Raw genomic sequence first — 55,169 nt, 5'->3', positions numbered from 1 at the left:
GTTCAGCCAGCAGGTCACGCCGGAAATCGAAGGACATGTAGCAACGGTTTCTCCCGACCTCGTCGAAGACGAGCGGAACGGACTATCCTACTACAGCGTGCGGATCAGGCTTGACGAAGGCAAGCTTGGCTCGTTGGATCCGGAAAGCCTCAAGCCGGGCATGCCGGTGGAGGCGTTCATGCGCACGACCGATCGCACCGTCATCTCGTTTCTGATGAAGCCATTGACCGACCAGATCAGCCGCGCATTCCGCGAATAGTCGCGCAGCTGGGCTATCGCCGTGCCGTGGCCAAAGGCTCCGGGGAACGCAGCGCCGCCCGTGCCGCGATTTTCAACTGTGCGATGTTGCGGTTCAAATTATCCAATCCAGGCCTGAAAGGCATGGAACTGCAGGATGCCCTCCAGCTTCTTGTCGTCGGCCTCGTATTGGTGCCCTTTGCCAGCACACATCGGTCGACGGGCTTTGCGCCCTGACTGGCTAGTCAGCCAATTCCGCTCCGGCGTGGGGTTTTAATCCATGGCATCATCAGACAAACGCCCTATATAATCGCAAGGTTCTGTTTCGTAAGGGAATGGATGGATGTCGCCGCTTCGCCTTTCGACGATCTTGATGTCGGCAACCCTGGCAACAGCGATGCTGTCGGGCGCGGCTGTCTCCGCGCAGAACGTCGCTCCCGCCAATCGCAATACCGTGGTCCTGCAAGGCGAATTGCAGATGCTGGAGAACAGGCTTCGACGGCAGCAATTTCAGCAGCAGCAACAGCAGTTCCGTGCCCAGGATCGCGTGGTCGTGCCGCAACGGCCAGATGTGCCGCAGATGGCGCCTACTTGCCAGTTGCGGCGATCGGGCAGCCGCTTCATCAGCGTCTGCCGCTGATGGCCCGGCGTTTTCATTTATTTAGCGATATGCTTGAACGCCGCTCTACTTAAAGTAGCATCAAAGGCGGTTTTGATTTCGCAACGTGCCTTTGCGCTTGGGCACTGCCCTGATTGGATCGTCGGCAATGGCAGCCACCAAGAAGAAGGTCGTGCGCAAGGCGAGGAAGGGCGAGCGGATCCGCCAGGTCGCGGCAATTCCCTTTCGGCTGGGCAGGCATGGCGGCGTCGAGGTGATGCTGGTCACCTCGATATCGACAAGGCGCTTTATCGTGCCCAAGGGCTGGCCGATGAAGGGCAAGAGTGGGCGCAGGGCAGCCACCATCGAAGCGCGGGAGGAAGCCGGCGTCCTCGGCAAGACGCTGAAGCAGCCGGCCGGCACCTATTCCTACTGGAAGCGGCTGACGAACCGCTTCGTCCGCGTCGACGTCACCGTCTACCTGCTGGCGGTGACGGAGGAACTGGCCAACTGGCAGGAAGCCAAAAGGCGGCAGCGGGCATGGCTGGCGCCGGCAGACGCAGCCGTGCTTATCGACGAGCCCGAACTTTCAACGCTGCTGAAGAACTTGAAAATTCCCCAGCCAGCGCCCGCTGGCGAACTTGAACCAAGGTCTCATTTGGCGTCGTCCTCTCCCTGAGGGAAAGACCGGACCGGCGTGCCGGTATAGGCCCACAACCATTCGCGCGGCAGTGGTCCTTTGTTGCGGTCGCTCTGTTGCGACTGTTCCCACGCATGCGCCAAGATGCCGACCGAGCGCGACAGCACGAAAAGGCCACGTGTCAGCGGCGGCGGAAAGCCGAGCTCGCCATAGATGACGGCGGTGGCGCCGTCGATGTTGAGCGGGATCTTCTTGCCCTTGCGCCGCGCGACCTCGGCCTCGACAGCCTCGGCGATGTCGGCGAAACGTCCGCTGACGACGCCGCGCGCGGCAAAATCGCGGGTCAGCTCGATGAGACGCGGCGCCCGCGGATCGACCGGGTGGAAGCGATGGCCGAGCCCCGGCACATAGGATTTTTCCTCGGCGAAGAAGCGATCGAGCCGCGACGCGACGGCATCGGCAAGCGTCACGCCTGCGTCCAGTGCCGCGGCGATGTCGCCGTAGAAGGCAAGCGCCTGCTCGCCGGCGCCGCCATGCACGTCGCCAAGCACATTGATGGCTGAAGCCATGGCGCTGTTGATGCCGACGCCGCAGGTGGCCGCCATGCGGGCAATGGCGATCGACGGCGCCTGCGGCCCGTGGTCGACGGCCGCCCCCAGCGCGATACCGAGCAGCGCCGCCTGCTCCTCGCCAGGCAGTTCGCCGCGCAGCATCAGCCAGATCATCGCCGGAAAGCTGACGCGGCCGATCAGGTCCTGGATCTCATAGCCACGCAGCCGGATCACGCCAGGGCGCATTTCGATGATATCGGTCTGCCACCATTCCTCACCGCGCTCGCGGCCGGTTTTTTTCTCAACGTTGCTCATGTTCTCGCGTCGCTCATGCCTGCGCCCTTTTCTTGACGCGCGGCGGCAGACTGGCAAACACCTCGTCCATGTGCTCGCCCAGCGCCGGCGGCGGCCTGGTCGGCAACGGTGCTTCGCCGTCGACCATGAACCCTCCGCGCACGACGGTCAGCGGCCGGTCCATCTTCGGCATGCCATCGAAGCGGGCGGTCATCTCGCGCTCGATCACCTGCTGCTCGGCCAGCACCTGCGGGATGGTCAGCACCCTGCCCGCCGGCACGCCTGCGCGATTGAGCGTCTCCTCCCAGGCTGCGGCCGAGTTGTTCGCCAGGGCATCCTCGATCAGCGCCTTCAAGGCGATGCGGTTGCGCTTGCGCGTCTCGCGCTCGGCAAAGCGCGGGTCCGACGCCAGCTCCGGCAGCCCGACCAGCCGGCAGAGCGTGACGAACTGCTCCTGCTTGTTGGCGGCGATGTTGAGCAGACCGTCGCCGGTGCGAAACGTGCCGGAAGGTGCCGCCGTCATGTTCTCGTTGCCCATCGGCTGCGGCTCGACGCCTGCCGTCAGATAGTTGGAGACCGGCCAGCCCAGCGCGGAAAGCGTGCATTCGAGCATCGACACGTCGAGGAAAGCGCCCTCGCCTGTCGTCTTCTGCTTCACAAGTGCCGCCGTGATGGCGAACGCCCCGACCAGCCCACCCAGCGTGTCGGCGACGGGATAACCGACACGCAGCGGCGCGGTCTGCGCTGTGCCGGTGATGCTCATGATGCCCGAAAGACCCTGGATGATCTGGTCATAGGCCGGATTGTCGCGCATCGGCCCGGTCTGGCCGAAGCCCGAAATCGCGCAATAGACAAGACTGGGGCGGACCTCTTTCAGCCTGGCATAGCCGAGCCCCAGCCGATCCATCACGCCGGGGCGGAAATTCTCGACCAGCGCGTCGGCGGAGGCGACCAGATCGAGGAAGCGTCCGCGATCGGCCTCTTTCTTGAGATCGAGCACGACCGATCGTTTGCCGGCGTTCTGCGCCAGGAATGAAGCGCCCATGCCGGTGCTGTTGAGTTCCGGCGAGCCGCCGAGCTGGCGCGCCAGATCGCCGCCTTGCGGCGCCTCGACCTTGATCACATCGGCCCCGAGCAGCGCCAGCTGATAGGCACAGTAGGGGCCGGCCAGAACATTGGTCAGGTCGAGGACGCGGATGCCGGACAGCAGATCGGTCATGATGTCACAAACAGGTCAAGCATCGCCCGGCACGTGTTCCGGTCCACGCATGCGCCGGCGTTCGATGTAAGCGTAGATATGCGGCCCGATCAGCCCGATGAACGCCAGCGTCAGCAGCGTCAGCGACAGGGGATGTTTGTAGAACACCGACCAGTCGCCGTTCGAGATGGTCATCGCGCGGCGGAACTGCGTTTCGGCGAGCGGCCACAGGATCATGCCGATGATGACCGGCGCCGTAGGAAAATCGAAGCGCCGCATCAGGAATCCGGCCCCGCCGAGCAGATAGAGGATGACGAGGTCGGTCGGCGACTGAGAAATACCGTAGGTGCCGACCGTGGCGAACACCAGGATGCCGGCATAGAGCTGCGGCGCCGGGATTTTCAGCAGCCGCACCCACAACCCGATCAGCGGCAGGTTGAGGATGACGAGAATGATGTTGGCGATGAACAGGCTGGCGATCAGCCCCCAGACCAGATTGGCCTGCGTCATGAACAGCATCGGCCCGGGATTGATGCCATAGCTCTGGAAGGCCGACAGCATGATCGCGGCCGTCGCCGAGGTCGGCAACCCAAGCGTCAGCATCGGCACCAGCACGCCGGCGGCCGATGCGTTGTTGGCGGCTTCCGGCCCGGCAACGCCTTCGATGGCGCCGACCGTGCCGAACTCCTCCTTGCGTTTGGAGAGCTTTTTCTCGATTGCATAGGACAGAAAGGTCGGGATTTCGGCGCCGCCGGCCGGCAGCGCGCCGATCGGGAAGCCGAGCAGGGCGCCGCGCAGCCAAGCCTTCCACGAGCGTGCCCATTCGGCCGCCGTCATGTAGAGCGAGCCCTTCAGCGGCACGATCTCGTCCTTGCCGGCATAGCGGCGCGAGGCCATGTAGAACGTCTCGCCGACCGCAAAGAGGCCGACGGCGACGACGATCACGTCGACGCCATCGAGCAATTGGCTCATGCCGAAGGTGAAGCGCGGTTGCCCGGTCTGCAGGTCGACGCCGATCATGCCGATGACGAAGCCGACGAACAGGCTGGTCAGGCCGCGCACCGACGACGAGCCGAGCACCGCCGAAACCGTGATGAAGGCCAGCACCATCAGCGAGAAATATTCGGCCGGGCCGAAGGACAGCGCGAATTTGACGACGACCGGGGCCAGGAAGGCGACGCCCAGCGTGCCGAGTGTACCGGCGACGAAGGAGCCGATCGCCGAAGTGGCAAGTGCCGCGCCGCCGCGGCCGGAACGGGCCATCCTGTTGCCTTCCAGCGCAGTGACGATGGTCGCGCTTTCACCCGGCGTGTTGAGCAGGATCGATGTCGTCGAACCGCCATACATGGCGCCGTAATAGATGCCGGCAAACAGGATGAAGGACGCTTCCGGCGCCACCTGGTAGGTGATCGGCAAAAGCAGGGCGATGGTCAGCGCAGGTCCGAGGCCGGGCAGCACACCGATCGCTGTCCCCAGTGTCGTACCGAGCAGGCACCACATGAGATTGACCGGCGTGAAAGCGACCGAAAATCCGTGCGCGAGATGGCCAAGCGTTTCCATGGCTTCAGCCTCTCAACATACGGATAATCGAATCGAGACCCGTGTTCAGCTGGTTCTCGATGAAGCCGGCGCCGATGTTGACGCCGAGCGCCCTGGCGAAGCCGAAATAGGCGGCAAGCGCCAGGATCAGGCCGAGCAGCACGTCACGCAGCGGATGTCTGCTGCCGAATCCGTGGCAGATGAGAACGAACATGATCACCGAGGCTGCGGTGAAGCCAAGCGGCTGGATCAGAACAAGATTCGCGACCAGTCCGACGGCGACGATGCCCATCGCCTTCCAGTCGGTCGGGGTTTCCTTTTCTTCTTCCGGCTGCCAGCCGCCCCGCAATGCGGCGACGATCAGCAGCAGGGAAAGGATCGTCATGCCGACCATGGTGATGTAGGGGAAGACGGTCGGGCCGACCTTGGAGTAGAGCGGCGACACCGGAATCGACAGCGTCTGCCAGGCCACTGCGCCGGCGCAGGCAAGAAGCCCGATGCCGATCAGCAATTCGGGCACGGCAAGGCGCGGCCGCGCCGCCTGCTGGTCGCTGGTGCTCATGATCGTCCTCCCTGGATAGCCGGTCTCCCACGGCCGACCTCATCGCAGTTTCACTCGCGCCGGATCCTATGTCCATGCGGCTGGCGAACATCGGAAAGGGGCAGTGCGGACCGCCCCTCTCCGGGGACATCAGGCAAGGCCGAGGTCCTTGAGGATGGCTGCGATCCGAGCCGTGTCTTCGGTGAGAAATTTCGCATAGTCGTCGCCGGTGAGCAGGATCTGCGTCCAGTTGCGGTTTTTGCATTCGGTGGCCCAGGCTTCGCTTTTGGCCATCGTCTCGACCAGCGTGATCATCGCCGCCTTGTCGGCGTCGGAAACGCCCGGCGGTGCGAAGACGCCGCGCCAGTTGAACAGTTCAACATCGATGCCGGATTCCTTCATCGTCGGTGCGTCGATGCCTTCCTGGCGCTTGTCCGCGGAAATGGCGAGCAGCCGAAGCGCGCCTGCCTTGACCTGTTCGGAGAACTCGCCATAGCCGGAGATGCCGGCCGCGACCTGGTTGCCGAGAAGCGCTGACAATGCCTCGCCGCCGCCGGCGAACGGCACGTAGGAGAGGTTGGCTGCCGGAACACCGGCCGTCTTGGCGATAAGGCCGAACAATATGTGGTCCGAACCGCCGGCCGAACCGCCTGCCACCGGCACTTTGGTCGGATCGGCCTTGAGGGCGGCGACGAAATCCGCTGCTGTCTTGAACGGCGAGGCCGCCGGCACCACCAGCGCCTCGAATTCGCCGGTGAGGCGGGCGATCGGCGTGACCTCGGTGAGATTGTTGGCCGATTTGTTGGCGATGATAGCGCCAACCATGACCATGCCGGCAACCATCAGCGAATTGCCCTTGCCGTTCCACTGGCTGATGAATTGCGGCAGGCCGACTGTGCCGCCGGCGCCGCCGACATTGGTGATCTGCGAACCGGAGATCAGCTTCTCACTGCGCAGCACCTGGTCCATCGTGCGCGCCGTCTGGTCCCAGCCGCCGCCGGGCGCTGCCGGCACAAAGATCTGGATCTGCGGTGCGTCCTGCGCGAAAGCGGGCGAGAGATGCAACGCTGCGAAACCGGCGGCGCCGGCAGCGGCGGTGCTCGTTAAAAATCTGCGTCTGTTCAGCATGGGATTCCTCCAATCACGACACCTCCTCCGGTGCCTGCCAGCAACGTAGCCTGAATTCAGACCCGCTCGACAAAAATTCATGCAGTCTTTGCATCGTTCTGTCAACCGGAATGGCATTCTGCTGGACAGAACTGTCCGGATGCGGCACAATTGTTCCGATCGGCCCTTCTGTCCAACTGGGAACGGAACGACGTGGTCAAGCGGATAACCGTAACACAAACCAAGCCTGCGTCGACCAACGGCGTTGCCGCGCTCGACCGAGCGATCGCCATCCTCGATGCTTTCGCTGCTGCCGACCGTTCGCTCAGCCTGGCCGAAATCGCGGCGCGCACCGGCCTCTACAAGAGCACGATCCTGAGGCTGGCGAACTCGTTGCTGCGCGGGCAATTGCTGGAGCGTCTCGACGACGGCCGCTACCGTGTCGGCCCTGCCACCTTTCGGCTGGGCGCCCTATACCAGCGTTCGGTGGTGGCGATCGACATCCTGCTGCCGATCATGCGCGATCTGGCCGAGCGAAGCTGGGAAAGCGTCGCCTTCTATGTCCGTTCGGGCGACGTGCGCACCTGTCTTTACCGCGTCGAGTCCAAGCATCCCATCCGCTACACCATCCGGGAAGGCGACGTGCTGCCCCTGCTGGCCGGCACAGGCGGCCGCGTGCTTGCGGCGTTTTCCGGTCAGCAGGGCGAACCATACGAGACGATCCGCAAAACCTACCATTGTTTGTCGGTCGGCGATCGCGACCCCGAGACGGCGGGCGTCTCGGCACCAGTGTTCGGGCCGGGGCACACCCTGCTCGGTGCGTTGACGCTGTCCGGCCCGAGCACGCGCGTCGACGCGGCCTTTCTACAGCGCATGAAAAATCCGCTGATCGAGGCGGCCGCGCGCGCCACCCGCGCTTTCGGCGAAGACGCCTCGATGCTAGAACAGGCGGCCCTAAAGGCCGAAGCGGAAGGCCCGGTGCTGAAGCGGCAGGCCTAGAAAGCCTCGATTCGGCCCGATCAGAACCACCGGATGACAGGCCGCAACCGCTAGGGCTGCCGTTCCAGCAGGATCGTCGCATCGTCGTGATAGGTGGTCCGCAACACTTCGCTGTAGCCGCATTTGGCCGCGACGCTCAGCGAAGCGGTGTTTTCCGGATCGATGATGCAGACCGTCCTTGCGCGCCCGAATGCCTCGTCGCCCCAGGCGAGAGCCCGTCCGACGACTTCGCTGGCGAACCCTTGGCCATGTGCGCTCGGGGCCAGCGCCCAACCGGCTTCCGGAACGCCTTCGATCGACGGCACCATGTCGCGCTTCAGATCGTGGAAACCGGCCTCGCCGATGAAACGGCCGGATGCCTTGTCCTCGATCGCCCAGAAGCCGTAGCCCAGCAGCGACCACAGGCCGGCATGACGCAGGAAGCGCATCCAGCTTTCCTCGCGCGTGCGCGGCTTGCCGCCGATGAAGCGGGTGACGTCCGGATCGGCCCACATGGCAACATAGGCATCGAAATCATCGAGCTGGTGTGGCCGCAAGATGGTTCGCTTCGTCTCGATGACCGGTGCACTGGCTGCTCCTGGAATTCCCATAACTCTGCCTCGCGGCGCACGATCGCCGAAAAACCGCCTCCGAAACGATCATGCGCAAATTCAAAGTGTTTCTTTGCCGGTGCCTCATGCATGTCGCCCAAATGTCCAACAAGAGCCAGGACAGGGCAGATCATCTTCCAGCGCGAGAAACGAGGTCGAGGCGCTTCGACCGCGGGAAACTGTGACCCGACAAGCGCGATTTCAGCCGCGCCACGGCATGTTCATGTAGACGCCGCCGCGCTTCAACTCGTCCAGCATCTGGGCCGCTTGTGTCTTGTCTCGGCGCGTTTGGCACGAGCGATCCAGCCGAGATAGTCGTTCTTCTGATAATCCGGTCTGTCATCATAGGCCGTCATCAATCCTTGCTTTGTCAAAGCGGTCGAATGTCGTCCGGCATCGGGTTCAAGGCGCGTTTCAGCCTGGTCATGGGCAAAATTTAGTTTGTCAGGATTTGGCGTCAACAACGCAGGGACGTAGCCGCGAACGCCAGCTCCGGCATGGGATTCTTGCCGAACGATGCTACCCTTCGCACGAAACTGATTCAGCGTCCGCTGTGCCGTCCGACGGAGGGAAAAGGGCATGGATACCACCGATCTTCTGCTTGCCATCTTTCATCATCTGCTGGTGTTTTCACTGGCCGGCATCATCGGCGCCGAATTTGTCCTGATCCGCGGCGATCTGCCCGCCGCGACGCTTCGGCGGCTTGTCGGCATCGATCGCCATTACGGCATCATCGCCATGCTGATCATCGTTGTCGGCATCGGACGCGTCATCTACGGCCTGAAGGGTTGGGAATTCTACGTCTACAACTGGGCGTTCTGGGCAAAGATGGTGGCCTTCGTCACCGTCGGCCTGCTGTCGATCGTCCCGACGGTCCGCTTTGCGTCCTGGAGCAGGCAGGCCTCGGCCAGCCCCGGCTTTCAAGTGCCGACAGCACAACTTGCATCCGTTCGAACTTATGTCCGCGCCGAAGTCTTCATCTTCCTGCTGATCCCGGTCTTCGCCGCGGCGATGGCGCGCGGCTACGGCTACTGAATTTCGCCTACGGGTTCGAGCGGCGCAATTTCGACCAGCGGCGCCGGAACATCATTCGTCTTCTCCTCAGCCTTGCAGATGTCGGCGATGACACAGACCGGGCAATCCGGTTTGCGCGCCTTGCAGACATAGCGGCCATGCAGGATCAGCCAGTGATGCGCATGGCGCATGTATTCGTCCGGAATGATCCTCAACAGCCCCTGCTCGACCTGTTCCGGCGTCTTGCCGGGCGCCAGCCGCAGCCGGTTGCCGATGCGAAAGATATGCGTGTCGACCGCCATGGTGTGCTGGCCGAAGGCCATGTTGAGCACGACATTGGCGGTCTTGCGCCCGACGCCCGGCAGCTTGACCAATTGATCGCGGTCGTCGGGCACCTCGCCACCATGATCGCGGATCAGCGCCTCCGACAGCGCGATGACGTTCTTGGCCTTGTTGCGCCAGAGCCCAACGGTGCGGATATAGTCGCCGACCTTGGCTTCGCCGAGAGCCAGCATCTTTTGCGGCGTGTCGGCGACCTTGAACAGCGCCCGCGTTGCCTTGTTAACGCCGACATCGGTCGCCTGTGCCGAAAGCACCACCGCCACCAGCAGCGTGAAGGCGTTGATGTGTTCGAGTTCGCCCTTCGGCTCGGGCCGCTGAACGGAAAAGCGTCGGAAAATCTCGTGCACTTCGGCCGGGCTGTAGCGCGAATCGGACCGCACCGGCCGGGCACGCGGTTTGGCGTTCGCGCCGTCGCGTCGGCCGGGGAGCAATTCATTTTTGGGTGTAGAGGATTTTTTGGACTTGGGGCTCGTCATTCCCTTCCTATAATATCCCGGCATGAGCGACACAAACGCCTCATATCAGGCCGACGAGCCATTCTTCCAGGCGTTGCTGATACCGCATCGGTCGCTGGGCAAAACCGGCTTTGCCATCCTGATGGGCGCTCTGCTGTTCGGCTCGTTGGTCACCGGAGCGTTTTTCCTGTCGCGCGGCGCCTGGCCGGTGTTCGGCTTCCTGGGTCTCGACGTCATCGCCGTCTACATCGCCTTTCGCGCCAATTATCGTGCCGCCCGCGCCCGTGAGGAAGTGTCGGTCTCGCGCACCAGCCTCGACATCCGCAAGACCGCGCCATCAGGCAAATCGGAAGCCCATCGCTTCAATCCGTTCTGGGCGCGTTTTTCGGTCGCCCGCCACGCCGAAATCGGCATCACCAGGATGGCGGTGGAAGCACAAGGCCAGAATGTGCCGATCGGCGGCTTCCTCAATCCCGATGACCGCGAGAGCTTTGCGTCAGCCTTTTCGCGCGCCCTGGCGACCGCGAAAGCGCGCTGAATGTGAGCGAACCGCCTCGTTCGCGAACCGGTTCTGCGGTGCCTTGCCATAAACGGCAATCGGCAGCGTCTACTTCTCCTTGGTGGGATGCACGTTTTCGCCAGCCCTCGTCGGCTCCTTGCTCGAAGCCAGATCTATCTGGATGCACATGACGAGAAGGCAAGTTTCGGGTGGTGATCGGAGCCGCGAAGGACGATATTCACGATCAAGGAGATGGCCCGATGAACGCACAGACAGCTATTCTGAAGAAAGACATCACACCCGAAGGCGGTGACTACGAAGTTGTTCGGCGCGCGATCGAGAAGATCAGCCTTGACTATCGTGACCAGCCGTCGCTCGAAATATTGGCGGAGGAAGTCGGCGAGACGCCGACCGGGTTGCAGAAGCTCTTCACTCGCTGGGCCGGCCTGTCGCCCAAGGCGTTTCTGCAGGCGGTCACGCTCGACCATGCGCGCAAACTGCTCGATTCCGGCATGCCGCTGCTCGAGGCTTCTTTCGAGGTCGGCATGTCAGGCCCCGGCCGGTTGCACGACCTTTTCGTCACCCACGAGGCGATGTCGCCGGGCGACTACAAGACGCGCGGCGCCGGGCTGACGATCCGCTACGGCTATCATATCTCGCCTTTCGGCATCGCCCTGATCATGGTCACAGATCGTGGGCTTGCCGGCCTCGCCTTTAGCGATGCCGGCGACGAGCGCGCAGCCTTTGTCGACATGTCCGGCCGCTGGCCGAACGCAAACTATGTCGAGGACATGGCCGCGACGGCGCCCTATTCGGCGCGCATCTTCGACCCGGCACTGTGGCGCGCCGACCAGCCGCTGCGCGTCGTCTTGATCGGCACCGACTTCCAGGTCCGCGTCTGGGAGGCCCTGCTGCGCATCCCGATGGGCAAGGCCTGCACCTATTCCTCGATCGCCGCCGGCATCGGCGCACCGAGCGCCAGCCGGGCGGTGGGTGCCGCGGTTGGCGCCAATCCGATGTCGTTCGTGGTGCCGTGCCACCGGGCTCTCGGCAAGTCCGGCGCGCTCACAGGCTACCACTGGGGCCTGACGCGCAAACGCGCCATCCTTGGCTGGGAAGCGGGACAGGTCGGATCCTGAAATCGCGCGCCAATTGTCGATGTCGGCACCGCCGACGCCTGGAGTTGCGCTGAGAAGCGCGTTCAGACCTGACGCGATTAGATCGCGCGGTCTGGCAAGCGGCGGCCTTACGGAGTAGCTTCCCGCAGTCAGCAGGGAGGCACCACTTGATAATCGTTGTCGGCTCGATCAACCTCGACCTTATCGCCAATGTCAACCGCTTGCCCGCACCGGGCGAGACGGTCCGTGGCTCCGGTTTCGCCACCGCACCCGGCGGCAAGGGCGCCAACCAGGCGCTGGCCGCCGCGCGTGCCGGCGCCAAGGTGCGCATGGTCGGCGCGGTCGGCAAGGACAATTTCGCCACCGAAGCGCTGGCGCTGTTGCGGGACGGCAAGGTCGACCTGTCCGGTGTCGGTGAAACCTTCGCCTCGACCGGCACGGCCTTGATCATGGTCGCCGACGACGGCGAGAATGTCATTGCCGTGGTGCCGGGCGCCAATGATTCGGTCGTCACAGGCGACCTCTCCAAGGCTTTCATGAAGAAGGGCGATGTCGTGCTCCTGCAGCAGGAAATCCCGCTGCAGACTGTCGATGCAGCACTGGACGCAGCACGGGCGGCAGGCGCGGTTACCGTGCTCAACACGGCACCGTTCCGCGCAGAGGCGGCCGCCTTCCTCGGCAAGGCCGACTATGTCGTCGCCAACGAAACCGAATTCGACCTCTATGGCGAGGCGCTGTCGCTGAGCGGCCGCGATCGCCCGGCGCGGATGCGCGATTTCGCGGGGACGACCGGTCGCACAATCGTCGTCACGCTCGGCGGTGACGGCGTTCTGGCCGCCACGCCAGCCGATCTCCTGATGGTTCCGGCGTTGAACGTCACTCCGGTCGATACGGTTGGCGCCGGCGACACGTTCTGCGGCTATTTCGCCGCCGGGCTGTCATCCGGCCTGCCGCTCGACCAGGCGCTCGCCCGTGCTGCAGCCGCTGCTTCGCTCGCTTGCCTGAAGCCCGGCGCCCAGCCGGCGATCCCACTAGCGAAGGACGTCGAGGCGGCGCTCCAAAACACGCCAGCCAGGTGAGAGCCATGCGTCCGGCCACAAAACACGCCGCGCCGCCTGCCGGCAATATCTGCCGCCTGTCCGCCGTGGATCTTGCCGAGGCGATCCGGCGCAGGCGGTTGTCGGTGCGCGAGGTGGCGACGGCATTCCTCGACCGGATCGACGCGGTAAACCCGCTGGTCAATGCCATCGTCTCGCTGCGCGACCGTGCCGACATCTTGCGCGAGGCCGACAGGGCAGACGCCCATCTGGCGCATGCTGGGCATGCCGGACCGCTGTTCGGCCTGCCGATCGCCATCAAGGATCTCGCGCAGACCATGGGCCTCAGGACCAGCTTCGGCTCGCCGATCTTTGCCGATTTCGTGCCGCAGGAAGACGATTATTTCGTCGAGCGCATCCGCAAGGCCGGCGCCATCATCATCGGCAAGACCAACGTTCCCGAATTCGGCCTGGGCTCCAATACCTACAACACGGTGTTCGGCCCGACACTCAATGCTTTCGACCCGGCTTTAACCGCCGGCGGCTCGAGCGGCGGCGCGGCGGTCGCACTGGCGCTCGACATGGTGCCTGTCGCCGACGGCAGCGACTTTGGCGGCTCGCTGCGCAACCCGGCCGCCTACAACAACGTCTATGGCTTCCGTCCGTCGCAGGGACTTGTCCCGGCCGGCCCCGAGCTTGACGTCTTCCACGCCCAGATGGGCGTCGAAGGACCGATGGGCCGCAGCGTGCGCGACATGGCGTTGCTGCTCGACGAGCAGGCTGGCTACGACCCTCGCGCGCCGCTCTCGCATCACAAACAGGGCTGCTTCCTGCAGGGACTGCAAACGCCGACGGCCGGCGGCCGCATCGCCTGGCTCGGCGATCTCGGTGGTCATCTGCCGGTCGAACCCGGCATCCTTAGTCTTTGCGAGGCCGCTCTCGGCCGGTTCGCCGCGGCATCCTTTCAGACCGAAGCGCTGGTGCCGGATGTCGATTTCGAAGCGCTGTGGCAGGCCTTCGTGACGCTGCGCCAGGCGAGCAGCGGTTGTGCGCTCAAGGCACATTACGACGATCCCTTGAAACGCGCTCTTCTGAAGCCGGAGGCCGTGTGGGAGGTGGAACAGGCGCTGCAACTCACGGCACCGCAAATCCACGCCGCCACGGTGAGGCGCTCGTCCTGGCATCGAACGTTGCTGTCACTCTTCGACCGCTTCGACCTGATCGCGCTGCCGACTGCGCAGGTTTTTCCCTTCGATGTCGGTACTCCTTGGCCCAGGGAGGTGGCCGGGCGTGCCATGGACAGCTATCACCGCTGGATGCAGGTGTCAGCGCTCGCCACGCTGGGCGGCTGCCCGGCGGTCAGTGTACCGGCCGGCTTCGATGGCAGCGGCAGGCCGATGGGCATGCAATTGATCGGGCGGCCGCGCGGCGACATGGCCGTGCTGAAAGCGGCGGCAGCCTACGAGACGACGCTGCCGTGGCTGGCTGGAGCCTAAATCCAGGTCAAGATTGCCAGCGACATCTCTTGCCGGCTTGCACCCGCGTTACTGTCATGCATTGATCGCGGTCAGCCGTGTCGCAAAGCCGCATACTGTTGAGGAAACCATGTCGCTGGAACTCTATGCCACCTATCTCGTCGCCTGCCTTGTCATCATCCTGGTACCCGGACCGACGGTCACGCTGATCATCGCAAACAGCATCCGCCATGGCTCTCGCGCCGGCCTCGCCAACGTCGCCGGCACACAGGCCGGACTGGCGATCATGATCGCCATTGTCGGCATCGGATTGACCTCTTTGATCGCGGGAATGGGCCATTGGTTCGAATGGGTCAGGCTGATCGGTGCCGCCTATCTGATCTGGATGGGTGTGCAGATGTTCCGCTCCAAGGGCAAGCTGAACGCCGACGGATCGGCAAAGACACCGCGCGGCGGCTTCTTCCTGCAGGGCCTGCTGGTGGCGATCAGCAATCCCAAGACGCTGGTGTTCTTCGGCGCCTTCTTTCCGCAGTTCATCGCCCCTGACGGCAACCATGGGTTGCAGATCGGCGTCATGGGCCTCACCGCCATGATCTTTGCCGCCGTATCGGATTCGACCTACGCGCTGGCCGCCGGCCGCGCCGGACGCCTGCTTTCGGCCGGCCGCGTCAAGCTGCTGTCGCGGATAAGCGGCAGTTTTCTGGTCGGCGGCGGCCTGTGGCTGGCATTTTCAAAGGCGAAGTGAGCGGCACTTTTTTCCTTCTCCCCTCGTGGAAGAAGGTGGCCGCCCACGGGTCTTGCCTCCGGAAAGCCCGAGGACAGGCTCCGCGGCCGGATGAGGGGGTGTTCCAGCTTGGCACCAACAGCGCTCCGGCCAACACCCTCAACCGTCTCGGCGCTGCATGCAGATCCTCCGCCCGGGGCGAGTCACGGGCCTCGCCCGCCCTTCGGGCCACAAGGCCCCACGAGGGGAGAAGGAAGCGGCCCTAAAGCCGGCCCAGCCTTTCCAGCAGCAGCGCGAACAACGCATCGTGGTCGATGTCGCGCATCACCATGGCGTTGCTCGGCCGTTTGGTCACGCCCCACCAGTCGATCACGGTCATGCCCATGGTGAGTTCCGAGGCGGTTTCCACAGCGACGTTGCAGTTGCGGCCCCTGAACAGCTCGGGTTTCAGCAGATAGGCGATGACGCAAGGGTCATGCAGCGGACCGCCGTCGGTGCCGTATTTCTCTTCGTCGAATCGTTCGAAGAATTCCAGCATCTCCGCCGTGGCCGTGCCGACCCTGGTGCCGAGCTTGCGGTAGGCTTGGGTGCGCTTGGCGGTGGTCAGCGCCTTGTGGGTGACGTCGAGCGGCATCATGACGATCGGAATGCCGGATTTGAATACGACATCGGCGGCATGCGGGTCGACATAGATGTTGAATTCGGAGGTCGGGGTGACGTTGCCGCCTTCGAAGAAGCCGCCGCCCATCAGCACGATTTCCTTGATGCGCGGCGCAATGTTCGGCTCGCGGATCAGCGCCAGCGCTATGTTGGTGAGCGGGCCGAGTGCGCACAGGGTGATCGTGCCGCTCTCTTCCTTCATCAGCGTCTCGACGATGAAATCTACTGCGTACTGGGCCTGCAGCTCCATGGTTGGTTCGGGCAATTGCGGTCCGTTGAGCCCGGTCTCGCCGTGCACCTCCTCGGCGGTTACCAGTTCGCGCGCCAGCGGCCGGATGGCGCCGGCATAGACCTTGATGTCAGGCCGGCCGGCCAGCTCGCAGATCTTGCGTGCATTCTTTTCGGTGAGTCTCAGCGGCACGTTGCCGGCGACGGCGGTCATGCCGACGATCTCCAGCTCGGCGCTGCCGAGCGCCAGCAATATGGCGACGGCATCATCCTGGCCGGGATCCGTGTCGATGATGATCTTGCGGGATTGGGGCATTTCAATTCCTTGTTTAGGGAGTCTTTTTGGGCGGGGCTTTTGACGGCTTGAACTCGACCGCCGGGCGGACCATATCAAGACCATCGGGAAAAATGCCATCCGGGTTTTTCCGCTTTATGTCGCTCTTGAGAGGACAGTGTAACATGAGTCGAATGACGCCTTTTTCCAGCCCGCTTCTCCTGGGTTTCGACGCCATGGAAAAGACCCTGGAGCGTCTGGCGAAGTCAGGTGACAGCTACCCTCCCTACAACATCGAGCGCCTCAGCGGTGCCGACGGCAAGGCCGAAAGGCTACGTATCACACTCGCTGTCGCCGGTTTCGCCGAAAACGATCTCGATGTGACCACGGAGGAGAACCAGTTGGTCGTGCGCGGCCGTCAGAACGATGACACCGAGCGCGAATTTCTGCACCGCGGCATTGCCGCGCGGCAGTTCCAGCGCTGTTTCGTGCTGGCCGACGGCATGCGGGTGATCGCGGCGGAGCTGAAGAACGGTCTTTTGTCGATCGATCTCGATCGGCCCGAGTCCGAACGGCTGGTACGGAAAATAAACATATCGGTGAAAGACTGATTTTTACCGATTGCTCTCATGCGAGGCGGCCTTGAACGGGGTCCTCGCAGCACCGAGGCTTAAATGACCAGAACTGACGAAAATCTTATCATGACCAGCGGCGAGTTCGCCCATCTCGGCGAAGGCTCGGTCGCCTATCTCAGGAAAATCTCGAGCGACGATCTGCGCGGCCGTTTCCCGGGCCTCGGCGAAATCGCGCCCGGCCTGGAACTGTGGGCCCTGTTTGCCGCCAACGGCCAGCCGATCCTGCTTTCCGACGCTCGCGAGCGGGCGCTGGCCGGCGCCCTGGAAAACGACCTGACCCCCGTCGCGATCCACTAAGTCGCCATCCACCAACAAGACGGCGCAGCGATCTGGTTAGAACGGACAGGGCCGCTCGCGGCGGCCCTTTAACCGAACTGATCGAAAAAACTCAGGCCGCGTGCGAGGCTTGTGTATCCGATAAAAGCGCATGGATCGCGGCGGCGTCGCGGGTGCCCCTGATCTTGGCCACCGTGTCGGCGTCGCGCAGCACCCGCGCAATGCGCGACAGCGCCTTGAGATGGTCGGCGCCGGCGCCTTCGGGCGCCAAAAGCAGGAACACCAGATCGACCGGCTGGTCGTCCAGCGCCTCGAAATCGACCGGCGTCTCCAGCCGGGCGAAAACCCCGGCGATCCGCTTCACCCCGGCCAGCTTGCCATGCGGAATGGCAATGCCGTTGCCGACACCGGTCGAGCCCAGCCGTTCACGCTGCAGGATGGTGTCGAACACCTCCCGTTCCGGAATGCCGGCAATCGCCGCCGCCCTTTCGGACAGCATTTGCAGCAGTTGCTTCTTGGAGTTCGCCTTCAACGCCGGCAAGATTGCCGGAACGTTGATAAGATCGCTCAGGTCCATACTTGAAATCCCTTGTTCGCCTGCCGTCGCCAGCCCTCACTCTCGCGTGCGGCTGGTGCCTTATCCCAGTGCGGCCTTGGCCGTCAGCCCGCTGCGGCCTTGGCCGTCAGCCCTGCGCGACCTTGGTCGTAGACGGGTCGATCCAGCCGATGTTTCCGTCCGGCCGACGATAGACGATATTGAGATGCTCGTTTCCGGCGTTGCGGAAGACGAGGACCGGGCTGTCCTTGGTGTCGAGTTCGATCACGGCTGACGCCACCGACATGGTCCGCAGCGTCATGGTTGATTCGGCGACGATGGCTGGCGCGAAATTCTCCGGCATTTCCTCGTCATCGTCGGCAAGCGGCGCCATCACTGTATAGGCGACGTCGGTGGGTTCGCCATTGGCGTTGCCTGAATTATGCGACTTCAGCCGACGCTTGTAGCGGCGAAGGCGGGTCTCGAGGCGATCCGCCGCCGCCTCGAAAGCGAGCGTCGGGTCCTGCGCTTCACCGGTCGCCTGCAGCGAAGCGCCGGAATCCAGCCGGATCATGCAATCGGCCGTGTAGCGCGACCCCGATTTGACGACTACAATTTGCCCTGAAAAGCCCCGATCGAAATATTTCCCGATCACCTCTCCGACACGGTCGTTGATGCGCGTGCGGAACGCATCGCCGATATCCATGTGTTTTCCTGATATGCGCAGCGTCATCTGAATACTGACCTTCCTTGCTCAGGCTTCAAACTGTCCCGAGTTTATACCCGTGGTCTGAGCGCACAAGCTTTGCGGCGTCACTTGCGCCGATTTTAAATCCGAACTTTTCCGATTGATCACAAGCCGCCTTCTTGACCGTCCCGTGGCCAACGTCGTGACGGACCATCCGCATGCGGGCAGTAGCCCGTCCCATGCGGGCGGGCTTCTAGCCACTTCATTGCGGCTTGTCAATAAAGTGCGAAAGCTGTCGAAAATTCAGTCGGAGATCAACGTCCGGCGCTGGCCAAAGCGCGTTTTTCACGCCGCCGCTGCACCGACGAGGGAATATTCATGCCCTCCCGATACTTGGCGACCGTGCGCCTGGCGATATCGACGCCGCTTTCCCGCAACATATCCACAATCGCGTCGTCGGAAAGCACGTCGGCAGGTTTCTCCTCGTCGATCAACTGCTTGATGCGGTCGCGCACCGCTTCAGACGAATGCGCGTCACCGCCACCCGACGAAGCGATCGAGGCGGTGAAGAAATAGCGCAGTTCGAACACGCCGCGCGGCGTCAGCATGTATTTGTTGGCGGTGACCCGGCTGACGGTCGATTCGTGCATGCCGATGGCGTCGGCCACCGTGCGCAGGTTGAGCGGCCTCAGGTGACGCACGCCATGGACGAGGAAGGCGTCCTGCTGGCGCACGATTTCTGAGGCAACCTTGAGGATAGTCTTCGCCCGCTGATCGAGGCTGCGCGTCAGCCAATTGGCGTTTTGCAGGCACTCCGCCAGGAAGTCCTTTTCCGTCTGATTTTTCGCATGCGGCGAAACCCGAGCGAAATAGATATGGTCGACCAGCACGCGCGGCAGCGTTTCGGGGTTGAGTTCGATCACCCAGCTCCCGTCATTGGCCGCACGCACTTCGACATCGGCGATGATCGCGTCGCTGGCGCCGCCCGAAAACGCCATCCCCGGGCGCGGATCGAGCGCACGTATCTCGGCCAGCATGTCGAGCAGATCCTCCTCATCGACCCCACAAATCCGTTTCAGGGTCTGGAAATCGCGCCGGGCCAAGAGTTCGAGATTGGCAATCAAAGCCTTCATCGCAGGGTCGAGACGGTCGCGGACGGCAAGCTGCAGCGACAGGCATTCGGCAAGGTCGCGGGCAAAGAGGCCGGTGGGCTCGAATGTCTGGCAGACCGCGAGCGCATTTGCCACCGCCGCTCTGTCGGTGCCGAGACGGGTGGCGATCTCAGCCATGTCGGCGCGCATGTAGCCGGCCTCGTCGAGGCCATCGGCCAGTTCGCTGGCGATCAGGCGTGCTGCCGGGTCGGCGAAGGCAAGCGCAACCTGCTCGGCGACATGCTCGCGCAGCGTGATGGCTCCGGCCGCCATGTCTCCAACGTCAAAACCGTCGGAAGAGGATGCGGAACCGTTGCCGGATGCCGATTTCCACTGGGCCGTCAGGTCGGGACCGAGTCGCTCGCTGGTGCCGGGGTCGTCGGGAAACAGGTTTTCCAGCGAAGTATCGAGCTTTTCCGAGATCGCCTCGGCGCTCCACGCCGTTTCCTTCTCGAACCAGTCGCCGGCGGTGGCCGTTTCCGGCGCGGCATCGATCTTCTGCGCCTGGTCGCTGACGGCATCGTCTTGCGGCTCGGCGCGCTCGAGCAAAGGATTGCGCTCGATCTCGTCGTCGATGAAGCGTTCCAGCTCGATGTGGGTGAACTGCAGCAGCCGTATCGACTGCATGAGTTGCGGCGTCATCACCAGCGACTGGGACTGTCGTAGCTGTAGTTTTGCCGCCAACGCCATGGTTCGGTTTCAAACGCCCTGTCTACGCATCCGGACTGCCGGAAGGAGTTCGGCATAGAAACTGGCCCGGCTTTTGCTTGTCAAGGCGACGGCGATCAAAACTCGCCTGTCCGTGCGTATTCCGACGAGAAATCGAAGAAAAAGCTCTGTCTCGCGTCAAAAACCGCGTCTGGACAGAAATTTTCACGCTTAATGCATGTCGCACAAAAGTGTGCAGCGGTTTTGCGATGACGACATGCCAAACAACAACCTAAAGCGCGTCGCGTGAGGTCAAACGCGATGCGCTTTAGAGTGTAAACCCCTCACCGAGATAAAGCCGCCGCACATCCGGGTTTGCGACCACTTCGTCGGCCCGGCCATGAGTCAACACCTGGCCGGCATGGATGATGTAGGCGCGGTCGATCAGGCCGAGCGTCTCGCGGACATTGTGATCGGTGATGAGCACGCCGATGCCGCGCGCCGTCAGATGGCGCACCAGTTGCTGGATGTCGGCGACGGCGATCGGATCGATGCCAGCGAAAGGCTCGTCGAGCAGCATGTATGCGGGGCGGGTCGCCAGGGCGCGCGCGATTTCAAGGCGCCGCCGCTCGCCGCCGGAAAGCGACAGCGACGGGGCCTTGCGCAGATGGCTGATATGAAACTCCTCGAGCAGTTCGTCGAGAATGCGTTCGCGCTCCTTGCGGCTCTTTTCGACCACTTCGAGCACGGCACGGATGTTTTGCTCGACGCTCAAGCCGCGAAAGATCGACGCCTCCTGCGGAAGGTAGCCGATGCCAAGGCGGGCGCGGCGGTACATCGGCATAGAGGTGACATCGAAGCCGTCGATTTCGATCGTGCCTTCGTCGACCGGCACCAGGCCGGTGACCATGTAGAAGCAGGTGGTCTTGCCGGCGCCGTTGGGGCCGAGCAGCCCGACCGCCTCACCGGCGCGCACGCCGATCGTCACGCCACTGACCACCTTGCGGCCCTTGTAGCTTTTGGTCAGCCCTTTGGCGATCAGGGTTCCCTTGAATTTTACCTGATCGAGGTTAACCGCGGCCGGTGCCGCAAGTTTGCTGGCGGCGCGTCCTGGAAGACGCGCCAACAGCGGTGCTACGTCGACCATCAGGGGTTCGCCGCTCCCGACTTCGGCGGCGTGATCGACATCATGACGCGTCCACCGCCGCAGGGGTCGACCTGGGCCAGACCGCTCTTCATCTGCACGGTCAGCTTGCAGCCGACCAGTACATTGTCGCCTTGCGAGAGCACGACTTTGCTGCCTGAAAGCACCAGCACTTCCGTCTTCATGTCGAAGGTGCCGCTGTCGCCCGTGGCGACCTGGTCGTCCGATTTGATATAGACCTTATTGGCGACCTCCAGACGGTCGATGTCGGCCGAGCCGGTCATCGCGGCACCCGAGGCCTGCTCACCCTTGGCGGCAGCGTCCGGGTCCTTGACGTAATAGACCGTCATCTTGCCGGCCTTGAGCAAGGTCGGACCCTGAACGACGTTTACATTGCCGGTGAACACGGCGACGCTGTCCGCCTGGCGGACCTCGAGCTTGTCGCTTTCGATCTGGATGGGCTTGTCGCCGGACAGTTTGAGGCCCGACAGCTGGCTGGTGGTCCTGGACTGCGCCAGAGCCGGCGCCGCCGCCAAAGCCAGCCCCAGGGCGGCCAGCCCTACGGCCGGCAACGCCGAAGCCGCGGCCACGAGCCGTGTCGAACTACTGAACCGCATTGGATTCTCCGCTCATTGCCTCTGCCGCCTTCAAGCTGGCGGGATCGATGTTGACACGCACTCTGTTCTCGAAGACCACGATCTTGCCGTTGTCCTGGACAGACATGGAATCCGCGGTAATCCGCGACCCGCCACGGCTGACGTCGACCGGATCGTTCGTCTTCATAGTGCCTTTGCCCATGTCGAGAAAGACCGATTTGAACTTTGCCGCCAGGCCATCTGTGGTGGTTATGGTGACATCGCTGGTCAGGCTCATCGTGTTGCCATCGCGATTGAAGCTACCGTGCGGGGCATTGATGGCCGCCACATTGTCGGTTGATATCGGCAGCTTGGCGTCGATGCCCTCCAGATTGATGATGCCTTGCTGGCTCACGTCCTGTATGGCGCGCAAAGCCGTCATGGAATAGGGCAGTTTCTGCTTGGTGAACCCGTTGAGCTTGGGGTTGGCCATCACCAGCTTGCCGTTCGCGAAGGCGCTGGCGTCGGCCTGGACCTGGATCGAGCCAGGCGCCGAGAGATAGGAATAGACCGGGACGGCGACCGCGATCGCGGCAGCGGCCAGCGGCACCGCCAGCTTCAAGATACGCACGCGGCGCGAGTGGCGCTGGGCGATGCCGAAGGCGTCGACCCGCGCCGGGCCTACGTCCGGGGAAGCCAACCCCGCCTCGGTGTTGGTCGGTTCGATCGGTCGCGCTAACATAACTGCTTTCTTCTAAACCCCTGCCGCCAAGCACCCCTATAGGTGGGATGCCGGCGCCCACAAGCAAGCACAAGCGGAGGAAAACCGCAAAAGTGTGACGGTTGCTGTTGCACCAACGAAAATGAAACCGGCACAACTTGCACGTCATACCAGATACGGGCGGACAGCGTTAGGGGCTGTGGATTGGTCTTTTACGTTCTCTCGAAACGCCGTCTCCCCAACGTCGAGACCTTGTCTTTGGCGCAAGCTCGTCAGGAATCGGTAGCCGGGCGCGGGCGGTTGCTTTAAAAGCATCTGCTCCCACCGACTATGAGGCTGACCATGGTACTGAGAGCCGACGACCTGATCGACCGCCGCCGCTTGCGCCGCAAGCTGACATTCTGGCGCGTTGCAGCGCTTGTTGTCGCAGCAGCCGGGCTGATTGCCTTTTCGACCTGGATTTACGGCGATGACTTCACTGGCGCGGCGATCGACCATATCGCCAAGGTCAAGATCGAGGGCACCATCACCGAAGACGAAGACCTGATCAAGCAACTGGACGCCATCCGTCAATCCTCGAGGGTGAAAGCCGTAATCCTGTCGATCGATTCACCGGGCGGCACCACCGTCGGCGGCGAATCGATCTACGAGGCTGTGCGCAAGCTGGCCGCCGAGAAGCCGGTGGTGGCCCAGGTCGGCACGCTGGCCGCATCGGCGGGCTATATGATCGCCACCGCGACCGATCATATCGTCGCGCGCAAATCGTCGATTGTCGGCTCGATAGGCGTGCTGATCCAGTATCCGGACGTCAGCGGCCTTATGAACAAACTCGGCGTCAAGCTCGAGGAAGTGAAATCCTCGCCGTTGAAAGCTTCGCCATCGCCTTTCAAGCCGACCAATGACGACGAGCGCACCATGGTCCGCAAGCTCATCCTCGACAGCTACGACTGGTTCGTCGGCATCGTCGCCGAACGCCGCAAGATGACCAAACCGGAGGCGCTGGCGCTGGCCGACGGATCGATCTTCACCGGCCGGCAGGCCGTTGCCAACAAATTGGTCGACGCGGTCGGCGGCGAGACCGAAGCGATCGACTGGCTCGCAACCAAGGGCATCGACGCCAAGCTCAAGGTGGTGGAGTGGAAGGACGCGGAAAGCGGTGGCTTCCTGTTCTCGAAGGCGATGGCGCGAACCATCGGCAGTGCGCTCGGCCTGCCCGACTATGGCGGCGACATCATTCACGAACTTGGTGCCGATCGCTTGTTTCTTGACGGTCTGGTTTCCGTCTGGCACCCTTGAGACGAGTGAAAAAGCAAATAAAATCATCCTCATAATTTGACCGCAGAGTTTTCACGGGGAGCCTTCTCATGATCAAATCCGAACTTGTGCAGATCATCGCCACACGCAACCCGCACCTTTTCCTGCGTGACGTCGAAAACATTGTCGGCGCGATTTTCGACGAGATCACCGACGCGCTTGCCGAAGGCAACCGGGTCGAACTGCGCGGTTTCGGCGCTTTCTCGGTGAAAAACCGCCCCGCCCGCACCGGCCGCAATCCGCGTACCGGGGAATCCGTCGAGGTCGAGGAGAAATGGGTGCCGTTCTTCAAGACCGGCAAGGAATTGCGTGAAAGGCTGAACAGCGGCAAATAAGCGCCGCGCGGGCTCATGCGCCATGCCAGCCTTTTCAGTAGGCCCGGCCTTTGGTAGAGCCCGCCTTCGACAGGAAATTCTATGTTCAATCGTTTCATGCTCATCGTGGTCTTCGTGCCGCTGGCCGTCATTCTGATTTCGCTGGCGGTCGCCAACCGCGATCCGGTTGCCTTCACCCTGGACCCATTCAACCCCGGCAATCCGGCGCTGACGATGACGCTGCCGCTTTTCATCTTCCTGTTCTTGGCCCTCGCCATCGGCATGATCGTCGGCAGCCTGGCGACCTGGATCAAGCAGGGCAGCTATCGCAAGCTGGCGCGTCAGCGCGGCGTCGAGGCCGAGAACTTGCGCCAGGCGGTCAGCCGGGCACCGGCCGCGCAACAAGGCCCCTCCTTGCCGAAGCCGACGGGCTGAGCCGGAACCGCCGCGCGCCCTTTTTGGACGCGCAAAAGACGCTGTACCATTTTTGATTGCGCATGATCTTTGCGGAAAATCGCTTCTGATTTCGCGGTCATGCGTCAGGGCGAATTTCTCTCGACGGAGTTTCCTATGCTGAGCATTTCGGCGGCCGAGGTCGATCAGGCGCTGACCTTTCCCGGCCTGGTCGAAACGCTGCGCGCGGCTTTTCGCGATGGCGCGGTACAGCCGGTCAGGCACCACCATACGGTCGAACGGCCCGACGGCGCGGCCTCGACCCTGCTCCTGATGCCGGCCTGGACCGACTTCAATGCGGCCGGCTCGTCGGCAGGCGGCCATATCGGCGTCAAGATCGTCACCGTGTCGCCCGACAACAACGCCGTGGGCAAACCTGCGGTGATGGGGCTTTACCTCCTGCTCGACGGTGCAACCGGCGAGCCTGAAGCCATGATCGACGGCCAGCGGCTGACGCAGTGGCGCACGGCCTGCGCCTCGGCGCTGGCAGCCTCCTATCTGGCCCGCGAGGACGCTTCGCGGCTGCTGGTGGTCGGCGCCGGCGCGCTGTCGCCGTTCCTCGCCAGGGCGCATTGCGCGGTGCGGCCGATCACCGTCATCCGCATCTGGAACCGCACGCCGGCCAATGCCGAAAAGGTTGCGGCGGAATTGCGCGCCGAGGGCTTTGCGGCTACCGCCGCGAGCGATCTCGACGCAGAACTCGGCCAGGCCGACATCGTTTCGTCGGCGACGATCACGACCACGCCGCTGATCAGGGGCGCGCTGTTGAAGCCGGGGACCCATGTCGATCTGGTCGGCGGCTTCACGCCGGCCATGCGCGAAAGCGACGACGATGCGATTGCGCGCGCCCGCGTCTACGTCGACACCCGGGCCGGCGCCACCAAGGAAGCGGGCGACATCGTCCAGCCACTGGCCTCGGGCGTGCTGGAGGCGCAAGCCATCGTCGCCGACCTGCATGAATTGGCACGCGACCAGAAGAAGGGCCGGCAGAGCCCCGGTGAGATCACGCTGTTCAAATCGGTCGGCGCAGCCCTCGAAGACCTCGCTGCCGGCATTGCGGTGTACAAGGCGATGGGGAAGTTAGGGGAGTAGGGGAGTAGGGGAGTAGGGGAGTAGGGGAGTAGGGGGAGTCGTACCATTGGATCGGCTTCGTGCAAGCCATCTTTCCCTATTCACTTACTGCTTTATGCCCTACTGCCCTACTGCCCTACTGCCCTACTGCCCTACTGCCCTACTCCCTTCCGACGGGGAACGTCTCCGGCGTCACCCCGTTGTTCGGGCGTTATGGAGATACGCGGGTTCCTGTTGTTCTGGTCCATCTTGGCCGCCGTTGTCGCGGCGCTCAGCCTTTGACCATCCTTCGCCCATGTCCTGGAATCGGCTCCTCGGCTGACGAAATGGTCGCCTTCTCTCTGGCGCGAGGCCACTGTCTTCAACGCCCAGTTCCAGCTGTTTGCCGTCATTGGCGCGCCACTGGACCTGGCCGCGATCGGCTGTCCGGGACTGCTCGCTTGGATGCTGCGCAATGACCGACCGGCGTTCTGGTACGCGTTGGCCGCTGCCGTACTCTATGCGGTGTCTCTTGCGATGTGGTTTGCTCTCGTCAAGCCGGCGAACGATATTCTGGCCACCTGGGTGCCTGGGCCGATTCCGGAGAATTTCGAAGCGATCCGGCTGCGTTGGGAAACCGGCCATATGATCGTCGCCGGCTTCAAAGCCGTCGGCTTCGTATCGCTGGTTGCCGCCCTGCTATTCATCAAGCGCGGCTGACCGTTTCGGAAATGTCCAGCGACTGCATTTATTGCGCCGGTGAATGTGCTGTGGCAGAAGCGGGCCACGTCGCCCAGGAGATGCTCTTCTTGAAACCTTTTCGCGACAAACGCCGCGACAGCCGCTCGCATCAGCTCGCAAAGGGCGGGGCGGAACCGCGCGGAAGCGGCACAGCATCGCACCGCACCGAGCCGATAGCCGCGCCGCGCGTCCTTTCCCGCCGCGACGGCGCCCTGCCCGCCGAACACCTGCCGCTGATCCTCGAAGTCGCGCCCAACGCCGACTACGCGTTGCTCGACAGCGGTGCCGGACAGAAGCTCGAGCAGTACGGCCCCTATCGCATCGTTCGGCCTGAAGGCCAGGCGATCTGGCAAAAAGCGTTGCCGACCAAGGACTGGGACCGCGCCGACGCCATTTTCACCGGCGACACCGACGAGGAAGGCATCGGCCGCTGGCGTTTCCCCAGGACGCCGCTCGGCGAAACCTGGCCAATGAAGCATGACGGCATCGATTATCTCGGCCGCTTCACCTCGTTTCGCCATGTCGGCGTGTTCCCCGAGCAGGCCTCGCACTGGGATCACATGGCCGGGCTGATCGCGGCGGCAAAGCGGCCGGTCAAAGTGCTGAATCTGTTCGGCTATACCGGCCTTGCCTCGCTGGTGGCGGCGCGCGCCGGCGCCGAGGTCACCCATGTCGATGCTTCCAAGAAGGCGATCGGCTGGGCCAGGGAGAACCAGGAGATGGCGGGCCTGTCGCAAAAGCCGATCCGTTGGATCGTCGACGACGCCCTAAAATTCGCCGAGCGCGAGGAGCGCCGTGGCAGCCGTTACGACATCGTCCTGTTCGATCCGCCCGCCTATGGCCGTGGCCCTAGGGGCGAGGTCTGGCAATTGTTCGAGGATCTGCCTGCTCTGACCGACCTCTGCCGCTCGGTCCTGACGCCGAAGCCGCTCGCTGTCGTGCTGACCGCCTATTCGATCCGCGCTTCCTTCTTCGCCATCCATGCCTTGATGCGCGACACTTTTGCCGGCATGGGCGGCACGGTCGAATCCGGCGAACTGATTATCCGCGAGAAATCCGCCGGCCGGGCGCTGTCCACCTCGCTGTTTTCGCGCTGGGTGGCCTGAATGAGCGAGCGGCACGCCGGCGCGCCAGGGCAGGTGAAGGAAGTCACCAGCCTTGCCAATCCGTTGATCAAGGACATCAAGGCGCTCTCGCTGAAGAAATACCGCGACCAGCAGAACGCATTCATGGCCGAGGGGCTGAAGCTGGTCATCGACGCGCTCGACCTCGGGTGGTCGATCCGGACGCTGGTCTTCGCCAAAGCCGGACGCGGCAACGCGGCGGTCGAAAAGGTCGCGGCACGCACGGTTGCCGCCGGCGGCACCGTGCTCGAAGTTTCGGAAAAAGTGCTCGTCGCCATCACCCGCCGCGACAACCCGCAAATGGTGGTCGGCGTCTTTTCGCAAAAGTTCCTGCCGCTGAAGGACATCCGCGCTCAAGACGGCGATGTCTGGGTGGCGCTGGACCGCGTGCGCGATCCCGGCAATCTCGGTACCGTCATCCGCACCGTCGATGCCGTTGGCGCCAAGGGCATCATCCTGGTCGGCGAGACCACCGATCCTTTTTCCGTCGAGACCGTGCGCGCCACGATGGGTTCGATCTTCGCCGTGCCGGTCGCCAAGGCGACGCCGGAAGCCTTCCTTGCGTGGCGAAAAAGCTTTCCTGGCCTGGTTGCCGGCACACATCTGAAGGGTGCGGTCGATTACCGTTCGGTCGACTTTTCCAAAGGCCCGGTGCTGCTGATGATGGGCAACGAACAGCAGGGCCTGCCCGAAAGCCTGGCCGAAAGCTGCGACAGATTGCTGCGGATTCCACAGTCCGGTCGGGCCGATTCGCTCAATCTCGCGGTGGCCACCGGCATCATGCTGTTCGAGATCCGGCGCGGCGCGCTGAAACTTGCCCCGGAGGGCGCCTGACCGTGACATCCCGAATGGTGAAATCCCCAACGGCAAAATCCTGGTTGCCCTACGTCGTGCTGGTCGCCGCCGCGGTGACGCTCGACCAGTGGGTGAAATATCTGGTCGAGACCGGCCTCCCTTTTCAGGAAAAGGTCGATCTTGTCCCGTTCCTGGCATTGTATCGCACCTACAACACCGGCATCGCCTTCTCGATGTTTTCGTCCTTCGGTGACACCGGCCTGGTGGTCATCGCCGCTTTCGTCGTCGCTTTCGTGCTCTATCTCGCGGCCCGAACTCCGCCCGGCCACGTGCTTACCCGCATCGGCTTTGCGCTGATCGTCGGCGGCGCGCTCGGCAATCTGTTCGACCGCGTTACCTATGGTCACGTGATCGACTACATCCTGTTTCACACCCCAATATGGTCCTTCGCCATCTTCAACCTCGCCGACGCCTTCATCGCGGTCGGCGCGGTGGTGGTCGTCCTCGACGAACTCATTGGTTGGCGGCGTGAGGCCAAGCCCTCAAGCGATTGACCTGGCCTTCTGCCGCCATACAGTGTCCCATTCAAGAAGCCCGAGGAGAAGACATGCCCGAAACCTTCAAAGCCATCCTCGTTTCGCGCGACGCCGAGAAGAAGCAGTCGGTCGCGATCACCGACCTTACCGAAGCCGATCTAATGGAAGGCGACGTCACCGTCGCCGTCGAGGCGACGACGGTGAACTACAAGGACGGCCTCGCCATATCCGGCAAGGCGCCGGTGATCCGCCGCTGGCCGCTGGTGCCGGGCATTGATTTCGCCGGCACCGTGATCTCGTCCTCCCATGCCGACTGGCGCACGGGGGACAAGGTCATATTGAACGGCTGGGGCGTCGGCGAGACGCATTTTGGCGCCTATGCCGAGCGCGCCCGTGTCAAGGGCGACTGGCTGGTGCCGCTGCCCCAGGGCATGAGCCCGCATGATGCGATGGCGGTCGGCACGGCAGGTTACACAGCCATGCTTTGCGTTATCGCGCTGGAACGGCACGGCATCGTGCCGGAACGCGGCCCCGTCGTGGTGACGGGCGCGGCCGGCGGCGTCGGCTCGGTCGCGGTTTCGATTCTGTCCAGCCTCGGCTATCACGTCACCGCCTCGACCGGCCGCAGCGCTGAAAGTCCATACCTGACCGACCTGGGTGCTTCGGAAGTGATTTCGCGCGACGAGCTTGCCCAGCCGGCAAAGCCGCTCGCCAAGGAACGCTGGGCCGGCGGCGTCGACGCGGTCGGCAGTCACACCCTGGCCAACGTCCTTTCGATGACCTCCTATGGCGGCGCCGTCGCCGCCTGCGGCCTGGCCGGCGGCATGGATCTGCCGACGAGCGTCGCCCCGTTCATCCTGCGCGGCGTGTGTCTGCTCGGCATCGATTCGGTGATGGCGCCAAAAACGGTCCGCATGGAGGCGTGGCGCCGCATCGGCACGGACCTCGACCTCCAGAAGCTCGCCAAACTGTCCACGACCATTGGCTTCGATGGCATCATCGACGCCGCGCACGATATCGTCGAGGGCAAGGTCCGCGGTCGCGTGGTGGTGGACATGTGAGCTCTTCCTTCTCCGGTTTTTAATGCATGTCGAGCAAAAGTATGACCCAGGGTGTGCAGCGGTGAAGCGCCTCGCATGAGGCCGGCCAAACGCGACGCGCTTCAGGAGCGGAGAGGCAAAAACCGCGCGACCGCTAAAATTCGAACGATCCGCGGCAATTTTCCATAATCTCTGTCTGGCAAGGGTTTCCGCATGGTCACGGAATCCGGCATCAGAGAAACAGAGAGCGCCGAAAACGTCGACGGGATCGGCCCGGAGGCGCCAAGCCGGCAGCATATCGCGGCGCCGCCACTGGCGCCTGAATTGCCCGCCGCCAATCGCGAAGGCCTGCCGTTCCTGATGCTCGTCGCCATCGTCGTGCTGGCGGGCCTGTCGCATCTGACCGGCGCGCCGATCTTCATCACCGTCGGGCTTTTGTCGACTGGCATGGCAGGCCTTGCCGTGCATCTGCGTGCCAGGCGCACGGCGCGCCGCACGGTTGCGCTGCTTGGCGAGACCGCAGCGCGCAGCCGCGCCGAGGTTGAGAGCCTGGCCGACCGCGTGTGGGAGATGCAGGAGAGCGAGGAACGCTTTCGCGGCTTGATCGACGCGCTTGGCGATCTCGTCGTCCATCGCGACCGTGACGGCCACATCGTCTATGCCAACAAGGTTTTCGCCGAGCTTGTCGGAGCCGACCAGCGCGACCTTGCCGGCAAGGCCCTGGCCGACCTCGGCATCGACGTCGGCATCGTTCCCGATGCCGCTTTTTCCGATCATGAATGCCTGAGCTCCACCGACGTCGCCATTAGAACACCGAGCGGCCCGCGCTGGTTCTCATGGATCGAACTGTCCGTGCGCGACAAGGAGAGCGGTGCCGTCTCGCATCGCGCCATCGCCCGCGACATTACCGCCCGCAAGCACGCCGAAACGTCGCTGATCACCGCCCGCGAGCGAGCCGAATATGCAAGCCAGGCCAAATCGCGCTTCCTCGCCACCGTCAGCCACGAGATCCGCACGCCGATGAACGGCATCATGGGCATGGCCAAGCTGCTGGCGGACACCGGGCTCTCGCCGCAACAACGGACCTATGTCGGCGCCATCTCGACCTCGGCCAGCGCGCTGCTGGCGCTGATCGAGGACCTGCTCGACTATTCCAAGATCGAGGCCGGCCGCTTCGATCCCGAACCGCAGCCAATGTCGGTGCGCGAGATCGCCGACAACATCGTAGAACTCCTGGCGGCGCGTGCTTTCGCCAAGAACATCGGCCTTGGCTGCCATGTCGAACCCGACGTGCCGCAGATGATATCAGCCGATCCTGGAAGAGTCAGGCAGGTGCTGCTCAACCTCATCGGCAACGCCATCAAGTTCACCGACAGCGGCGGCGTGTTGGTGAGCATCGCTCGTGCCCGCACCGAAACCACCGACCGCATATGCTTCACCGTCACCGACACCGGTCCCGGCCTGCAGGAGGACGACCTGGAGCGCATCTTCGACGAATTCGAACAGGCTGACGGCACGTCGACTCGCGCGCATGGCGGCGCCGGGCTCGGTCTTGCCATCTCCAGGCGCCTGGTGATCGCCATGGGCGGCACGATCTCGGTGTCGAGCCAGCTCGGCCAGGGTTCGGAATTCGTCTTCGAAATCCCTGCAATATCGGCCACCGAGCCGCCGCAGAGCCGTCGGGATGCGCTGTCAGGGCGGCGCGCCGTGATCCTGTCGAAGAACGCCATCGAGGCCGACGCCATCGCCCGCACCATCCGCGCCAATGGCGGCAAGGTCGATCTGGCCACCACCGCCGCCCAGGCAGCGTCCTTCGCCGAAGGCTGCGACGCGCTTTTGGTCGATGCGGCCATGGAGGAAGGCGACGGCAGGTTGCTCAAGCGCCTTCGCCAGAGCGGCTTTGCCGATTGCGAGGCGATCACACTGATCGCGCCAACCGACCGCGGCATGCTGGGCGAGTTCCGCGCCAGCGGCTACGCCACCTTTCTGGCAAGGCCGGTGCGTGGCGAAACGTTGCTTCGCGTGCTCTTGACCAGCAGCGTGCCTGCCCTCACCCAGCCGCAGCCGGAAAAGCGCGGCGCACCAACCGCCCGCGCCATTGGCGGCCGGCGGCGGGGCCTGTCCGTGCTGATCGCCGAGGATAACGACATCAACGCCATGCTTGCCCGTGCCACACTGCTAAAGGCCGGGCATCGCGTGAAACTGGTCGGCAACGGCAAGGCCGCCGTCGAGGCCATCACCGGCACCGACCACAAGTACCGCTTCGACGTGGTGCTGATGGACCTGCACATGCCTGTCATGGACGGGCTGGACGCGATCGCCGCCATCCGCCGGCACGAGGAGGAAACCGCCGTGTCGCCGGTTCCGATCATGGTGCTGTCGGCGGACAGTCAGGAAACGACCCGCCACGCAGTGCTCGCCCATGGCGCCAGCGGCTTCGTCACCAAGCCGCTCGACCCCGACGCGCTTGTCCATGCGGTCGAGGGTCACGTGGCCGCTTGATCCGCCGGCTATCCTTGCCTGGCTTACCTGCAGAACATAGCCGGTTGAAGGGTTGCCCAGCCGACGAAGTATTGCCGGCAGGGCCGTATCACGGTACTGTCACAATCCTGTTGCACCTACGCCGTATCCCCGTGCCAAGAGGGATGGCTCGAAGGAGAATCACTCGTGCATACAGTTATGCCGGAATGTGACGCTCGGCCGAACGCCAGGGGTGCTTTGCTCACCGGGCGCAACGTCGATGCTGTCATAAAAGGCGAAGCGCTTGGCCGTATCGGCAACCTCGAAGTGCGGCTCGCACGCAACGAGGCCGAGATCGCCGCCGCGCAGGAAGTGCGCTACCGGGTGTTCTATGACGAGCTCGGCGCCAAGAAAACCCTGTTTCAGGTGCAGGACCGCCGCGACGCCGACCATTTTGATCCGCTCTGTGATCATCTGCTCGTCTTCGACACCTCGCTGTCCGGTCCCGAGCATCGCCGCATTGTCGGCACCTACCGCCTGTTGCGGCAGGAGATCGCGGCAGCGGCCGGCGGCTTCTATTCCGAGGGCGAGTTTGAGCTGACCAATCTTATCGCCCGCCATCCCGGCCAGCGTTTCCTCGAGCTCGGCCGCTCCTGCGTCTTGCCGGAATACCGCTCGAAGCGCACCATCGAGGCGCTCTGGCAAGGTATCTGGGCCTATATCAACCATTATGGGATCGGCGTGATGACCGGTTGCGCCTCGTTCCCCGGCACCGTGCCGGCGGCACACGCCGAAGCGCTGACCTATCTCGCCCATCACTGCCGGACGAATTCGGCCTGGGACGTGCGCGCCGTCGCCGGCCGCTACTGTTCCATGGATTTGATGCCGATCGAGGCGGTCAACGCCAAGGCCGCGATCGCGGCGATGCCACCGCTGGTCAAGGGCTATCTGCGCGTCGGCGCGCGCATCGGCGACGGCTGCGTCATCGACCGCGAATTCTCGACGGTCGACGTGTTCGTGGTGATGCCGGTCAAGGAGATCGGCGCCCGCTACGTCAGCTATTATGGCGGGGAAGCCCAGCGCTTCGCCGCATGAGATTCCAATGAGTAGCGAATAGGGAGTAGCGAGTAGCGGGAGTTCCGCCAATTCGCTGCGGATCGTTGTCCCTATTCGCTACTGGCCCTCATTTCACGGAATATCTTCCGGCCGCCGGCCGGGCCGGCTCTTGTAGGACGGAAAGGCCCAGCCGAACTTAAGCGCGCCGCCACGCACGCAGAAAGCGGCTATGAAGCCCACCAGGCCCGAGGCGAGCGGCGGCAGTCCGGCGAGATCGCCTGTTGTAAACAGGATGGCGCCCGCAAGGGCGGCGGTGACATAGATTTCTGGTCTCAAGAGCACCGAAGCCTCACCGGCCAGCAGGTCGCGCAAGATTCCGCCGAACGTGGCGGTGAGCACGCCGGTAACAACGGACACGACCGGCGAGCCGGTGATGGCCAGGCCCTTGGCGGCACCCATCACCGAAAACGCGGCGAGGCCGACGGCGTCGAGCCAGAGCAGTAATTTCCAGCGGGATTCGAGACGGTGCGCCCCGAAAAAGACAAGCATCGCCACCACCGCGCAGATCAGCACATAGCCAGAGTTGGTAACCCAGAAGACCGGCAGATTGAGGATGACGTCACGAAACGTGCCACCGCCGATGCCGGTGACGCTGGCCAGGAACAGAAAGCCGATGATGTCGAGCTGCTTGCGCGAAGCGGCCAGCGCACCGGTCGCCGCGAAGACGGCGACACCGGCATAGTCGAGAAGCTCGATCGGGTTCAAGGGCATAGCGGAGTAGGAGAGCGGGTGAATAGGGATGTATGAATAGCACGAAGCCGTACGATTGGTACGGCTCCTTTACCCTACTGCCCCTACTGCCCTATTCCCTTAACTTACGCATCCTTCTCAGCTTGCTCATTCACCGGCCCTGGCTCGACCGGCGCTTCGCTTGCCACATGCTTGGGACCGCCCTTGGCAACGCCGACCATGGCCGGCCGCAACACCCGCTCACCGATCGAATAGCCTGGCTGCACGACCTGGACCACCGTGTTGGCCGGCACCTCCGGATTGGGCACCTCGAACATCGCCTGATGGAAATTCGGGTCGAATTTCTCGCCTTCCGGCTCGAGCTTCTTCACTCCGTGCCGCTCGAGCGCCGATAGCATAGCGCGCTCGGTGAGCTCGACGCCCTCGATCAGTGACTTCAAACCGGCATCACCTGACGCCTTGGACTCAGCCGGGATCGCATCCAGTGCGCGGCGCAGGTTGTCCGATACCGACAGCATGTCACGGGCGAAATTGGCAACCGCATAGGCGCGTGCATCGTGCACGTCACGGGCGGTACGGCGGCGCAGATTCTCCATCTCGGCTGCGGCGCGGAGCGCGCGGTCCTTCAACTCGTCGTTTTCCTTCAGCAGCCGCACAAGCGCTTCATAGTCGCCGTCGGCGCTGCCTTGCGTGTGTTCGGTGGCAGCCCCGGCCGTCTCGGCTTCATCGGGCGCGCGTTCGTCTTTTGCCTGGTCGCTCATCGCCGTTTCCCGTCATTTCAAATGATGTGGATTTTGTGCCCGATATCGAGGTTTGGCGGCCAAAAATCAAGGGGCAAGCGATACTGGACAGGCCGCTCGCGCTTTTGACGACGCATCATGGAGACCTTTCGATATTAATTCAAATTTTACTGTAACCACCGGCTTTGCTTGCCAAGATGCTGCGATAGGGGAACCATTCGTCTGCTGGAAGAGTTTCGAAACCGACACAGGATTTTGAGATGGCGACCCGCAACGACGGCGACCGTAAGAATGGCGCCCCCAACGATGACGAAAGACGTGAAAGGCTGGCGGCCGGCATCAGGCGCCAGTTCGGCACCGAGGCAACGATGCACTTTCTGCGCGCGTTGCCGGCGTTCCGGACGGAGAACGACATTCCCGATCGTTTCAGGGAATTGCTTGACCGCCTGGACGGCATCGAAAGCAGCGTAGCCGCCGGTGGCAACCGGCGATAGACAACACACACGCCTGTCGCTGCGCGCCATTGGCATGCCTTTTGCCGCAGCTTGCGCGTCGCGCGACAATTACCCGCAGTAACTTTGCGTGATACCTGGCTTGCGGCGACGAAATGGCCCGTCTATGCTTCCTGATGAACATGATTTCCCCCGAAGCTGTAGCGAACAGCAAGCGTGCCTGGTTGAAGATCCTGGCGCGCTACAAGAAACCTGACAGGCGGCGCAGCGCCGTCGAACTTGCCATCACCCTCATCCCCTTTGCTACGCTGTGGGCACTGTCCTCGGCTGCCTATGCCTATGGCCATTGGTGGGGTCTGATCCTCATCCTTCCGGCCGCCGGCTTTCTGGTGCGGATCTTCATGATCCAGCACGATTGCGGCCACGGCTCGTTCTTCGCCAATCGCACCGCCGACGACTGGATCGGCCGCGGGCTGGGCATCCTGACCTTGACGCCTTACGATTGCTGGCGGCGTGCCCACGCAACCCATCACGCCAGCGCCGGCAACCTCGATGAGCGCGGCACGGGCGACATCAGGACGCTGACTGTTGCCGAATATCGGCAAATGTCCTGGCGGGGCCGCCTTGCCTATCGTCTCTATCGCCATCCGCTCGTCATGTTCGGCCTCGGCCCCATTTGGCTTTTCATCTTTGAGCAGCGACTGCCGGTCGGCATGATGCGAGGCGGCCTCACGCCCTGGGTGTCGTCAATGGCCACCAACGTGGCCATCGCGGTTGCGGCCGCCGCCCTCATCTGGTTCGTCGGCCTCGAAGCGTTCCTGGTTGTCCACTTGCCCATCGTCGTTCTCGCCGGCTCCGCCGGCATCTGGCTGTTCTACGTCCAGCACCAGTTCGAGGAGACCGAGTGGGCAAAGGACTCCGAATGGGAGTTCCAGCATGCGGCCCTGCACGGCTCGTCCTATTATGACCTGCCGCCGGTGCTGAACTGGTTCACCGGCAATATCGGCGTCCATCACGTGCATCACCTCTCCGCCAAGGTGCCGTGCTATCGGCTCCAGGAGGTCCTGAGGGACTATCCGGAACTGCGCGAAATCGGCCGCGTCACGCTTCTCGACAGCCTGCGCTGCGTCAAGCTGGCGCTGTGGGATGAGAGCCGCAGCAAGCTGGTGTCGTTTCGCGAAGCGCGGATGACTGCGTAAAAGCATCACCCGAAAATCGAAATCGATTTTCGGAAGGATCATGCGCAGAATCAAGTTCTACAGCGTCCTTTGCGCGTCCCAAAAGGACGCGGCGCTGTAGAGCCGCCGCACCACTGGTGCGGCGGTTTCCAAGGCCCGACTCAAGCCGCCTTGCGTTCGTCGCGCATCAGGATCTCGCCGTGGCGGATCTCGGTGCCAAGCACTTTCAGGCATTCGCGCATGAAGGCGGCCAGCCCCGGCCAGCCCTTGGCCGACACCAGATTGCCGTCGACATGGGCGCCGGTCGGCGCGACATCGATGTAGGTGCCGCCAGCGAGCGTGACTTCCGGCTCGCAATACTGCAGCGCCGCGACTTCCCTGCCACGCAGCACGCCGTCGACCGCCATCAGGATCTGCGCGCCGTGGCAAATGGTGAAGATCGGCTTGCCGGTCTCGTGGAAATGCCGCACCAGCGCCTGCACGCGCTTGTCGATGCGGATATATTCCGGCCCGCGCCCGCCTGCCGCATAGACGGCATCGTATTCAGCCGGATTGACCTCGGAAAACGTCTTGTTGAGGATGTAGTCGTGGCCGAGCTTTTCCGTATAGGTCTGGTGACCCTCGAAGTCGTGCAGCGACGTCTTCAGGATATCGCCTGCCTTCTTGTCGGGACACACGACATGCACGGTGTGGCCGACCGCATGCATGGCCTGTTCAAAGACGAAAATCTCGTATTCCTCGCTGAACTCGCCAACGAGCATCAATATCTTCTTACCAGCCATTCCCGGTTCCTCCCTTGGTGGCGAATTTATTTCGGATCATGAAATAATAGGCCGTATCTTAAGGGGCGGATGCCGAAAATAAAAGATTGAATCGGCAAAGTGGTCCGACCAGATGCGACTTGCTCGGTGGGGAGATCAACCGGTGCGCACCCGCCGCCAGGAATATTTGGGGCCTTTGGCCTCCGGCTTCACGGTCGGCTGGTAGGACAGCGGCAGACCGCCGGTGCGGCCTTCCTCGAGCCGTTTCAGCAACACTGGATTTGATACTTCGAACTCGTCGAAGCCGAGGCGCAGCATATGCGGAAGCTGGTCGACCAGAACCTGCCCGGTGGCGCGGACCGCGCCCTCGAAACGGTAGCGGCTGCGCAGCAGTTCGCCCTTGGAGAAGGAGCGGCCGTCACTGAAAGCCGGGAAGGCCAGCGCCACCAGCGATATCTGGTCGAGCAGGTCCGCGATCTTTTCGAGCTGATCGCCGGGCTGAAGCAGCACGCCGAGGCGCTCCTTCGCCGACCGGCGCACCGCCGGATCGAGGTCGAGAAACACCTGCAGCGGCAGGATGAAGCGGCCATTGCCGGACAGTGCGTCGGCGCTCTCGGCATGACTCCACTCGTCCTCGCTAAAACCTGTCGGGGTCCAGAGGCGGGTGGCGTTTTTCACTATCGATTCACTCATCGAGAAATTCCCAAGTCCACAAAATTCTAAAGTTGAAAACGCTCGAGGGTGTGTTGAGATTCAGGACAGGCCGAGCCGAGAATGGTGGCTTCCGAGAACCGGAGCGGAGCGTACTTTGGGTACGTGAGCACCGGAAGCGCAGGAAGCCGCCATTCGCAAGGCCAGCCTCACCTGAATATCGACATACCCTAAAGCGATGCGTCGGTCAGCGACTTCTCCAGCCCCGACAAATGGATGCCGCACTCTGTCTTGGCGTGCCCCACCCAGCGGCCGCTGCGTGCATCCTCGCCCGGCTGCACCGGCTGCGTGCACGGGAAGCAGCCTATCGATAGATAGCCATAGGCGACCAGTGGATTCTCACGCAGCGCATGCGCGCGCATATAGTTGGCCTGGTCTGATGTCGTCCAATGCGCCAGCGGATTGATGCGGATGCGCGAGCCGACCGCTTCGAACACCGGCAGGGATGATCGCGTCGTCGCCTGAAAACGCTTGCGGCCGGTGAACCAGGCGCGGAACGGCTCGACGCCGCGCGCCAGCGGCTCGACCTTGCGAACACCGCAGCAGGCGTCGGTGTCGGTTTCGTTCAGATTACCGGCCGGATCGATCCGTTCGAGCGCCGCTTCTTCGGGCGTGATCACCCTGATATCGGTCAGCCCGAAATCGGCAACCAGCGCGTCGCGATAGCCGAGCGTCTCCTCGAAGTGCTTGCCGGTGTCGAGGAAGATGACCGGCAGCGTCCGGTCGATCTTGGCGATCATGTGCAGAAGCACTGCAGAATCCGCCCCGAACGACGAAACTGCGGCGATTTCACCGTGAAAGAATTCCCGGGCCGACCGCTCGATGATCTCCAGCGGCTTCAGATGACCATAGAGCGCATCGAGCCCCGCCGCTTCGGCGGCGATGCCGGCCTCGGCGTCGACAATACGATCAAGCGGCCTTGGCTTCGCCAGCATAGAGCGCCTCCTTGAACGGCGCGGGACCGACACGGCGGTAGGCGTCGATGAATTTTTCGTTTCTGTCGAGCCGGAGGCCGAGATAGGTCTCGACGATCTGCTCGATGGCGTCGGTGATCTCTGCCGAGCTGAAGCCGCGGCCGATGATCTCGCCGACCGAGGTGTTCTCGTCGGCCGAGCCGCCGAGCGTCACCTGGTAGAGTTCGGCGCCCTTCTTCTCGACGCCAAGGATGCCGATATGGCCGACATGGTGATGGCCGCAGGCATTGATGCAGCCGGAAATCTTCAGCTTCAGTTCGCCGATCTCGCGCTGCCGCTCTAGCGAAGCGAAACGACGCGAGATTTCCTGCGCCACCGGAATCGAGCGCGCCGTGGCCAGCGCGCAATAGTCGAGGCCCGGGCACGAGATGATGTCTGATATCAGGTTGGAATTGGCCGTCGCCAGTCCGATGTCGACCAGCGCGTCATAGACTGCCTTGAGGTCGGCCCGCGCGACATGCGGCAGGATCAGGTTCTGCTCATGGCTGACGCGCAGCTCGTCGAAAGCATATTTTTCGGCAAGGTCGGCGACCGCTTCCATCTGGCTGTCGGAGGCGTCGCCCGGCGCTTCGCCAATGGCCTTGAGCGAGATGGTCACGGCGGCATAATCGGGGTGACGGTGGGTCACCACGTTCTGGTCGAGCCACTCCGAAAAGCTCTTCGAATCGAGGCGGGCGAGCTTGACGGCCTCGTCGCCTTCCGGCCGTTCGACCAGCGCCGGTGGTGCGAAATAGGCATCGATGGTGCGGATGTCGGCTTCCGGCAGTTTTAGATCCGCATCCTTCAGCTGCTGCCATTCGGCCTCGACCTGGCGGGTGATCTCCTCGACGCCGGTCTCGTGGACGAGGATCTTGATGCGCGCCTTGTATTTGTTGTCGCGGCGGCCGTAGAGGTTGTAAACGCGCAGGATCGCCGTGCAATAGGACAGAAGGTCGGCCTCGGGCAGGAAGTCGCGGATCTTCTTGGCGATCATCGGCGTACGGCCCTGGCCGCCGCCGACATAGACGGCGAAACCGAGTTCGCCGGCAGCGTTCTTCTTCAAATGCAGGCCGATGTCATGCGTCTGGATGGCGGCGCGGTCGCGCTCCGCGCCGGTCACCGCGATCTTGAATTTTCTCGGCAGGAACGAGAATTCCGGATGCACCGACGACCATTGGCGCAGGATTTCCGCATAGGGACGCGGATCGGCCACCTCGTCGGCGGCGGCACCGGCAAAGTGGTCGGCGGTGACGTTGCGGATGCAGTTGCCGCTGGTCTGGATGGCGTGCATCTCGACGCTCGCCAGATCGGCCAGGATCGCCGGAATGTCCGACAGCGCCGGCCAGTTGAACTGGATGTTCTGGCGCGTCGTGAAATGGCCGTAGCCCTTGTCGTATTTGCGGGCGATGTGGCCAAGCATGCGCAACTGCTTGCTGTTCAGCGTGCCGTAAGGCACCGCGATGCGCAGCATGTAGGCGTGCAACTGCAGGTAGACGCCATTCATCAGCCGCAGCGGCCGGAACTGATCCTCGGTGATCTCGCCGGCAAGCCGCCGCGCGACCTGATCGCTGAACTCGGCGACGCGGGCCTGGACGAAATCGTGATCGAACTCATCGTAACGGTACATGTCTGGTCTTTCCGGGCGCGTCCGCCCGTTGTCTTCAATGTGGTCGTTTACGCCGCCCGGGCGGCTACCGGGCGGGCCTGCTTGCCCAGGTCGTTGCGGTTGGTCGGGCCGGCGGCGCGGATCTTTTCGCGCAGCCGGACCGGCTCGACGACACCATTGGCGACGGTCACGTCGATCAGATTGACGTCGACCACTTCATTATTGGCAGAGGCCGTGGCGCCGATCGCCTCCAGCCGGTCTTCAGCCGCCTTGTCATAGGCGACATCGGCATTGTCGATGGTCTCGGCCCAGCCGCCATTGGCGTACCAGACGGCTTCGCCGTCGGCGAGGCGGTTTGCAGTCAGGACTTTCATCGTTCAGCTCCTTCGGCGGCTGTTTGGGCCGCGCCTTCATGCCTGTGTGCCGCCAGCGGCTCGGAACGTTCAAAATTGGCGCCGGCGACCGCATCGCCGATGATGGTCATGACCGGACCGGTAAGGTCGGCGCGAATCTCCAGCGACGGCAGGTCGGCGAGCGTGCCGTGGAAACGGCGCCGGTTGGCAAGGCTGGCATTCTCGACCACGGCGACCGCAGTATCCGGCGACAGGCCGGCCTCGATCAGCCGGCCGGCAACCTCGGCCGCGACCGAGCGGCCCATATAGACGGCGACCGTGGCGCCGGAAATGGCGAGCTTTGCCCAGTCGGGCAGCGAATTTCCCTTGAGGTCGTGGCCGGTGGTGAACACCATCGACGACGACACGCCGCGCAGCGTCAGCGGCAGCTCGAAATCGGCGGCGGCGGCGAAGGCCGCGGTGACGCCCGGAACCACCTCATAGGCGATGCCGGCATCGCGCAGCGCTGCCATTTCCTCGCCCGCCCGGCCGAACACCAGCGGATCGCCGGATTTCAGCCGCACGACGCGCTTGCCGTCGCGGCCGAGCTCGATCAGCAGCGCATTGATCTCGGCTTGGCTCTTGGTGTGGCAGCCCTTGCGTTTGCCTACCGGCAGACGCTCGGCGTCGCGACGGCCCATGGCGACGATCGCCTCCAGCACCAGCGCATCATGGACGATGACATCGGCTTCCATCAGCAGCCGGTGGGCGCGCAGCGTCAGCAGGTCTTCGGCGCCGGGACCCGCGCCAACCAGGGCAATGTGACCCGATGCCGGCGCGTTCGAAAGCAACAGGTCGACGGCGGCACCGTGCGCCTGCGAAAGCTGGCCAGCCTCCATGGCGCGGGCCGGCGCGCCGCCGAAAAACTCGCTCCAGAAGCGGCGGCGGGCATTGCCTTTCGGCAGCAATCTCTCAACAGTGCCGCGCAACGAGGCAGCAAGCGAAGCAAGCGGCCCGAGCGACGGCGACAGCATGCGGTCGATGCGGCTGCGCAGCATCTGGGCAAGCACCGGTCCGGCCCCTTCCGTGCCGATGGCAATGGCGACCGGCGCGCGGTTGACCAGCGCCGGGGTGAAGAAATCGCACAGCTCCGGCCGGTCGACGGCATTGACCGGAATGCCCAGCCGGCGCGCATCCTCGGCAACGCGGCGGTCAAGCGCCTCGTTGCCGCTGGCAGCAAACACCATCACCGCGCCTTCGAGATGCGCGGCCTCATAGGCGGCAGCGATGTGGACGGCGCCATTCGCGGCGATGAAGGCCAGCAAATCATGCTCGGGGGCATCGGCTATGATGCGCAAGACGGCGCTCGACTGGCCGATCAGCCGCGCCTTGGCCAGAGCCTCCTCGCCGCCGCCGACGATGGCCACAGCTTCGCCAGCGACCCGCATAAAGACGGGAAAGGCGTTGAGCTTGGCGGGGGCCTGCGGCATACGAGCGGAATCCTGAATACGCTGTCGGTTTTACGCGCGGGCGCGAAAAAACAGAAGGAACGCACTCGCGCATCGCTTCGTGCGAAGCAATCGCTTTTCCGCAAGCACCAGAGGCAGGAGAAAAAAATTCCACACCCACGAGTGGAGCGGATCCAAGCCGCTGTTGCGAGCCTTGATCTGCGGCCGTTCTAGCGACAAGCGAGATATATTACAAAACACTTTTTTCTAAATTCTACCAATCTAATAGATTAAAGCCGACATGCGCTGAGCACCGTCATCCCCGTTGGTTGGCTTGCTCGCCGTGCTTGTCGTCACCGGAACATTCCTGCCTCGGCGCGCGTTTGTCTGTGCGAATCCGAGCCTGGCTGTCCAGCTGCGGCAATGGCTCCAGAGACGGGCCTGGAAAACCATGAAAAACAGAAAAAGGAGCGCTCCGGTGAACAACCTCAAGCTGAAACGCGGACTGTGGGTCGTGGTCGCCGACGGCGAGAAGGCACTGTTCCTCGAGAACCGCGGCGACACCCAATATCCCGACCTTCAGGTCGTGCAGGAGATGGAACAGGAAAATCCGGCGACGCGAGAGCAAGGTTCGGACCGCCCTGGCCGCTACAGCGATGGCCCATCCGTCCACCGCAGCGCAGTCGAGGACACTGACTGGCATCGCCTCGGCAAGGAGCGTTTCGCCGACGAAATTGCCGAGCGGCTGTACAAGCTCGCGCATCGCGGCGCCTTCAAGGAGATGGTGCTGATCGCACCGCCGCAGGTGCTAGGCGACATGCGCCGAAAACTGCACAAGGAAGTCGCCGAGAAAATCACAGTGGAAATTCCGAAGACGTTGACCAACCACACCATCGTCGACATCGAGAACCTGCTGCAGGCGGCCTGATCGCGGCGACCACTTTCAATCAATTCCGTCAACTGCCCGGCTTGATACATGGCGCCCAAAAGTGCGCCGAGGTTTGGATACCGGTATACGAAAGAACGAACTTAAGCGCGTCGCATGAATCGCTTCACTGTTTTTGATGGCGATGCCGGGTTACCTCACGGACAGAGAGTGGGGCGAAACACCATTCACACGTGCTGGCCGCCATTGATGTGGATTTCGGAGCCCGTCACATAAGACGCCTGCTGCGAGCACAGGAAGAAGATGATGTCGGCGACTTCGGCCGTGGTGCCCAGCCGTCGCAGCGGAATCGTCTCGACGATCTTTTCCGTGCCCGGCGACAGGATCGCCGTGTCGATCTCGCCGGGTGCGATGGCGTTGACGCGGATGCCGTGCGGGCCGAAATCATGCGCCATTTCGCGCGTCAGCGAGCCGAGCGCGGCCTTCGACGTCGCATAGGCGGTGCCGGCGAAGGGGTGCACCCGGGTGCCGGCGATCGAGGTGACGTTGACGATCGAGCCTTTGGCCGACGCCAATTCCCTAAACAATCCCCGCGCCAGCATGATCGGTGCGAAGAAATTGACCTGGAACACGTCGCGCCAGACGTGCATCGGCGTGTCGATCGAATTCATGCGGCTGTTGCCGTCCTTGAGCTTCGGCGAGATGCCGGCATTGTTGACCAGCGCATGAAGCTGACCGCCATGCGATTCCAGCCGATGGCGGATTTCCGAGATCGCGATGCCGACATCCTCCTGGTCGGCGAGATCGACCTTGATGTGGTCTTCCGGACCGGCCGGCCACGGGCAGTCTTCGGCAAAGGCCTGGCGCGAGCAGGTGATGACGCGCCAGCCTTCGCGCGAAAAGCGCTTGACCGTGGCATGGCCGATGCCGCGGCTGGCGCCGGTCAGCACGATGGTCTTTCTGGTGTCGGTCTCAGCCATTCGCGATCTCTCTAGGGCGACGTGCGTCCCTTTGGACGCACAAAGTACGCTCTAGCACTTTTAACCCGGAGATGTAGCGGAACACGGCAGCGATGACGAGGGGTCAGCCGCCGGTGAGGATGTCGAGGATCGAGGTCTGCCGCTTCTTGACCGGGCCGCCGACATCGCCGGGCGGCACCGGGCGCTTGATCGATGCGGTGGTGCTGTCACCGCCCGGCATGCCGAAGCCGCCGCCATCGACCGTTTCGGCTGGACGCACAGCGCGAGGCGATGACGCTTTTTGGGCGGACGGCGCGGATTGGCTGACCGAAGCGGACGGCACCGGCGCCGGTTGCGGCGTGTTGGACGGTATTTCGTCCTGCACGATCGTATCCGCAGGCGTCGACCTCCATGTTCCAGGCAGCGGCCGCACCGGCACGCCTTCATGCGCGGCGACCATGAATTCATGCCAGGCCTGCGCCGGCAGCGCGCCGCCGGTGACCTTCTTCATCGGACTGCCATCGTCATTGCCGAACCAGACGCCGGTGGTGAGATTGGCTGTATAGCCGATGAACCAGGCGTCGCGCGAATTCTGGCTGGTGCCGGTCTTGCCGGCGGCCGGCCAGGCAAAGGCCGCCTTCCTGGCAGTGCCGATTTCGACAGTGCCGGTCATCATCGAGTTCATCATACCGACGATCTCGGGCTTGACGACGCGCGGGGCGCCGCCGCCATTGTTGTCGTAGAGCACCTTGCCGCCGGCTGTCGTCACGCGGCGGATAAAATGGACGTCCGGCCGGTGGCCGCCATTGGCGAAGGGGACATAGGCCGACGTCAATTCAAGCGGCGTCACTTCAGAGGTGCCGAGCGCGATCGAGGTGTTGGCCGTGAGGTCGGACTGGATGCCCATGCGATGCGCCGCCTCGACGACGGCGTCAGGTCCGACTTCCATCGTCAGTTGGGCGGCCACCGAGTTCAGCGATTTCGCCAGCGCCGTCGCCAGCGTCACCTTGCCGAAATACTTGCCGCCGTAATTGGTTGGCGTCCATTTGCCTATTCTGATCGGCGCGTCATTGCGCACGCTGTCGGGCGTACGGCCGGCCTCCAGCGCCGCCATGTAAACAAAGGGCTTGAACGCCGAGCCCGGCTGGCGGCGCGCCTCCGAGGCGCGGTCGAACTGGCTGGTCGAATAATCATAGCCGCCGACCATGGCACGGACCGCGCCGGAATTGTCTATCGACACCAGCACGCCCTGGCTGGCATTGAGCTTTTTGCCGCTCCCGTCGATCAGCCGGCGGATCGATTGTTCAGCGAGCTTCTGCAGCGTGAGGTCGACGGTGGTGTCGACGATGATGTCGCCGCGCACGTCGCCGATCAGGTCGGGCAGTTCTTCCACGATGGTGTCGGCGACATAGTTTTCCGAGCCCGTCCAGTAGGATGCCACCCGCGACGCCGGCGCGCTCATCGCCGTGGTCAGTTCCTTGGCGCTGATCTTGCCTTCGTCCCGCATGGCGGCGAGAACAAGCTGCGAGCGCTGCTCGGCGGCCTTCGGGTCACGCGCCGGAGACAGTCGCGACGGCGCTTTCAACAGGCCGGCGAGGAGCGCGGCCTCCGGCAACGTGACGTCGCGCGCGCTCTTGCCGAAATAGCGGCGCGAGGCCGCTTCGACACCATAGGCGCCGGAGCCGAAATAGACCCGGTTGAGATACATTTCGAGGATCTGGTCCTTGGTGTGCTTGTGCTCGAGCCACAGCGCCAGAAGCACTTCCTGCACCTTGCGTTCCAGCGTGCGATCGGGTGTCAGGAACAGGTTTTTCGCCAATTGCTGGGTCAGCGTCGAGCCGCCCTGCGAAAAACGCCCGCCGAGAACGTTGGCCACCATGGCTCTGGACAGACCGATCGGGTCGATGCCCAAATGCGAATAGAAGCGGCGATCTTCGATGGCGATGACGGCTTCGGGAATATAGGTCGACATTTCATGCAGGCCGACGGCTTCGCCGCCGCTCATGCCGCGATTGGCAAGCAGCTTTCCGTCGACGGAGACGATCCTGATATTGGGTGCGCGGTCGGGAATGGCCCAGGTGGTGGCCGCCGGCATTTTCGCACCGTAATAGACAACGATGCCGGCGGTGGCGATGCCGCCCCAGATGGCCAGAACGAAGCACCAGTAGGCCAACCGGCCGAGCACGCCGAACAGGCCGCGCCGGCTTTTGCCGCGTCCTCGACGCGACGATTTTGTCTTGGCCGATTGGCGCTTTGCAGAGGTCTTGCGGTTGCTCGGCACGACGCGATCCTCCTCGCTCACCGAAAAACCGGCCGAGGATTTCGCCCGTGGCGGTCCCTCGAAGCTCGGTTCGATGCGGCTGTCTCTGCGGTTCGCCATGCGCTGTGCTGTCTGTCCCGATGCCTATCGCATCGGCCCGAAACTCGCAATTTTCGGGCCGATGCGAAGCTTCAAAGTCGTAGAGCGCACTCTGTGCGTCCGAACGGACGCACGTCGCTCCATGGCGTTCGGGGTGAAGAATAGATGCGGCGATTTAAGGGCGGGTTAAATGGTTCAAAGTTAGTTCAATGCGTTACGGCACGTCACCGCTCCGTTCCTTGCTCCTGGCGGTCGGCAACAATGGCGTCTATCGCGAGACGGCGGAGCGTTCTCGCATTTCGGCATCAACTGCCCAGCCGCAGTCGTTCGGCGCGGACCGCCAATAGCAAGGTAGCCGCAATCTATGCTCGTCATTAGAGCGCGATCGGTAAAGTGCGTTCGATCGCGCTCTAACCCATTGAATCTACGCATGACCTTGTTACCAAAGTTACGCGTACTGGGGATCATGCGTTAGCCAATCGCAGCACGAACGGAAAGCGCTGCCCAGGATGATTGCATCGTCTCGCCCACATGGCAGTAGCAGACAATTTCGTGGAGCTCATCGTCGGTCAATTCGAAGAAACGCTTTGCTTCGCCATAAGTATCGTCTTTCAGCCCCTCATCGCGCAGGACCGAATCCTCGAAGGCAACCGATATTGGCGAGCCTTCGCCACGCATAATGTCGCGCTCGGGTGACGAACGATATTCGGTCCCGATAAGTGCGGTGAGGAGTCGGTTGGGCTGCCGTTCAAGAAGTTTTGACCAACGTTCGAGACGCTGGGTTCGGTCCATTGCAGGAGGTGTTGGGTCTCTGTGTACCTTTGCCACCGTATGCAGTTGGTCCAGTGTTTGGTGCCTCATGGCAACCTCCTAATAGTAGGTGGGTTGGCCCCAAACTCCCTGTACCAAGATCATACCGCGAATGTGTCGATACGTCACTCTCATTCCATATCCGGCTTGGCTTCTATCCGGGTGCATCGAAGGATGGAGCGGCCCCTGCCTTATCGTCAATTTTCGGCCTGATAGGGTTAGATCATCGGCACCTCTGCCGTGCCACCCCAACGCCGCTCAGTTCTGCTGGATCGAAATGCCTTTGTCGTCGATCTTGAGTTCCACGCCCTCCGGCCTGGTTTGCTCGCGATAGACATAGATGCCGAGCGCGATGACCACGACGACGAGCGCGCCGATGACGAGATAGAGCATGTTCTGTTTCATGGCGCGCCTTGATGTGCTTCGCAGGATCAGGCCTGCTTCACCAGCTTGATCAGCACGAGCAGGATCACCGCGCCGATCGTGGCGTGGATAATGGAGGCAAGTATGCCACCGCCTATGGCGAATCCCAGCCTTGGGAAGAGCAAGCCGGCTATCAAGGCGCCGACGATGCCGACGACGATATTGCCGATCAGGCCGAGGCCGAAACCCTTGACGATCAAGCCGGCGAGCCAGCCGGCGATGGCGCCGATGATGATGAAGACAAGCAGGCTCTCAGTACCCATTGCAGATCCCTCCCGAGCGAATGGTCGCGGAGCGGAAAGCTCCGAATCGACCTCCGATTGCAACAGGTCCAACCTATTGGAAAGAAGCCGGCCCCGCCAGCGGCGTCATTCGCCGTCGTCATCCCCGGATGCAGGCCGCCAGCTGATCGGCTCGATCTTTCTTTGCGTATGACCGTCTGTATAGGCCCACCAGCCGGTGTCGTTCTCGTCCCAGTCGCCGCCGGCCGCTTTCAGCCGGTCGAGCGACCTGTACTGCGCGATGGATTCGTTCATCACCCCGTCGCTGTCCTTCCAGTAGACGGTGACCTTGGAGCCATCCCTGGGTGCTGTTTCGATTGGTTTTCTGGCAGCCATTTCATCCCCTCCATCGATCGATAGAACGTCGAGGCGAACGCCTGGTTCCACTTAGCTGTGGGCGAAGATGTCCGCCTCATCCCAGCCCATCAGGTCGAGTTTCGCACGCGTCGGCAGGAAGCGGAAGCAGGCCTCGGCCTCCTTGGTCCGGTTGTCGCGCGCCAGCCGCATCGTCAGCACATCGCGCAGCTGGTGCAGGTAAAGCACGTCGGAGGCTGCGTATTCGAGTTGTTCGGGCGACAGTGTCTCCGCCGCCCAGTCCGACGATTGCTGCGCCTTCGACAGGCTGACGCCGAGAAGCTCAAAACAAATGTCCTTCAGCCCGTGCCGGTCGGTGTAGGTTCGGGTCAGCCGCGAGGCGATCTTGGTGCAAAACACCGGCTCTGGCATGACGCCGAAGGCGTTGTAGAGGACGGCGAGATCGAAACGGCCGAAATGGAACAGCTTGGTTATGCTGCGGTTCCTGAGCAGGCTGACGAGGTTTGGCGCCTTCTTCTGGCCGGGCGCGATCTGGATGACGTCGGCGGAACCGTCGCCCGGCGAGATCTGCACCACGCAAAGCCGGTCGCGATGCGGATTGAGCCCCAGCGTCTCCGTGTCGATCGCGACCGCCCCGACGTCGTAGTGCAAGAGCCCGGGCAGGTCGTTCTTGTGGAAGCGGATATCGCTCATCGTCTTCTCCGGTCGCGGCCCATTCGTGCGTCCAACTGGGCGCGGCGTCGCTCTATCCCGTCCTCGCCGCGATCCGATGAAAAATCAACAGAAAGTTGCAGTCTGGCCCTCTCAGCGTGTCAGCGCGTCGAGAATGCGCGCCCACGAGCGCTGGCCCTTGTGGAAGGAACTCATCTCGTATTTCTCGTTCGGCGAATGGATGCGGTCATCGTCGAGCCCGAAACCGACAAGCAAGGATTCGATGCCGAGATAAGTCTGGAAATCGCCGACCACCGGGATCGAGCCGCCGCTTCCCGTGGTCACCGCCGGCTTCGGCCACTCGTCGGACAGCGCGTCCTTGGCCTTGGCGAGAAATGGCGAGTCGTAGGAAAGCTGGATCGCCGGCGAGCCGCCATGCGAGTGGAAATCGACTGAGCAGTCGGCCGGGATGCGCTCCCTGACGAAGGCCTGGAAAGCGGCGCGGATCTTTTCCGGGTTCTGCTTGTGGACGAGGCGGAAGGACACTTTTGCCGAGGCTTCCGCCGCGATCACCGTCTTGAACCCTTTGCCGGTATAGCCACCTATAATGCCGTTGAACTCGGCAGTCGGCCGCGCCCAGGTGAGTTCGAGCACCGAGCGGCCGTGTTCGCCGGAAGGGATCGACAGGCCGACGGGCCCAAGGAACGTCTCAGCGGTCTCGCCGAGCGCCTCCCACGACTTCAGGATCTGCGAAGGCGTTTCCTCGACACCGTCATAGAAACCGGGAATGGTGACGCGGCCGTCCTTGTCGTGGATGTCGGCCAGGATCCTGGCCAGGATGCGAATCGGATTGGCGGCAGCACCGCCGTAGAGACCGGAATGCAGGTCGCGGTCGGCGGCTTTCACCGTGATCTCCTCGCCGACCAGACCGCGCAGCGCGACGCAGATCGACGGCGTATCGCGGTCCCACATGCCGGTGTCGCAGACGAGCGCGAAGTCGGCCTTGAGTTCGGCCGCATTTGCCTCGAGGAACGGCTTCAGCGATGGCGAGCCGGACTCCTCCTCGCCCTCGAACAGAATTGTGATGCGGCACGGCAGCCCGCCATGCACCTGCTTCCAGGCGCGGCAAGCCTCGACGAAGGTCATCAACTGCCCCTTGTCGTCGGCCGAACCACGTCCCGTGATCACCTGGCGGCCGGGCTCGATCTGCTTTACCGAAGGTGCGAACGGATCGCTTTCCCAGAGCTCGATCGGGTCGACCGGCTGCACGTCGTAATGGCCATAGAACAGGACATGCGGCGCGCCTGCCGGCCCGTCATGGTGCGCCACCACCATCGGATGGCCTGGCGTGTCTCGCACGCTGGCGTCGAAGCCGATCAGCTCGAGCTCAGCCACCAGCCATTCCGCCGCCTTGCGGCAGTCTGCGGCATAGGATGGATCGGTGGAGATCGACTTGATCCTGAGCAGGCCAAACAGGCGCTCCAGGCTCTCGTCGAGATTTTTGTCGAGGCGGTCGAGGACGGGAGAAATTCTGGACATTTTATCAAGCCTTTCGATTCTGAGCGGCAACCCTAAAGCTGCGAGGCAGAAACGAAAAGCCGGCGGTCGTTGGACCACGGGCACCGAAAGGCAAAAAAATGCCGCCGTGGTGGAGGGGGAACCACGGCGGCCTTTACTCGAAACGATGCGGCAGCCCGGAGAGGGGGATAGGCTGCCGCAAGTGTCCGGGATAGGCGGGGGACGGGCCTTGCTCCGGACCTCGGCGAAAAATGCCGATGGCGTTTATCTGTGTCTCCGAACGTGGCGATTCAAGGGCACGAAGATTACACTTTCGTAACATACCCGTGATCGGATCGACGTGTCAGGGATGTTGCCGGAACCGGTGGTTGAGGCCGCCTTTGGCATGGACCACGACGCCGCGCCGCGCTATCCCTTCGTCCCATGAAAAAAGGCGATCATCTGTTCCTTGTCGACGGCTCCGGCTACATCTTCCGTGCCTATCACGCGCTGCCGCCACTGACCCGCAAATCCGATGGGCTGCCGACCAGTGCCGTTCTCGGCTTCTGCAACATGGTGTGGAAGCTGACGCAGGACGCCCGCAACACCGATGTCGGCATCGTGCCGACGCATTTCGCCGTCATCTTCGACTATTCGTCGAAAACCTTCCGCAACGATCTCTACCCCGAATACAAGGCCAACCGCTCGGCACCGCCGGAAGATCTGATCCCGCAGTTCGGCCTGATCCGCCAGGCGACCAGGGCCTTCAACCTGCCCTGCCTCGAGACGGAAGGCTACGAGGCCGACGACCTGATCGCCACCTATTGCCGGCTTGCCTGCGAAGCCGGCGCCGATACCACCATCATCTCCTCCGACAAGGATCTGATGCAGCTGGTCGGCCCTTCGGTCGCCATGTACGACCCGATGAAGGACCGCCAGATCGGCGTTCCCGAGGTGATCGAGAAATGGGGCGTGCCGCCGGAAAAAATGATCGACCTGCAGGCGCTGACCGGCGATTCGGTCGATAATGTGCCGGGCGTGCCCGGCATCGGGCCGAAGACCGCAGCGCAATTGCTGGAACAGTTCGGCGATCTCGATACGCTGCTCGCCCGCGCCGCCGAGATCAAGCAGGACAAACGCCGCGAATCGATCATCGCCAACGCCGACAAGGCGCGCATCTCGCGTGAACTGGTGACGCTGAAGAACGACGTGCCGTTGAACGGCGGGCTCGATGATTTCGTGTTGCACCCGCCCGACGGACCAAGGCTGATCGGCTTCCTCAAGACGATGGAATTCTCCTCGCTGACCCGCCGCGTGGCGGAAGCAACCGGAACAGAAGCGGCTGACGTCAAACCCGTTCCCGTCATTATCGAGCGCGCCGACACCGCGCATGGTCCCGATATGGGGTTTGGCGTGCCGGGCGCCGCCGAAAGCGCGGCGGGCACAGTGACAGACGAAGCCGGGGAAGCGGTGCCGGCCACCGTCAAGGTGGAACCCAAGCAAGGCGACACCCCATCGCTTCTCTCGGCGCTTCGCTTCGAGGACGCCACCGCCAGCAAGATCGACACCAGCGCCTACGTCTCCATCCGCGACACTGAAGTGTTGAAGGCATGGGTGGCCGTGGCGATGGACGCCGGCATCGTCGGCTTCGACACCGAGACCAATTCACCCGATCCGATGCAGGCCGAGTTGATCGGCCTGTCCATAGCCACTGCGCCCGGTCGCGCCGCCTATGTGCCGCTCGCCCACAAACGCGGCAATGGCGACCTGCTCGGCGGCGGAGTGGTCGAAAACCAGATTCCGATCCGTGATGCGCTTGCCATTCTGAAGCCGTTGCTGGAGGACAGGTCGGTTCTCAAGATCGTTCAGGAGCTGAAATACGACCTCGTCGTCATGAGCCGCCACGGCATCGATATCGCCCCCTTCGACGACACCATGCTGATTTCCTATGTGCTCGACGCAGGCACGTCCGGCGGCCACAGCATGGCGGCCCTGTCGGAAAAGTGGCTCGGCCACTCGACCATTGCCCTCAAGGAACTGGCCGGCTCTGGACGAAGCTTCGTCGGCTTCGACCAGGTCGACATCGACAAGGCAACGGCCTATGCCGCGGAGCACGCCGATGTGACGCTCAGGCTCTGGCGGGTGCTGAAGCCGCGGCTTGCCGCCAAGGGCCTCGTCTCGGTCTACGAGCGGCTGGAACGGCCGCTGGTGCCGGTTCTGGCAAGGATGGAGCAGCGCGGCATCTCCGTCGACCGGCAGATCCTGTCGCGGCTCTCCGGCGAATTGGCACAGGGCGCCGCGCGGCTGGAGGACGAGATCTACCAGCTCGTCGGTGAGCGCATCAATATCGGCTCGCCAAAACAGCTCGGCGATATCCTGTTCGGCAGGATGGGCCTGCCCGGCGGCTCCAAGACCAAGACCGGCCAATGGTCGACCTCGGCGCAGCTCCTGGAAGACCTCGCCGCAGAGGGCCACGAGCTGCCGCGCAAGATAGTCGACTGGCGCCAGCTGACCAAATTGAAATCGACCTATACCGATGCGCTGCCCGGTTTCGTCCATCCCGATACGAAGCGCGTCCACACCTCATACGCGCTTGCCGCAACGACGACGGGCCGGCTGTCGTCCTCCGATCCCAATTTGCAGAACATTCCGGTACGCACCGTCGAGGGGCGAAAGATCCGGACGGCGTTCATCGCCGACAAGGGCAACAAGCTGGTTTCCGCCGACTACAGCCAGATCGAGCTGCGCGTGCTCGCCCATGTCGCCGAGATCCCGCAGCTCAAGCAGGCGTTTGCCGACGGCGCCGACATCCACGCCATCACCGCCTCGGAGATGTTCAACGTGCCGGTCGAGGGCATGCCCTCGGAGGTACGCCGCCGCGCCAAGGCGATCAATTTTGGCATCATCTACGGCATTTCCGCCTTTGGCCTGGCCAACCAGCTGTCGATCCCGCGCGAAGAGGCCGGCGCCTACATCAAGAAATACTTCGAACGCTTCCCCGGCATCCGCGATTATATCGACGCGACCAAGGCCTATGCCCGCGAATACGGCTATGTCGAAACGATCTTCGGCCGCCGCATCCACTACCCGGAGATACGGTCGTCAAACCCGTCGGTCCGTGCCTTCAACGAGCGCGCCTCGATCAACGCCCGGCTGCAGGGCACCGCGGCCGACATCATCCGCCGCGCCATGATCCGCATGGACGAAGCGCTGGAAAAGGCGAAGCTGTCCGCCCGCATGCTGCTGCAAGTGCATGACGAACTGGTCTTCGAGACGGCCGAAGCGGAGGTCGAGGCGACGATCCCCGTCGTGCGTCATGTCATGGAGAACGCCGCGATGCCGGCGGTGTCGATGTCGGTGCCGCTGCACGTCGACGCCCGCGCCGCCGACAATTGGGAAGAGGCGCATTAGCGCCTCATGCGGATGTCCGCGGCCGACCAGTTGCAATCTGTAGCGATCCTTCGCGCCCCCCTCTGTCCTGCCGGACATCTCCCCCACGAGGGGGGAGATTGGCAGCTTCGGCGCTGCAACCATCTTGCTCCGTTGGAGATTGGCGAAAGCCGGGATAATGGCCGATCTCCCCCCGTGTGGGGGAGATGTCCGGCAGGACAGAGGGGGGCGCTGTCCCTCCGGCTTCCACCGCTAGGTCACGGCACAACCGGCCCTTAAGCCGCCTCGGCCAGGCATTTGGCACAGGTGCCGCGGAACTCGATCACCGCCTTCTTGGCGGCGAAGCCGGTCGAGCGTACCCATTCGTCGAGCCGGTGCCCGACATCATGGTCGGAGAATTCGGTCACCTGCCCGCATGTGTCGCAGATGGCAAAGGCGGTCATCGAATGGCTGTGGTCGTGCGGCTCGGCGCAGGCGACAAAGGAATTGAGGCTTTCGAGCCGGTGCACGAAGCCGGACTTCACCAGCGTGTCGAGCGCGCGATAGACCTGCAGCGGGGCGCGAAAACCCCGATCGCGAAGCTGGTCGAGCAATGTATAGGCGCTGAGCGGCCCGCTGGCGGCCTCGAGTTTCTCGAGCACGCACAACTGGTTTTTCGTCAGCACATCCCTTGCCGCCATGATCCTGTTCCAACCCGTTTTGCGCCGGTTGCTCGTCATTTTCCGCATGCAAGCGGCTTCAATTCTCTCCAGATAGCGACGAACCGGCCTTTTTGCTACTGTTTCTGTGCCGGCGCCGCAAACCTGAAGTGATTGCCCTGAATCACTTGCGTGGCGGACCCTTGCGCTCGGCGGAGGCGGCCCACAGATTGATGTCGGCCTCGCGCGCGTAGGTGTCGATTTCGGCGAGTTCGGCATCGCTGAAATCGAGCGCCTTCAGCGCGCCGACGCAATCCTCGACCTGTTCCGGCCGGCTGGCGCCGATCAGCGCCGAGGTCACCCGGCCCTTGCGCAGCACCCAGGCCAGCGCCATCTGCGCCAGCGTCTGGCCGCGTCGGCCGGCGATGGCGTTCAGCGCCTTGATGTTGACGATGGTCTTGTCGTTGATGAAGGCCGGCCGCAGCGACTTGCCCTGGCTAGCGCGGCTGCCCTCAGGGATGCCGCCGAGATATTTGTCGGTCAGCATGCCTTGCGCCAGCGGCGTGAACACGATCGAGCCGACGCCGAGCCCCTCCAGCGTGTCGAGCAGACCGTCGTCCTCGACCCAGCGGTTGAGCATCGAATAGCTCGGC

The 55,169-nt window shown here is 63.2% G+C and carries 60 protein-coding genes and 1 pseudogene (2 of these 61 cut by a window edge); 28 read left to right on the top strand and 33 right to left on the bottom strand.

The window, feature by feature from the left end; translation table 11 throughout:
* The 4 genes from X738_RS49350 to X738_RS49340 all read left to right on the top strand — a co-directional run.
* Positions 1-259, top strand: the 3' end of a protein-coding gene (locus tag X738_RS49350) for an HlyD family type I secretion periplasmic adaptor subunit (protein ID WP_084833615.1). The gene continues 1,196 nt to the left of window position 1, outside the view; only the last 259 of its 1,455 coding nucleotides appear in the window; its start codon lies beyond the left edge, outside the window; it ends in the stop codon at positions 257-259.
* A gap of 26 nt (positions 260-285) precedes the next feature.
* Positions 286-474, top strand: coding sequence for a hypothetical protein (locus tag X738_RS0140605; protein ID WP_031254200.1), 189 nt, complete (start codon positions 286-288; stop codon positions 472-474).
* A 136-nt stretch (positions 475-610) separates the two neighbouring features.
* On the top strand, positions 611-877 hold the full coding sequence (locus X738_RS49345) for a hypothetical protein (protein WP_084646721.1): 267 nt from the start codon (positions 611-613) through the stop codon (positions 875-877).
* Positions 878-1,004: 127 nt separating this feature from the next.
* Positions 1,005-1,514 carry an NUDIX hydrolase gene (locus tag X738_RS49340; RefSeq protein ID WP_023797467.1) on the top strand — a complete coding sequence of 170 codons (510 nt, stop codon included), beginning with the start codon at positions 1,005-1,007 and terminating at the stop codon, positions 1,512-1,514.
* On the opposite strand, the gene X738_RS49335 is transcribed toward X738_RS49340, so the two are convergent.
* The 5 genes from X738_RS49335 to X738_RS49315 form a co-directional block, all read right to left on the bottom strand.
* Positions 1,490-2,341 (bottom strand): citryl-CoA lyase, encoded by an 852-nt coding sequence (locus tag X738_RS49335; RefSeq protein ID WP_023797466.1) that lies wholly within the window; start codon positions 2,339-2,341, stop codon positions 1,490-1,492. The genes X738_RS49340 and X738_RS49335 overlap by 25 nt on opposite strands.
* 13 nt (positions 2,342-2,354) lie before the next feature.
* Entirely contained in the window at positions 2,355-3,539 is a 1,185-nt protein-coding gene (locus X738_RS49330; protein ID WP_023797465.1) for a CaiB/BaiF CoA transferase family protein, read from the bottom strand.
* Between the two features lie 15 nt (positions 3,540-3,554).
* Positions 3,555-5,078 (bottom strand): tripartite tricarboxylate transporter permease, encoded by a 1,524-nt coding sequence (locus X738_RS49325; protein ID WP_023797464.1) that lies wholly within the window; start codon positions 5,076-5,078, stop codon positions 3,555-3,557.
* A 4-nt stretch (positions 5,079-5,082) separates the two neighbouring features.
* Positions 5,083-5,619: a tripartite tricarboxylate transporter TctB family protein gene (locus X738_RS49320; protein WP_023797463.1), complete on the bottom strand. Its 537-nt coding sequence runs from the start codon at positions 5,617-5,619 to the stop codon at positions 5,083-5,085.
* Between the two features lie 129 nt (positions 5,620-5,748).
* Entirely contained in the window at positions 5,749-6,726 is a 978-nt protein-coding gene (locus X738_RS49315) for a Bug family tripartite tricarboxylate transporter substrate binding protein (protein WP_023797462.1), read from the bottom strand.
* 204 nt (positions 6,727-6,930) lie between these two features.
* On the opposite strand from X738_RS49315, the gene X738_RS49310 reads away from it, so the two are divergent.
* Positions 6,931-7,704, top strand: a complete 774-nt coding sequence (locus X738_RS49310) for an IclR family transcriptional regulator (RefSeq protein ID WP_031254195.1) — start codon at positions 6,931-6,933, stop codon at positions 7,702-7,704.
* A gap of 50 nt (positions 7,705-7,754) precedes the next feature.
* On the opposite strand, the gene X738_RS49305 is transcribed toward X738_RS49310, so the two are convergent.
* Positions 7,755-8,294 carry a GNAT family N-acetyltransferase gene (locus tag X738_RS49305; protein WP_023797460.1) on the bottom strand — a complete coding sequence of 180 codons (540 nt, stop codon included), beginning with the start codon at positions 8,292-8,294 and terminating at the stop codon, positions 7,755-7,757.
* Positions 8,295-8,536: 242 nt separating this feature from the next.
* The gene (locus X738_RS86780) at positions 8,537-8,875 is read right to left on the bottom strand and encodes a YdeI/OmpD-associated family protein (protein WP_245277591.1); all 339 of its coding nucleotides are present in this window, start codon (positions 8,873-8,875) and stop codon (positions 8,537-8,539) included.
* Between X738_RS86780 and X738_RS49300 the strand changes: the two genes are divergently transcribed.
* Positions 8,874-9,329: a DUF2214 family protein gene (locus X738_RS49300; RefSeq protein WP_023797459.1), complete on the top strand. Its 456-nt coding sequence runs from the start codon at positions 8,874-8,876 to the stop codon at positions 9,327-9,329. The two genes, X738_RS86780 and X738_RS49300, sit on opposite strands and share 2 nt — an antisense overlap.
* Here X738_RS49300 and nth read toward each other — a convergent pair.
* Positions 9,323-10,126 carry an endonuclease III gene (nth, locus tag X738_RS49295; protein ID WP_023797458.1) on the bottom strand — a complete coding sequence of 268 codons (804 nt, stop codon included), beginning with the start codon at positions 10,124-10,126 and terminating at the stop codon, positions 9,323-9,325. The genes X738_RS49300 and nth overlap by 7 nt on opposite strands.
* 22 nt (positions 10,127-10,148) lie before the next feature.
* Here nth and X738_RS49290 point away from each other — a divergent pair, with 22 nt between their 5' ends.
* The 5 genes from X738_RS49290 to X738_RS49270 all read left to right on the top strand — a co-directional run bounded on the left by X738_RS49290 (position 10,149) and on the right by X738_RS49270 (position 14,979).
* The gene (locus tag X738_RS49290; protein WP_023797457.1) at positions 10,149-10,643 is read left to right on the top strand and encodes a DUF2244 domain-containing protein; all 495 of its coding nucleotides are present in this window, start codon (positions 10,149-10,151) and stop codon (positions 10,641-10,643) included.
* A 221-nt stretch (positions 10,644-10,864) separates the two neighbouring features.
* Positions 10,865-11,743, top strand: a complete 879-nt coding sequence (locus X738_RS49285) for a methylated-DNA--[protein]-cysteine S-methyltransferase (RefSeq protein WP_023797456.1) — start codon at positions 10,865-10,867, stop codon at positions 11,741-11,743.
* Between the two features lie 146 nt (positions 11,744-11,889).
* The gene (locus X738_RS49280) at positions 11,890-12,801 is read left to right on the top strand and encodes a ribokinase (protein WP_023797455.1); all 912 of its coding nucleotides are present in this window, start codon (positions 11,890-11,892) and stop codon (positions 12,799-12,801) included.
* Between the two features lie 5 nt (positions 12,802-12,806).
* Positions 12,807-14,255, top strand: coding sequence for an amidase (locus tag X738_RS49275; RefSeq protein ID WP_023797454.1), 1,449 nt, complete (start codon positions 12,807-12,809; stop codon positions 14,253-14,255).
* Between the two features lie 109 nt (positions 14,256-14,364).
* The gene (locus tag X738_RS49270; protein WP_023797453.1) at positions 14,365-14,979 is read left to right on the top strand and encodes a LysE family translocator; all 615 of its coding nucleotides are present in this window, start codon (positions 14,365-14,367) and stop codon (positions 14,977-14,979) included.
* A 241-nt stretch (positions 14,980-15,220) separates the two neighbouring features.
* On the opposite strand, the gene X738_RS49265 is transcribed toward X738_RS49270, so the two are convergent.
* On the bottom strand, positions 15,221-16,162 hold the full coding sequence (locus tag X738_RS49265; RefSeq protein WP_023797452.1) for a nucleoside hydrolase: 942 nt from the start codon (positions 16,160-16,162) through the stop codon (positions 15,221-15,223).
* 143 nt (positions 16,163-16,305) lie between these two features.
* On the opposite strand from X738_RS49265, the gene X738_RS49260 reads away from it, so the two are divergent.
* Together X738_RS49260 and X738_RS49255 are read left to right on the top strand one after the other, a co-directional pair.
* The gene (locus X738_RS49260) at positions 16,306-16,731 is read left to right on the top strand and encodes an Hsp20 family protein (RefSeq protein ID WP_023797450.1); all 426 of its coding nucleotides are present in this window, start codon (positions 16,306-16,308) and stop codon (positions 16,729-16,731) included.
* A 63-nt stretch (positions 16,732-16,794) separates the two neighbouring features.
* Entirely contained in the window at positions 16,795-17,052 is a 258-nt protein-coding gene (locus X738_RS49255) for a DUF1150 family protein (RefSeq protein WP_023797449.1), read from the top strand.
* A 91-nt stretch (positions 17,053-17,143) separates the two neighbouring features.
* On the opposite strand, the gene ptsN is transcribed toward X738_RS49255, so the two are convergent.
* From ptsN to lptC, 6 genes are all read right to left on the bottom strand, one after another.
* On the bottom strand, positions 17,144-17,608 hold the full coding sequence (gene ptsN / locus X738_RS49250) for a PTS IIA-like nitrogen regulatory protein PtsN (protein WP_023797448.1): 465 nt from the start codon (positions 17,606-17,608) through the stop codon (positions 17,144-17,146).
* A gap of 106 nt (positions 17,609-17,714) precedes the next feature.
* Entirely contained in the window at positions 17,715-18,299 is a 585-nt protein-coding gene (gene hpf, locus X738_RS49245) for a ribosome hibernation-promoting factor, HPF/YfiA family (RefSeq protein WP_023797447.1), read from the bottom strand.
* 269 nt (positions 18,300-18,568) lie between these two features.
* Positions 18,569-20,095 carry an RNA polymerase factor sigma-54 gene (gene rpoN / locus X738_RS49240; protein WP_023797446.1) on the bottom strand — a complete coding sequence of 509 codons (1,527 nt, stop codon included), beginning with the start codon at positions 20,093-20,095 and terminating at the stop codon, positions 18,569-18,571.
* Between the two features lie 286 nt (positions 20,096-20,381).
* Entirely contained in the window at positions 20,382-21,200 is an 819-nt protein-coding gene (lptB, locus tag X738_RS49235; protein WP_023797445.1) for an LPS export ABC transporter ATP-binding protein, read from the bottom strand.
* Positions 21,200-21,814: an LptA/OstA family protein gene (locus X738_RS49230; RefSeq protein WP_023797444.1), complete on the bottom strand. Its 615-nt coding sequence runs from the start codon at positions 21,812-21,814 to the stop codon at positions 21,200-21,202. The genes lptB and X738_RS49230 overlap by 1 nt, the downstream gene beginning before the upstream one ends.
* The gene (gene lptC, locus X738_RS49225) at positions 21,801-22,514 is read right to left on the bottom strand and encodes an LPS export ABC transporter periplasmic protein LptC (protein ID WP_023797443.1); all 714 of its coding nucleotides are present in this window, start codon (positions 22,512-22,514) and stop codon (positions 21,801-21,803) included. The genes X738_RS49230 and lptC overlap by 14 nt, the downstream gene beginning before the upstream one ends.
* 321 nt (positions 22,515-22,835) lie before the next feature.
* Between lptC and sppA the strand changes: the two genes are divergently transcribed.
* The 11 genes and pseudogenes from sppA to X738_RS49170 all read left to right on the top strand — a co-directional run bounded on the left by sppA (position 22,836) and on the right by X738_RS49170 (position 33,415).
* Positions 22,836-23,789, top strand: coding sequence for a signal peptide peptidase SppA (gene sppA / locus X738_RS49220; protein ID WP_023797442.1), 954 nt, complete (start codon positions 22,836-22,838; stop codon positions 23,787-23,789).
* 68 nt (positions 23,790-23,857) lie between these two features.
* Positions 23,858-24,142 (top strand): integration host factor subunit beta, encoded by a 285-nt coding sequence (locus X738_RS49215; protein WP_023797441.1) that lies wholly within the window; start codon positions 23,858-23,860, stop codon positions 24,140-24,142.
* 81 nt (positions 24,143-24,223) lie between these two features.
* Complete coding sequence (locus tag X738_RS49210; protein ID WP_023797440.1) at positions 24,224-24,556, top strand: hypothetical protein; 333 nt, start codon at positions 24,224-24,226, stop codon at positions 24,554-24,556.
* 135 nt (positions 24,557-24,691) lie between these two features.
* Complete coding sequence (locus tag X738_RS49205) at positions 24,692-25,666, top strand: ornithine cyclodeaminase family protein (protein WP_023797439.1); 975 nt, start codon at positions 24,692-24,694, stop codon at positions 25,664-25,666.
* A 192-nt stretch (positions 25,667-25,858) separates the two neighbouring features.
* Positions 25,859-26,344: pseudogene (locus X738_RS49200) on the top strand (DUF1772 domain-containing protein).
* An 89-nt stretch (positions 26,345-26,433) separates the two neighbouring features.
* Positions 26,434-27,471, top strand: coding sequence for a class I SAM-dependent rRNA methyltransferase (locus X738_RS49195; protein ID WP_023797438.1), 1,038 nt, complete (start codon positions 26,434-26,436; stop codon positions 27,469-27,471).
* Positions 27,472-28,323, top strand: a complete 852-nt coding sequence (locus X738_RS49190) for a TrmH family RNA methyltransferase (RefSeq protein WP_023797437.1) — start codon at positions 27,472-27,474, stop codon at positions 28,321-28,323.
* Between the two features lie 14 nt (positions 28,324-28,337).
* Positions 28,338-28,838 (top strand): signal peptidase II, encoded by a 501-nt coding sequence (lspA, locus tag X738_RS49185; RefSeq protein WP_031254192.1) that lies wholly within the window; start codon positions 28,338-28,340, stop codon positions 28,836-28,838.
* Between the two features lie 53 nt (positions 28,839-28,891).
* Complete coding sequence (gene acuI / locus X738_RS49180; protein WP_023797435.1) at positions 28,892-29,881, top strand: acrylyl-CoA reductase (NADPH); 990 nt, start codon at positions 28,892-28,894, stop codon at positions 29,879-29,881.
* 192 nt (positions 29,882-30,073) lie between these two features.
* Positions 30,074-32,362, top strand: a complete 2,289-nt coding sequence (locus X738_RS49175) for an ATP-binding protein (protein WP_023797434.1) — start codon at positions 30,074-30,076, stop codon at positions 32,360-32,362.
* Between the two features lie 165 nt (positions 32,363-32,527).
* A complete protein-coding gene (locus X738_RS49170) occupies positions 32,528-33,415 on the top strand; it encodes a GNAT family N-acetyltransferase (RefSeq protein WP_084833614.1) in 888 nt (295 codons plus the stop codon).
* 93 nt (positions 33,416-33,508) lie between these two features.
* Here X738_RS49170 and X738_RS49165 read toward each other — a convergent pair whose 3' ends face one another.
* Together X738_RS49165 and grpE are read right to left on the bottom strand one after the other, a co-directional pair.
* Positions 33,509-34,141, bottom strand: coding sequence for a trimeric intracellular cation channel family protein (locus X738_RS49165; protein WP_023797432.1), 633 nt, complete (start codon positions 34,139-34,141; stop codon positions 33,509-33,511).
* 110 nt (positions 34,142-34,251) lie between these two features.
* Positions 34,252-34,887, bottom strand: a complete 636-nt coding sequence (grpE, locus tag X738_RS49160; protein ID WP_023797431.1) for a nucleotide exchange factor GrpE — start codon at positions 34,885-34,887, stop codon at positions 34,252-34,254.
* A 239-nt stretch (positions 34,888-35,126) separates the two neighbouring features.
* On the opposite strand from grpE, the gene X738_RS49155 reads away from it, so the two are divergent.
* Together X738_RS49155 and X738_RS49150 are read left to right on the top strand one after the other, a co-directional pair.
* Positions 35,127-35,360, top strand: coding sequence for a hypothetical protein (locus X738_RS49155; RefSeq protein ID WP_023797430.1), 234 nt, complete (start codon positions 35,127-35,129; stop codon positions 35,358-35,360).
* Positions 35,361-35,494: 134 nt separating this feature from the next.
* Positions 35,495-36,517 carry a fatty acid desaturase gene (locus X738_RS49150; protein ID WP_023797429.1) on the top strand — a complete coding sequence of 341 codons (1,023 nt, stop codon included), beginning with the start codon at positions 35,495-35,497 and terminating at the stop codon, positions 36,515-36,517.
* Positions 36,518-36,657: 140 nt separating this feature from the next.
* On the opposite strand, the gene X738_RS49145 is transcribed toward X738_RS49150, so the two are convergent.
* The 6 genes from X738_RS49145 to cysG form a co-directional block, all read right to left on the bottom strand.
* On the bottom strand, positions 36,658-37,278 hold the full coding sequence (locus X738_RS49145; protein WP_023797428.1) for a DJ-1/PfpI family protein: 621 nt from the start codon (positions 37,276-37,278) through the stop codon (positions 36,658-36,660).
* 135 nt (positions 37,279-37,413) lie between these two features.
* Complete coding sequence (locus X738_RS49140; RefSeq protein WP_023797427.1) at positions 37,414-37,950, bottom strand: DUF934 domain-containing protein; 537 nt, start codon at positions 37,948-37,950, stop codon at positions 37,414-37,416.
* Between the two features lie 188 nt (positions 37,951-38,138).
* Complete coding sequence (locus tag X738_RS49135; RefSeq protein WP_023797426.1) at positions 38,139-38,903, bottom strand: phosphoadenylyl-sulfate reductase; 765 nt, start codon at positions 38,901-38,903, stop codon at positions 38,139-38,141.
* Positions 38,878-40,548: a nitrite/sulfite reductase gene (locus tag X738_RS49130; protein WP_023797425.1), complete on the bottom strand. Its 1,671-nt coding sequence runs from the start codon at positions 40,546-40,548 to the stop codon at positions 38,878-38,880. The genes X738_RS49135 and X738_RS49130 overlap by 26 nt, the downstream gene beginning before the upstream one ends.
* Positions 40,549-40,595: 47 nt before the next feature.
* The gene (locus X738_RS49125) at positions 40,596-40,901 is read right to left on the bottom strand and encodes a DUF2849 domain-containing protein (RefSeq protein ID WP_023797424.1); all 306 of its coding nucleotides are present in this window, start codon (positions 40,899-40,901) and stop codon (positions 40,596-40,598) included.
* On the bottom strand, positions 40,898-42,349 hold the full coding sequence (gene cysG / locus X738_RS49120; protein ID WP_023797423.1) for a siroheme synthase CysG: 1,452 nt from the start codon (positions 42,347-42,349) through the stop codon (positions 40,898-40,900). Before cysG ends, X738_RS49125 begins: the two co-directional genes overlap by 4 nt.
* 436 nt (positions 42,350-42,785) lie before the next feature.
* On the opposite strand from cysG, the gene X738_RS49115 reads away from it, so the two are divergent.
* Positions 42,786-43,235, top strand: coding sequence for a baeRF12 domain-containing protein (locus tag X738_RS49115; RefSeq protein WP_023797422.1), 450 nt, complete (start codon positions 42,786-42,788; stop codon positions 43,233-43,235).
* A gap of 185 nt (positions 43,236-43,420) precedes the next feature.
* Here X738_RS49115 and X738_RS49110 read toward each other — a convergent pair whose 3' ends face one another.
* The 8 genes from X738_RS49110 to X738_RS49075 form a co-directional block, all read right to left on the bottom strand.
* Positions 43,421-44,173 carry an SDR family NAD(P)-dependent oxidoreductase gene (locus X738_RS49110; protein WP_023797421.1) on the bottom strand — a complete coding sequence of 251 codons (753 nt, stop codon included), beginning with the start codon at positions 44,171-44,173 and terminating at the stop codon, positions 43,421-43,423.
* Between the two features lie 103 nt (positions 44,174-44,276).
* Positions 44,277-46,532, bottom strand: a complete 2,256-nt coding sequence (locus X738_RS49105) for a transglycosylase domain-containing protein (RefSeq protein WP_023797420.1) — start codon at positions 46,530-46,532, stop codon at positions 44,277-44,279.
* A 450-nt stretch (positions 46,533-46,982) separates the two neighbouring features.
* Positions 46,983-47,372, bottom strand: a complete 390-nt coding sequence (locus tag X738_RS49100; protein ID WP_023797418.1) for a hypothetical protein — start codon at positions 47,370-47,372, stop codon at positions 46,983-46,985.
* A 207-nt stretch (positions 47,373-47,579) separates the two neighbouring features.
* The gene (locus X738_RS82190; protein WP_023797417.1) at positions 47,580-47,726 is read right to left on the bottom strand and encodes a hypothetical protein; all 147 of its coding nucleotides are present in this window, start codon (positions 47,724-47,726) and stop codon (positions 47,580-47,582) included.
* Positions 47,727-47,752: 26 nt separating this feature from the next.
* The gene (locus X738_RS49090) at positions 47,753-48,007 is read right to left on the bottom strand and encodes a GlsB/YeaQ/YmgE family stress response membrane protein (RefSeq protein WP_023797416.1); all 255 of its coding nucleotides are present in this window, start codon (positions 48,005-48,007) and stop codon (positions 47,753-47,755) included.
* A 105-nt stretch (positions 48,008-48,112) separates the two neighbouring features.
* Positions 48,113-48,361 (bottom strand): hypothetical protein, encoded by a 249-nt coding sequence (locus tag X738_RS49085; RefSeq protein ID WP_023797415.1) that lies wholly within the window; start codon positions 48,359-48,361, stop codon positions 48,113-48,115.
* A gap of 51 nt (positions 48,362-48,412) precedes the next feature.
* Positions 48,413-49,033, bottom strand: a complete 621-nt coding sequence (locus X738_RS49080) for a ribonuclease D (protein ID WP_023797414.1) — start codon at positions 49,031-49,033, stop codon at positions 48,413-48,415.
* A 111-nt stretch (positions 49,034-49,144) separates the two neighbouring features.
* Entirely contained in the window at positions 49,145-50,530 is a 1,386-nt protein-coding gene (locus X738_RS49075) for a M20/M25/M40 family metallo-hydrolase (protein ID WP_023797413.1), read from the bottom strand.
* Positions 50,531-50,932: 402 nt separating this feature from the next.
* On the opposite strand from X738_RS49075, the gene polA reads away from it, so the two are divergent.
* A complete protein-coding gene (polA, locus tag X738_RS49070) occupies positions 50,933-53,899 on the top strand; it encodes a DNA polymerase I (RefSeq protein ID WP_023797412.1) in 2,967 nt (988 codons plus the stop codon).
* 254 nt (positions 53,900-54,153) lie between these two features.
* Here polA and X738_RS49065 read toward each other — a convergent pair whose 3' ends face one another.
* Positions 54,154-54,558 (bottom strand): Fur family transcriptional regulator, encoded by a 405-nt coding sequence (locus tag X738_RS49065; RefSeq protein WP_023797411.1) that lies wholly within the window; start codon positions 54,556-54,558, stop codon positions 54,154-54,156.
* A 142-nt stretch (positions 54,559-54,700) separates the two neighbouring features.
* Positions 54,701-55,169, bottom strand: the final stretch of a protein-coding gene (mgrA, locus tag X738_RS49060) for an L-glyceraldehyde 3-phosphate reductase (protein WP_023797410.1). It continues 578 nt past the right edge of the window; only the last 469 of its 1,047 coding nucleotides appear in the window; its start codon lies beyond the right edge, outside the window; it ends in the stop codon at positions 54,701-54,703.

Source organism: Mesorhizobium sp. L48C026A00 (assembly GCF_000502375.1).
GTDB lineage: Bacteria > Pseudomonadota > Alphaproteobacteria > Rhizobiales > Rhizobiaceae > Mesorhizobium > Mesorhizobium muleiense.
Note: the sequence above shows the minus strand (reverse complement) of the source record. Positions and strands in the feature narration are given on the sequence as shown.

What these genes read in the sequence shown, in the direction of transcription:
- X738_RS49345 (WP_084646721.1), top strand. Translation starts at nt 611, where the DNA reads ATGTCGGCAACCCTGGCAACAGCGATGCTGTCGGGCGCGGCTGTCTCC.
- X738_RS49340 (WP_023797467.1), top strand. Translation starts at nt 1,005, where the DNA reads ATGGCAGCCACCAAGAAGAAGGTCGTGCGCAAGGCGAGGAAGGGCGAG.
- X738_RS49335 (WP_023797466.1), bottom strand. Translation starts at nt 2,341, where the DNA reads ATGAGCAACGTTGAGAAAAAAACCGGCCGCGAGCGCGGTGAGGAATGG.
- X738_RS49330 (WP_023797465.1), bottom strand. Translation starts at nt 3,539, where the DNA reads ATGACCGATCTGCTGTCCGGCATCCGCGTCCTCGACCTGACCAATGTT.
- X738_RS49325 (WP_023797464.1), bottom strand. Translation starts at nt 5,078, where the DNA reads ATGGAAACGCTTGGCCATCTCGCGCACGGATTTTCGGTCGCTTTCACG.
- X738_RS49320 (WP_023797463.1), bottom strand. Translation starts at nt 5,619, where the DNA reads ATGAGCACCAGCGACCAGCAGGCGGCGCGGCCGCGCCTTGCCGTGCCC.
- X738_RS49315 (WP_023797462.1), bottom strand. Translation starts at nt 6,726, where the DNA reads ATGCTGAACAGACGCAGATTTTTAACGAGCACCGCCGCTGCCGGCGCC.
- X738_RS49305 (WP_023797460.1), bottom strand. Translation starts at nt 8,294, where the DNA reads ATGGGAATTCCAGGAGCAGCCAGTGCACCGGTCATCGAGACGAAGCGA.
- X738_RS49300 (WP_023797459.1), top strand. Translation starts at nt 8,874, where the DNA reads ATGGATACCACCGATCTTCTGCTTGCCATCTTTCATCATCTGCTGGTG.
- X738_RS86780 (WP_245277591.1), bottom strand. Translation starts at nt 8,875, where the DNA reads ATGCCCTTTTCCCTCCGTCGGACGGCACAGCGGACGCTGAATCAGTTT.
- nth (WP_023797458.1), bottom strand. Translation starts at nt 10,126, where the DNA reads ATGACGAGCCCCAAGTCCAAAAAATCCTCTACACCCAAAAATGAATTG.
- X738_RS49290 (WP_023797457.1), top strand. Translation starts at nt 10,149, where the DNA reads ATGAGCGACACAAACGCCTCATATCAGGCCGACGAGCCATTCTTCCAG.
- X738_RS49285 (WP_023797456.1), top strand. Translation starts at nt 10,865, where the DNA reads ATGAACGCACAGACAGCTATTCTGAAGAAAGACATCACACCCGAAGGC.
- X738_RS49275 (WP_023797454.1), top strand. Translation starts at nt 12,807, where the DNA reads ATGCGTCCGGCCACAAAACACGCCGCGCCGCCTGCCGGCAATATCTGC.
- X738_RS49270 (WP_023797453.1), top strand. Translation starts at nt 14,365, where the DNA reads ATGTCGCTGGAACTCTATGCCACCTATCTCGTCGCCTGCCTTGTCATC.
- X738_RS49265 (WP_023797452.1), bottom strand. Translation starts at nt 16,162, where the DNA reads ATGCCCCAATCCCGCAAGATCATCATCGACACGGATCCCGGCCAGGAT.
- X738_RS49260 (WP_023797450.1), top strand. Translation starts at nt 16,306, where the DNA reads ATGAGTCGAATGACGCCTTTTTCCAGCCCGCTTCTCCTGGGTTTCGAC.
- X738_RS49255 (WP_023797449.1), top strand. Translation starts at nt 16,795, where the DNA reads ATGACCAGAACTGACGAAAATCTTATCATGACCAGCGGCGAGTTCGCC.
- ptsN (WP_023797448.1), bottom strand. Translation starts at nt 17,608, where the DNA reads ATGGACCTGAGCGATCTTATCAACGTTCCGGCAATCTTGCCGGCGTTG.
- hpf (WP_023797447.1), bottom strand. Translation starts at nt 18,299, where the DNA reads ATGACGCTGCGCATATCAGGAAAACACATGGATATCGGCGATGCGTTC.
- rpoN (WP_023797446.1), bottom strand. Translation starts at nt 20,095, where the DNA reads ATGGCGTTGGCGGCAAAACTACAGCTACGACAGTCCCAGTCGCTGGTG.
- lptB (WP_023797445.1), bottom strand. Translation starts at nt 21,200, where the DNA reads ATGGTCGACGTAGCACCGCTGTTGGCGCGTCTTCCAGGACGCGCCGCC.
- X738_RS49230 (WP_023797444.1), bottom strand. Translation starts at nt 21,814, where the DNA reads ATGCGGTTCAGTAGTTCGACACGGCTCGTGGCCGCGGCTTCGGCGTTG.
- lptC (WP_023797443.1), bottom strand. Translation starts at nt 22,514, where the DNA reads ATGTTAGCGCGACCGATCGAACCGACCAACACCGAGGCGGGGTTGGCT.
- sppA (WP_023797442.1), top strand. Translation starts at nt 22,836, where the DNA reads ATGGTACTGAGAGCCGACGACCTGATCGACCGCCGCCGCTTGCGCCGC.
- X738_RS49215 (WP_023797441.1), top strand. Translation starts at nt 23,858, where the DNA reads ATGATCAAATCCGAACTTGTGCAGATCATCGCCACACGCAACCCGCAC.
- X738_RS49210 (WP_023797440.1), top strand. Translation starts at nt 24,224, where the DNA reads ATGTTCAATCGTTTCATGCTCATCGTGGTCTTCGTGCCGCTGGCCGTC.
- X738_RS49205 (WP_023797439.1), top strand. Translation starts at nt 24,692, where the DNA reads ATGCTGAGCATTTCGGCGGCCGAGGTCGATCAGGCGCTGACCTTTCCC.
- X738_RS49190 (WP_023797437.1), top strand. Translation starts at nt 27,472, where the DNA reads ATGAGCGAGCGGCACGCCGGCGCGCCAGGGCAGGTGAAGGAAGTCACC.
- lspA (WP_031254192.1), top strand. Translation starts at nt 28,338, where the DNA reads ATGGTGAAATCCCCAACGGCAAAATCCTGGTTGCCCTACGTCGTGCTG.
- acuI (WP_023797435.1), top strand. Translation starts at nt 28,892, where the DNA reads ATGCCCGAAACCTTCAAAGCCATCCTCGTTTCGCGCGACGCCGAGAAG.
- X738_RS49175 (WP_023797434.1), top strand. Translation starts at nt 30,074, where the DNA reads ATGGTCACGGAATCCGGCATCAGAGAAACAGAGAGCGCCGAAAACGTC.
- grpE (WP_023797431.1), bottom strand. Translation starts at nt 34,887, where the DNA reads ATGAGCGACCAGGCAAAAGACGAACGCGCGCCCGATGAAGCCGAGACG.
- X738_RS49155 (WP_023797430.1), top strand. Translation starts at nt 35,127, where the DNA reads ATGGCGACCCGCAACGACGGCGACCGTAAGAATGGCGCCCCCAACGAT.
- X738_RS49150 (WP_023797429.1), top strand. Translation starts at nt 35,495, where the DNA reads ATGAACATGATTTCCCCCGAAGCTGTAGCGAACAGCAAGCGTGCCTGG.
- X738_RS49145 (WP_023797428.1), bottom strand. Translation starts at nt 37,278, where the DNA reads ATGGCTGGTAAGAAGATATTGATGCTCGTTGGCGAGTTCAGCGAGGAA.
- X738_RS49140 (WP_023797427.1), bottom strand. Translation starts at nt 37,950, where the DNA reads ATGAGTGAATCGATAGTGAAAAACGCCACCCGCCTCTGGACCCCGACA.
- X738_RS49135 (WP_023797426.1), bottom strand. Translation starts at nt 38,903, where the DNA reads ATGCTGGCGAAGCCAAGGCCGCTTGATCGTATTGTCGACGCCGAGGCC.
- X738_RS49130 (WP_023797425.1), bottom strand. Translation starts at nt 40,548, where the DNA reads ATGTACCGTTACGATGAGTTCGATCACGATTTCGTCCAGGCCCGCGTC.
- X738_RS49125 (WP_023797424.1), bottom strand. Translation starts at nt 40,901, where the DNA reads ATGAAAGTCCTGACTGCAAACCGCCTCGCCGACGGCGAAGCCGTCTGG.
- cysG (WP_023797423.1), bottom strand. Translation starts at nt 42,349, where the DNA reads ATGCCGCAGGCCCCCGCCAAGCTCAACGCCTTTCCCGTCTTTATGCGG.
- X738_RS49110 (WP_023797421.1), bottom strand. Translation starts at nt 44,173, where the DNA reads ATGGCTGAGACCGACACCAGAAAGACCATCGTGCTGACCGGCGCCAGC.
- X738_RS49105 (WP_023797420.1), bottom strand. Translation starts at nt 46,532, where the DNA reads ATGGCGAACCGCAGAGACAGCCGCATCGAACCGAGCTTCGAGGGACCG.
- X738_RS49100 (WP_023797418.1), bottom strand. Translation starts at nt 47,372, where the DNA reads ATGAGGCACCAAACACTGGACCAACTGCATACGGTGGCAAAGGTACAC.
- X738_RS82190 (WP_023797417.1), bottom strand. Translation starts at nt 47,726, where the DNA reads ATGAAACAGAACATGCTCTATCTCGTCATCGGCGCGCTCGTCGTCGTG.
- X738_RS49090 (WP_023797416.1), bottom strand. Translation starts at nt 48,007, where the DNA reads ATGGGTACTGAGAGCCTGCTTGTCTTCATCATCATCGGCGCCATCGCC.
- X738_RS49085 (WP_023797415.1), bottom strand. Translation starts at nt 48,361, where the DNA reads ATGGCTGCCAGAAAACCAATCGAAACAGCACCCAGGGATGGCTCCAAG.
- X738_RS49080 (WP_023797414.1), bottom strand. Translation starts at nt 49,033, where the DNA reads ATGAGCGATATCCGCTTCCACAAGAACGACCTGCCCGGGCTCTTGCAC.
- X738_RS49075 (WP_023797413.1), bottom strand. Translation starts at nt 50,530, where the DNA reads ATGTCCAGAATTTCTCCCGTCCTCGACCGCCTCGACAAAAATCTCGAC.
- polA (WP_023797412.1), top strand. Translation starts at nt 50,933, where the DNA reads ATGAAAAAAGGCGATCATCTGTTCCTTGTCGACGGCTCCGGCTACATC.
- X738_RS49065 (WP_023797411.1), bottom strand. Translation starts at nt 54,558, where the DNA reads ATGGCGGCAAGGGATGTGCTGACGAAAAACCAGTTGTGCGTGCTCGAG.